At 42.6% G+C, this 57,671-nt stretch carries 44 protein-coding genes, 4 tRNA genes and 1 pseudogene (1 of these 49 running past the window's edge); 23 read left to right on the forward strand and 26 right to left on the reverse strand.

Features of this window, described 5'->3' with window-relative positions:
- Positions 1-334: 334 nt before the first annotated feature.
- The 10 genes from I3249_RS09520 to I3249_RS09565 all read right to left on the reverse strand — a co-directional run bounded on the left by I3249_RS09520 (position 335) and on the right by I3249_RS09565 (position 8,518).
- A complete protein-coding gene (locus I3249_RS09520) occupies positions 335-652 on the reverse strand; it encodes a DUF6122 family protein (RefSeq protein ID WP_238069759.1) in 318 nt (105 codons plus the stop codon).
- 209 nt (positions 653-861) lie between these two features.
- Positions 862-936, reverse strand: a tRNA-Thr gene (locus I3249_RS09525).
- 103 nt (positions 937-1,039) lie between these two features.
- Positions 1,040-1,113: transfer RNA gene (locus tag I3249_RS09530), tRNA-Gly, on the reverse strand.
- 84 nt (positions 1,114-1,197) lie between these two features.
- Positions 1,198-1,281 (reverse strand) — tRNA-Tyr (locus tag I3249_RS09535).
- 67 nt (positions 1,282-1,348) lie between these two features.
- Positions 1,349-1,424: transfer RNA gene (locus I3249_RS09540), tRNA-Thr, on the reverse strand.
- 192 nt (positions 1,425-1,616) lie between these two features.
- Positions 1,617-3,113 (reverse strand): anthranilate synthase component I, encoded by a 1,497-nt coding sequence (gene trpE / locus I3249_RS09545; protein ID WP_238069760.1) that lies wholly within the window; start codon positions 3,111-3,113, stop codon positions 1,617-1,619.
- A 175-nt stretch (positions 3,114-3,288) separates the two neighbouring features.
- A complete protein-coding gene (locus I3249_RS09550) occupies positions 3,289-4,602 on the reverse strand; it encodes an FHA domain-containing protein (protein WP_238069761.1) in 1,314 nt (437 codons plus the stop codon).
- A gap of 157 nt (positions 4,603-4,759) precedes the next feature.
- On the reverse strand, positions 4,760-5,611 hold the full coding sequence (locus tag I3249_RS09555; protein WP_238069762.1) for an RsiV family protein: 852 nt from the start codon (positions 5,609-5,611) through the stop codon (positions 4,760-4,762).
- A gap of 203 nt (positions 5,612-5,814) precedes the next feature.
- Complete coding sequence (locus I3249_RS09560) at positions 5,815-7,410, reverse strand: peptide chain release factor 3 (RefSeq protein ID WP_238069763.1); 1,596 nt, start codon at positions 7,408-7,410, stop codon at positions 5,815-5,817.
- Between the two features lie 205 nt (positions 7,411-7,615).
- Positions 7,616-8,518, reverse strand: coding sequence for a hypothetical protein (locus I3249_RS09565; RefSeq protein ID WP_238069764.1), 903 nt, complete (start codon positions 8,516-8,518; stop codon positions 7,616-7,618).
- Positions 8,519-8,772: 254 nt separating this feature from the next.
- Here I3249_RS09565 and I3249_RS09570 point away from each other — a divergent pair, with 254 nt between their 5' ends.
- The 4 genes from I3249_RS09570 to I3249_RS09585 all read left to right on the forward strand — a co-directional run bounded on the left by I3249_RS09570 (position 8,773) and on the right by I3249_RS09585 (position 13,914).
- Positions 8,773-9,186, forward strand: a complete 414-nt coding sequence (locus I3249_RS09570; protein WP_238069766.1) for an organic hydroperoxide resistance protein — start codon at positions 8,773-8,775, stop codon at positions 9,184-9,186.
- Positions 9,187-9,449: 263 nt separating this feature from the next.
- Positions 9,450-12,428 carry a DNA polymerase I gene (gene polA / locus I3249_RS09575; RefSeq protein ID WP_238069768.1) on the forward strand — a complete coding sequence of 993 codons (2,979 nt, stop codon included), beginning with the start codon at positions 9,450-9,452 and terminating at the stop codon, positions 12,426-12,428.
- Between the two features lie 364 nt (positions 12,429-12,792).
- A complete protein-coding gene (locus tag I3249_RS09580; RefSeq protein ID WP_238069770.1) occupies positions 12,793-13,251 on the forward strand; it encodes a hypothetical protein in 459 nt (152 codons plus the stop codon).
- 288 nt (positions 13,252-13,539) lie between these two features.
- On the forward strand, positions 13,540-13,914 hold the full coding sequence (locus I3249_RS09585; RefSeq protein WP_238069771.1) for a hypothetical protein: 375 nt from the start codon (positions 13,540-13,542) through the stop codon (positions 13,912-13,914).
- 114 nt (positions 13,915-14,028) lie between these two features.
- On the opposite strand, the gene hemH is transcribed toward I3249_RS09585, so the two are convergent.
- Positions 14,029-15,048, reverse strand: coding sequence for a ferrochelatase (gene hemH, locus I3249_RS09590; RefSeq protein WP_238069773.1), 1,020 nt, complete (start codon positions 15,046-15,048; stop codon positions 14,029-14,031).
- A gap of 489 nt (positions 15,049-15,537) precedes the next feature.
- On the opposite strand from hemH, the pseudogene I3249_RS09595 reads away from it, so the two are divergent.
- The 5 genes and pseudogenes from I3249_RS09595 to I3249_RS09615 form a co-directional block, all read left to right on the forward strand.
- A pseudogene (locus tag I3249_RS09595) lies at positions 15,538-16,866 on the forward strand (homoserine O-acetyltransferase); the annotation flags it as partial.
- Between the two features lie 32 nt (positions 16,867-16,898).
- Positions 16,899-17,507 carry a methionine biosynthesis protein MetW gene (gene metW / locus I3249_RS09600; RefSeq protein WP_057758464.1) on the forward strand — a complete coding sequence of 203 codons (609 nt, stop codon included), beginning with the start codon at positions 16,899-16,901 and terminating at the stop codon, positions 17,505-17,507.
- A gap of 414 nt (positions 17,508-17,921) precedes the next feature.
- Positions 17,922-18,503, forward strand: a complete 582-nt coding sequence (locus I3249_RS09605; protein WP_057758462.1) for a tetratricopeptide repeat protein — start codon at positions 17,922-17,924, stop codon at positions 18,501-18,503.
- Positions 18,504-18,654: 151 nt separating this feature from the next.
- A complete protein-coding gene (locus I3249_RS09610; RefSeq protein ID WP_238069775.1) occupies positions 18,655-19,782 on the forward strand; it encodes an HNH endonuclease in 1,128 nt (375 codons plus the stop codon).
- Between the two features lie 304 nt (positions 19,783-20,086).
- Positions 20,087-21,085, forward strand: coding sequence for a rhodanese-related sulfurtransferase (locus I3249_RS09615; RefSeq protein ID WP_346268583.1), 999 nt, complete (start codon positions 20,087-20,089; stop codon positions 21,083-21,085).
- 149 nt (positions 21,086-21,234) lie between these two features.
- Here the strand turns inward: I3249_RS09615 and serA are convergent, their stop codons facing one another.
- Positions 21,235-22,461 (reverse strand): phosphoglycerate dehydrogenase, encoded by a 1,227-nt coding sequence (serA, locus tag I3249_RS09620; protein WP_238069779.1) that lies wholly within the window; start codon positions 22,459-22,461, stop codon positions 21,235-21,237.
- A 336-nt stretch (positions 22,462-22,797) separates the two neighbouring features.
- Here serA and I3249_RS09625 point away from each other — a divergent pair, with 336 nt between their 5' ends.
- Positions 22,798-24,234: an FAD-binding oxidoreductase gene (locus I3249_RS09625; protein WP_238069781.1), complete on the forward strand. Its 1,437-nt coding sequence runs from the start codon at positions 22,798-22,800 to the stop codon at positions 24,232-24,234.
- 90 nt (positions 24,235-24,324) lie between these two features.
- On the opposite strand, the gene I3249_RS09630 is transcribed toward I3249_RS09625, so the two are convergent.
- On the reverse strand, positions 24,325-24,954 hold the full coding sequence (locus I3249_RS09630) for a BLUF domain-containing protein (RefSeq protein ID WP_238051653.1): 630 nt from the start codon (positions 24,952-24,954) through the stop codon (positions 24,325-24,327).
- Positions 24,955-25,491: 537 nt separating this feature from the next.
- On the opposite strand from I3249_RS09630, the gene I3249_RS09635 reads away from it, so the two are divergent.
- The 4 genes from I3249_RS09635 (at position 25,492) to lspA (ending at position 31,817) form a co-directional block, all read left to right on the forward strand.
- Positions 25,492-27,129: a carbon-nitrogen hydrolase family protein gene (locus tag I3249_RS09635; RefSeq protein WP_102094613.1), complete on the forward strand. Its 1,638-nt coding sequence runs from the start codon at positions 25,492-25,494 to the stop codon at positions 27,127-27,129.
- 196 nt (positions 27,130-27,325) lie between these two features.
- Complete coding sequence (locus I3249_RS09640) at positions 27,326-27,874, forward strand: protein disulfide oxidoreductase (protein WP_238069782.1); 549 nt, start codon at positions 27,326-27,328, stop codon at positions 27,872-27,874.
- Positions 27,875-28,324: 450 nt separating this feature from the next.
- Positions 28,325-31,186: an isoleucine--tRNA ligase gene (ileS, locus tag I3249_RS09645; RefSeq protein ID WP_238069783.1), complete on the forward strand. Its 2,862-nt coding sequence runs from the start codon at positions 28,325-28,327 to the stop codon at positions 31,184-31,186.
- Positions 31,179-31,817 carry a signal peptidase II gene (lspA, locus tag I3249_RS09650; RefSeq protein WP_238069784.1) on the forward strand — a complete coding sequence of 213 codons (639 nt, stop codon included), beginning with the start codon at positions 31,179-31,181 and terminating at the stop codon, positions 31,815-31,817. Before ileS ends, lspA begins: the two co-directional genes overlap by 8 nt.
- A gap of 122 nt (positions 31,818-31,939) precedes the next feature.
- Here lspA and I3249_RS13130 read toward each other — a convergent pair whose 3' ends face one another.
- Both I3249_RS13130 and I3249_RS09660 read right to left on the reverse strand, forming a co-directional pair.
- Positions 31,940-32,629, reverse strand: a complete 690-nt coding sequence (locus I3249_RS13130) for a S24 family peptidase (RefSeq protein WP_238069785.1) — start codon at positions 32,627-32,629, stop codon at positions 31,940-31,942.
- Positions 32,630-32,667: 38 nt separating this feature from the next.
- Complete coding sequence (locus I3249_RS09660; protein ID WP_238069786.1) at positions 32,668-33,324, reverse strand: cold shock and DUF1294 domain-containing protein; 657 nt, start codon at positions 33,322-33,324, stop codon at positions 32,668-32,670.
- Positions 33,325-33,499: 175 nt separating this feature from the next.
- On the opposite strand from I3249_RS09660, the gene I3249_RS09665 reads away from it, so the two are divergent.
- Positions 33,500-33,997 carry a peptidylprolyl isomerase gene (locus I3249_RS09665; RefSeq protein WP_238051666.1) on the forward strand — a complete coding sequence of 166 codons (498 nt, stop codon included), beginning with the start codon at positions 33,500-33,502 and terminating at the stop codon, positions 33,995-33,997.
- 48 nt (positions 33,998-34,045) lie between these two features.
- On the forward strand, positions 34,046-35,086 hold the full coding sequence (locus tag I3249_RS09670; RefSeq protein WP_238069787.1) for an aldo/keto reductase: 1,041 nt from the start codon (positions 34,046-34,048) through the stop codon (positions 35,084-35,086).
- Between the two features lie 173 nt (positions 35,087-35,259).
- Here I3249_RS09670 and I3249_RS09675 read toward each other — a convergent pair whose 3' ends face one another.
- Positions 35,260-36,060 (reverse strand): lysophospholipid acyltransferase family protein, encoded by an 801-nt coding sequence (locus I3249_RS09675; RefSeq protein ID WP_057758444.1) that lies wholly within the window; start codon positions 36,058-36,060, stop codon positions 35,260-35,262.
- Between the two features lie 306 nt (positions 36,061-36,366).
- Here I3249_RS09675 and hflX point away from each other — a divergent pair, with 306 nt between their 5' ends.
- From hflX to I3249_RS09695, 4 genes are all read left to right on the forward strand, one after another.
- Positions 36,367-37,794 carry a ribosome rescue GTPase HflX gene (gene hflX / locus I3249_RS09680; protein WP_057758442.1) on the forward strand — a complete coding sequence of 476 codons (1,428 nt, stop codon included), beginning with the start codon at positions 36,367-36,369 and terminating at the stop codon, positions 37,792-37,794.
- Between the two features lie 376 nt (positions 37,795-38,170).
- Entirely contained in the window at positions 38,171-38,605 is a 435-nt protein-coding gene (locus I3249_RS09685; RefSeq protein WP_201607371.1) for a CidA/LrgA family protein, read from the forward strand.
- Positions 38,606-38,621: 16 nt separating this feature from the next.
- Positions 38,622-39,311, forward strand: coding sequence for an LrgB family protein (locus I3249_RS09690; protein WP_101204237.1), 690 nt, complete (start codon positions 38,622-38,624; stop codon positions 39,309-39,311).
- A 486-nt stretch (positions 39,312-39,797) separates the two neighbouring features.
- Positions 39,798-40,604, forward strand: a complete 807-nt coding sequence (locus tag I3249_RS09695) for a lytic transglycosylase domain-containing protein (RefSeq protein ID WP_238069788.1) — start codon at positions 39,798-39,800, stop codon at positions 40,602-40,604.
- 156 nt (positions 40,605-40,760) lie between these two features.
- On the opposite strand, the gene tsf is transcribed toward I3249_RS09695, so the two are convergent.
- The 10 genes from tsf to I3249_RS09745 form a co-directional block, all read right to left on the reverse strand.
- Positions 40,761-41,642 (reverse strand): translation elongation factor Ts, encoded by an 882-nt coding sequence (gene tsf, locus I3249_RS09700; protein ID WP_114701165.1) that lies wholly within the window; start codon positions 41,640-41,642, stop codon positions 40,761-40,763.
- A gap of 376 nt (positions 41,643-42,018) precedes the next feature.
- Entirely contained in the window at positions 42,019-42,810 is a 792-nt protein-coding gene (gene rpsB, locus I3249_RS09705) for a 30S ribosomal protein S2 (RefSeq protein WP_057758431.1), read from the reverse strand.
- A gap of 463 nt (positions 42,811-43,273) precedes the next feature.
- Positions 43,274-43,723, reverse strand: coding sequence for a chemotaxis protein CheX (locus I3249_RS09710; RefSeq protein WP_057758429.1), 450 nt, complete (start codon positions 43,721-43,723; stop codon positions 43,274-43,276).
- A 35-nt stretch (positions 43,724-43,758) separates the two neighbouring features.
- Positions 43,759-44,208 carry a chemotaxis protein CheX gene (locus I3249_RS09715; RefSeq protein WP_238069789.1) on the reverse strand — a complete coding sequence of 150 codons (450 nt, stop codon included), beginning with the start codon at positions 44,206-44,208 and terminating at the stop codon, positions 43,759-43,761.
- A gap of 30 nt (positions 44,209-44,238) precedes the next feature.
- Complete coding sequence (locus tag I3249_RS09720) at positions 44,239-44,601, reverse strand: response regulator (RefSeq protein ID WP_057758425.1); 363 nt, start codon at positions 44,599-44,601, stop codon at positions 44,239-44,241.
- A 61-nt stretch (positions 44,602-44,662) separates the two neighbouring features.
- On the reverse strand, positions 44,663-46,843 hold the full coding sequence (locus I3249_RS09725) for an ATP-binding protein (protein WP_238069790.1): 2,181 nt from the start codon (positions 46,841-46,843) through the stop codon (positions 44,663-44,665).
- 12 nt (positions 46,844-46,855) lie between these two features.
- On the reverse strand, positions 46,856-47,725 hold the full coding sequence (locus I3249_RS09730) for a transporter substrate-binding domain-containing protein (protein ID WP_238069791.1): 870 nt from the start codon (positions 47,723-47,725) through the stop codon (positions 46,856-46,858).
- A 357-nt stretch (positions 47,726-48,082) separates the two neighbouring features.
- Complete coding sequence (locus tag I3249_RS09735; protein WP_238069793.1) at positions 48,083-49,342, reverse strand: multidrug effflux MFS transporter; 1,260 nt, start codon at positions 49,340-49,342, stop codon at positions 48,083-48,085.
- A gap of 355 nt (positions 49,343-49,697) precedes the next feature.
- Entirely contained in the window at positions 49,698-50,510 is an 813-nt protein-coding gene (locus tag I3249_RS09740; RefSeq protein ID WP_134292623.1) for a crotonase/enoyl-CoA hydratase family protein, read from the reverse strand.
- A 223-nt stretch (positions 50,511-50,733) separates the two neighbouring features.
- Positions 50,734-54,348 carry an ATP-binding protein gene (locus I3249_RS09745; protein ID WP_238069795.1) on the reverse strand — a complete coding sequence of 1,205 codons (3,615 nt, stop codon included), beginning with the start codon at positions 54,346-54,348 and terminating at the stop codon, positions 50,734-50,736.
- Between the two features lie 608 nt (positions 54,349-54,956).
- On the opposite strand from I3249_RS09745, the gene cysM reads away from it, so the two are divergent.
- From cysM to rlmD, 3 genes are all read left to right on the forward strand, one after another.
- Positions 54,957-55,913, forward strand: a complete 957-nt coding sequence (gene cysM, locus I3249_RS09750) for a cysteine synthase CysM (RefSeq protein ID WP_238069810.1) — start codon at positions 54,957-54,959, stop codon at positions 55,911-55,913.
- Positions 55,914-56,055: 142 nt separating this feature from the next.
- Positions 56,056-56,880 (forward strand): 3'-5' exonuclease, encoded by an 825-nt coding sequence (locus tag I3249_RS09755; RefSeq protein ID WP_238069797.1) that lies wholly within the window; start codon positions 56,056-56,058, stop codon positions 56,878-56,880.
- 61 nt (positions 56,881-56,941) lie between these two features.
- Positions 56,942-57,671 carry the start of a 23S rRNA (uracil(1939)-C(5))-methyltransferase RlmD gene (rlmD, locus tag I3249_RS09760; RefSeq protein ID WP_238069799.1) on the forward strand. It continues 842 nt past the right edge of the window, so only the first 730 of its 1,572 coding nucleotides appear in the window; it begins with the start codon at positions 56,942-56,944; its stop codon lies beyond the right edge, outside the window.

Consider the following 57,671-nt stretch of genomic DNA (forward strand, 5'->3'; position numbering starts at 1 on the left):
CCGATTGTACCGACGTTGACGTGTGGCTTGTTACGTTCAAACTTGGCCTTTGCCATGGGTATTTCCTCTTTTTTTGGTGAATGATCAATAAAAAGCTGTTTAATGGCTCATAATAGAATTAAATCATCATAAACCTAGCTATCAACCGCACGAACCACTGCTTAAACAATGCTCCGAACTAATTCTTGTATCCGTTATTATACGCTGACTTTTCTTAAATAGTCATACATCTCTCAATCGAAATCAACTTCTCTCTAACCAGTAGATATAAAGATCGATTGATTATAACCTTTCTTATAACCGTACAATTATCTTGATATGCAAGGTCGCGATATTAGCTGACCGACATCATCAAACAATCCGTAAAATCCGTTAACATATGGAACAGCAATCCAATTCCAATGATATTAAAAGGCTTACGAAGAAAGAGTAAAACAAAATACACTAGCATCGCATAATAAGTATGTAACGGATGAAAATCAATGCTACATCTATTTGCCTGAAATATTGGGTTTGCTACCAGATGATCTATATCAACCAACATGGTCGCAAGCAAAATCAGATATGCTTTTTTCCACTCTTTTCTAAAAAACGCAATCGCGATAAAAAGAGGAAAACCAAAGTGCAAAAAATAATGTATTAATGTCTGCATACTGACCTATTAGTTTTAGTCTTCTCTATATAAGACCATCAAAACCAATATTTATTAATATACTGACAGCACTAAAAGGCAACACCTCAGTGTCACCTTTGAATCATTGTCTACCGCACTACTGTTATATATTTCAATATTCTATAATTTCGATATCGACGCAAAGTTATATAAATAGCAAAACAAGCATAAAAGGTATAAACAATAAATGGAGCTCATATCGAGAATTGAACTCGAGACCTCTCCCTTACCAAGGGAGTGCTCTACCGCTGAGCTATATGAGCGTATATTGAAACCTTTGAGTTGCACTAAAAAAAATATCACGATGCAGCAATAATTACTGACTCTCGTGATGATTTATTGTTATGCTTTGCGATGGTGTATATATGGAGCGGGTGGCGGGAATCGAACCCGCGTCATTAGCTTGGAAGGCTAAGGTGTTACCATTATACCACACCCGCATTTACTCTTATTCAGGATAACTATAATCGAGAGTTATGAGATATAGAGAGTATGCTTGGCGCTATGACAAACTTTAGAAAATATGGTGGTGGGGGAAGGATTCGAACCTTCGAAGCTTTCGCGACAGATTTACAGTCTGTTGGGTTTGACCGCTCCCCAACCCCACCTTAGGTTGCTTTGAACAAAAATGACTTACATTTAAGACAAATTCATAAAAAGCTACTTTAAGAGAGATGGTGCCGACTGCCGGGATCGAACTGGCGACCTACTGATTACAAGTCAGTTGCTCTACCAACTGAGCTAAGTCGGCTTGTTCTCTTAAAGTGGTGGCTATTCTATCAAATTTTTTGAGATGCGCAAGTACTTTTTCATCTTTTTTTAAATTAATTTGATATAAATATTTAAGTTACTGATTAAGCTAGTTTTTTTATAAATAAAAATATGACGATAAATTGGCTTTTTACTTGCAGCCTTTATTTTTGCCATATCACTAGCTCTTTAATTAGCGAATACGCAAGCCATTACAGGCCATTTCTACCGCTTTTATTAATGCCAATGCTTTTTTATTGGTTTCATCCCATTCTTTTTCTGGAACAGAATCAGCAACAACCCCTGCTCCGGCTTGAATATGTATCTCACCACGGCGCATCACCGCAGTACGGATAGCAATGGCCGTGTCCATATTACCATTCCAACCTAGATAACCAACTGAACCACCAAATACTGTTCGACGTACTGGTTCTATCTCATCGATAATTTGCATAGCGCGGATTTTGGGTGTGCCCGATAGCGTCCCAGCTGGGAAAGTGGCACAAAACACATCTAGTGCATCTTTGTCAGCTCGTATCGTACCCTCAACATTAGATGCGATATGCATCACTTGTGAGTAGCGCTCTATAAACATCTTTTCTGTGACTTTAACACTGCCATATTCGCAAACGCGGCCAAGATCATTGCGACCCAAATCAATGAGCATCAAATGCTCCGCTGTTTCTTTCTCATCATTTAGCAGCTCTTGCTCAAGCGCGAGGTCTTCAGCCTTATCTCGGCCACGTTGCCGTGTCCCTGCTAGCGGCCTTACCGTCACCTTGCCATTTTCGATACGGGATAGGATTTCAGGAGAAGCACCGATAATATCAAAGCGTTTGTGATCATCGAGTGTATAGCCATGCACCAAGAACAGATAAGGCGACGGATTAAGGTAGCGAAGCGCACGATAGACGGCTAGAGAGTCGCCTGTATAGTCCGCTGTCAATCGCTGCGCTGGCACTACCTGCATGACGTCACCTGCGGCAATGTAATCCTTTATTTTATTGACATCGCTACAGTATTTTTCGGCACCTGTTTGCGATATAAATTTAGGCGTAGGCATTACAGGTGCGCGCAAGTTAGACGGTTCTGCTAGCTTTTCTTCGATTTGTTCTAGCTCGCGAATAGCTGAACTGTAGCCATCCTCAGACTGGCAATCAGCATAGACGATGATTGATAGCGTATTCTCTAAATTATCAAATACAATAATGCTCATCGAAAGCATCAGCCACATATCTGGCATCGACATTGGGTTGGCCGCATCAGATAAGCCGACACTTGGCTCAATAACACGTACCATATCGTAGCCAAAGTAACCGACTAGACCGCCACTAAAGCTCGGCATCGTCGGCACATCTTCAGCGGTTGGCATATGATATTGCGCCATCAGCTCACGTAGGTAATCAAAGGGATTCTCTACTGACTCTGTATCAATATGATCGTTTCGTTTGGTCGTCATATTGCCATCAGCGTACTGTAAAATCAGATCGCTACCCAATCCAATCATGGAGTATCGCGCCCAGCGCTCACCGCCTACCACAGACTCAAACAGATAGGCAGAGCCGTTTAGATCACGTACTTTGGAGAATACAGATACGGGAGTCTGCGCATCCATCAGACGTTTTTTTACTAGTGGTGCGTGACTAAAGCCTCTATCTCTAAAAGCTTGGTATTCTTCAAAAGTCATCATAATAGCGCTCTCTTAGCACCTTATAGGCAATAATAAAACTATAAGCTGCTCTATAAAATATAGCGCCAATATTCGCTAAAATATCGACGCTATAATGAGTCATTTGTTTAAAAAACGGTAAGCACAACAAGGCTCTCTATCAAAAATTACGACAAAGACCTAGTATAGATTTGAATTATGCACCGCCCATATTAAACAACCATAAGGCCAAACCGATAATTAGAATGGTCACAAATACCCATATAAACCAGCCACCGCTTGCTTTTTTCTCTACATGACCTGCATGGGCAGGGTTGCTGATTTCTTGATCCATCGCATTATTGCCTTCGGTACCAAGATCACGCGGCTGCCCTAAATTAGCCGTGCCTGAAAACTGTGCACTAGCTGCTTGTTTGGCTTTTAAAACTTCAGGGTCAGCTTCTTCTTGTAACTCTGTTTTTGTCGTTTTATCGTGTTCGTCTTGGACTGCTGGCTCTTCATGCATTACTGGCTCCTCATGCACTGCCGGCTGCTCTTCTACCACTGGCGCGCTATCAGCAGATATTGTCTGTGGTGGCTCTGTAGTCGTCACAGCCTCTGTTTCAGTTGCCGTTGGTACAGATGCGTCAGCTACTACTTCTGTAGCAACTGGCGTTTCTTCTACTGGCGTAGGCGATGCTACATCCGCGTCAGACAGTACTTCATCAATCCCTGTTTCTTTGACAACTGGCTCTGCAGAAACGGCTTCCTCGGTAGCTAGCTCTTCAAAAGCCGGTTCTTCAAAAGCCGGCTCTTCACCAATTGGTTCTTCAACAACTGATTCAACAGTTTCGTGCGTAGAAGTTACTGAGTCTTCGGTCATATCTGAGCCGGCATCTACAGGTAAAGGCTCTACAGGTACAGTATCATCTGTAGCAGGTAACATTTCTTCGATGCCAGTTTCTTTGACCACTGGCTCATTGCCTGTTTGCTCTATGATCGGCTCTTCTTCAATTAAAGCTTCTTTGCTCGCACTTTCTTCAAGAATGCTTTCTTCAACTATTTGCTCTTCAGTCATAGGCTCACTAGGAGGAGTTTCTAGCACGGTAGTTGTGTCAGCATTCTCATGTGTACCTGCTACTGGCTCGTCTGTGGTCACTGGCGCTAGTGCCTCACTCTCTGTCATTGCAGGTGCAGTAGATGCCTGTACTTGAAAGCTAAAGCTTGCAAAGCCAAGCGTATCATCTGCTTTTAGATGACTAGATTCATTGCCTGCAATACGTTGCTCATTGATAAACGTGCCGTTAGAAGAATCTAAGTCCTTCACATACAACTGACCATCTAATACACTGAGCACTGCATGGTTGCGAGAAACCTGCTTACTACCTAGCACTACGTCGTTATCACTACCACGACCTATAGATAAGCTATCACTAACTGTCAGTGTCAGGTCACCTAGCGCTTCCGTCAATGCATTTAGCTGCCAAGTTGTACTTGCTGCCGTATTCATACTTTCTGTCTCGTTTGTCATGTTATAACTCCTTATTTTTCTATTGAATATCCAATGATGCTAAAAATAATAACTCTAAAATATTACTGCCAATTGATGATAAGTATTGTCGCTATTTCTTTAATAATAGTTGCCTAGCACGGTTGATTAAGTACTTTCCTCAGACACCATACAGTATTTACTTTGGTATAAAGTGAGGTTTTACAACTTCATCAAGCTTGCTATAGGGGATATTAAGGACAGGCATACCGTAAGCATATGGGCCGATAGAATAATGCTGATACCGAATGCTAACGCCTTTATCAGTCAAGGTCACATTATCGCTTAACGTAAATGGCCAGTTTTTCTCATAACTATTCACGTCTTCGGCAACCGTTTTAACCCACACTTTATATGCATCATAGGCAAGTGCCTCAAAACGAGGTTTTTGCCCTGAGATAAGCATGTCGTCAAGCATGACTTGCTTCTTGGTACTTGGGTCAAATACTAGATACTCGCTATAAGGCATGCCGTGTGCACCGCCGGTATAGATATAAGAGCTAATCTCAAACAGTTCAAAGTCATCGACATGACCTAGATAATTGGGCGCTACCATCAGATTATAACCCCACGACACATCATCAGGCATATCTCGAAATTGTGAGCTCACAAAGTTATCAAGAGCAGCCGTAACTTCTTTTTCGCTGCTTTCACCCTTGATAGGTGCTGACTCTGTCATCTGACTATTGACGACTAAGTTATCGATACGGGCATTGGCAATCTCATCTATCCAGTTTTGACTACTTTTGAGATATTTAATTTCAATCTCTGGACAGTTATCACGCTTGTCACATGTCTCTTGTATATTACTGGGTAGTTGATACGGTAGATATTCAGTGCTACTAAGAAAGCTTCCTGCATTTACCGACATACTAACGGCACTTAATAATAGGCTGCCAGTCAACATAGCAATTGAACGTCTCTGGCTTACCTTTATCGAAAATAGATCAGCCGATATAGATTTATCATCAGTTTGAGTCGTAGTGTGCATATGTCCTCTTTTATAAATATAAAATGTTGTTTATCATTCTACCGTAACAATTGCACTGTATTGTAGGAACACTGTTTGTGTTTTTAAGGTTCTGTTGACAATTAAATGCTTATCTCCTCGCATTTATCACATAAATAACAGACAATAAAAAAGACACGGCTAGCGTGTCTTAATCAATGAACAATATAGAGATATAAATAAATTTAATGTTCGCGAGTGCTACTAAAAGTCACTTCTGGATAACGATCTTGCATCAATTGTAAGTTGACCCGTGATGGCGCAAGATAAGTCAGATAACCACCACCATCGATTGATAACTGGTCATGGGCTTTTTTCTTGAACTTTGCCAAAGCCACGTCATCATCGCAATGAATCCAGCGTACCGTAGCTATCGATACTGGCTCAAAGGTACATTGAACTTTGTACTCTTCTTTGAGACGATGGGCGACCACTTCAAACTGTAGGACACCGACCGCACCCAAAACCAAATCATTATTAATCTGCGGCATAAAGACCTGCGTTGCGCCCTCTTCACTTAATTGTTGAAGACCTTTTTGCAGAGCTTTTGATTTAAGCGGATCTTTTAGTACCACACGGCGGAACAATTCAGGAGCAAAATGCGGAATACCGATAAAGCTTAACTCTTCGCCTTCAGTGAAGCTGTCACCGATGGAGATGGTGCCATGGTTATGCAAACCAATGATATCACCCGGATAGGCTTCTTCTAGCGCCTCGCGGTCACCTGCTAAAAAGGTCAGCGCATCAGCAATACGTACGTCTTTACCCAGACGCACATGTTTCATTTTCATGCCCTTCTCGTACTTACCAGAGCACACTCGCAAGAACGCAATACGGTCACGGTGACGCGGATCCATATTGGCCTGAATCTTAAAGACGAAGCCTGTAAAATCTGTCTCGGTGGCTGATACTTCACGCTCAGTCGTTGGATGAGCTTTTGGCGGCGGTGCATACTTGACTAAGGTATCAAGTACCATGTTTACCCCAAAGTTACCCAATGCCGTGCCAAACAATACTGGCGTCATCTCGCCAGCCAAAAATGCGTCAACACTGAACTCTTCTAACGCCATCTGTACCAGCTCAAGCGACTCTTCGAAAGCGTCAAACATCAACTGTCCTAGACGCTCACGGATATCTGGATAATCGTAGCCTTCTCGGGTCTCAGAGACCGTCATCTTGCCGCCATTACCTTTTTCATAAAAGTAAGTTTTATTTTCAGTCAAATGATAGACACCGATGAAGTCTTGACCCATACCGATAGGCCAAGTCACTGGGATACATTTGATTTTTAGAACGGCTTCGATTTCGCTAAGCAACTCAAGCGGCTCACGAATCTGACGATCTAGCTTGTTGACGAATGAGATGATAGGCGTATCGCGCATACGACATACTTCCATCAGCTTGATGGTTCGTTCTTCCACACCTTTTGCACCATCGACCATCATCAGCGCACTATCCACTGCAGTCAAAGTACGATAAGTATCTTCACTAAAGTCGGCGTGACCTGGGGTATCTAGTAGGTTGACCATATGGTCTTTATACGGAAACTGCATGACAGACGTCGTAATCGAGATACCACGCTCTTGCTCCATGCTCATCCAATCTGAGGTTGCATGACGATCTGTCTTACGGCCTTTTACTTCGCCCACTACCTGAATCGCTTGACCCCACAACAGGAGTTTTTCGGTCATGGTGGTCTTACCAGCATCGGGATGCGAGATAATGGCAAAGGTGCGGCGCTTAGCAACTTCTTTGTTTAATTTCTTTGGATCTACGCTCATAATTTTCAGCTTCAACAGTTATGTGATTTAGAAATGACTCTAAATAAATAGAATAGATAATGAGCGTATTGTAGCGGATTTAGCATCAGGGTGCAGAATTAGCGTATAAAAAAACACGCTCCGTTATTTAAACAAAGCGTGTTTTTGGGCTTTTAAATTGCGATCATCCTGCTTGAGTAGCACGACTAATAGCCATCAATTCATCTCAGTAGTAGCGTTCTATTTGCTCAGCTAAGAAGTCGCCAGCCACCTCATTGACGATTGTACAATCGACTACGTCAAAACGACTGTCCGTATTCGGGTCAGTACTACCTTTGGCGACATAATTTGCCTCATAAATATCCTTCCCATATTCAACACCACTATATTCATAGGCAGGTTGATTTTTATATTCAAAGAACATCACTTGCGCCGCTTTTAGTTTACTCCCTTTGCCAACGTCAAACTCAGACAGTCTATAATCTCTATCATCACTAAAGCGTCGTTCGGCAGCCTCGATCCATTCACTTAATGACGAGTATCCTGTCTTATTTTTGTCGTTGAATGCCCAAAATGATTGCTCGCTTGTCACGACTGGAATGTAACAAACGGAGCCTTCAGGGAAAGCAACATTGGATGGAATTTCTGAGTAGTTGCTCAAATCGGTGAGAATACCGCGGCGTTCTTCGATATTCGTGCCCGTGCTATAACTGCGGGTCGTTAAGCCCGACAAGTCCAGTGTTTGATAGGTGGTTTGATAGTCCAGTTTGTTATTACTGTTTTTTTCATAGATAGGGCGTTTGACCGTGCGACCATTGACTCCGATGTCTTTGTTTTCGAGTCGACCTTCGAAATCATCTGCCAGTACCGTTCTGTCTAAATCATTTAGGCTCTGGTTGCTATAACTGTTGATGAGATTGGTAGTTTTGATGTTGCGTGCGCCTGTGCGATAGGTTTCATCGATGCGTGCAATAGCGGTATCGTTGGCCTTACTATCGTAACTATTGGCAAAGCTCGTCAACGTAATATTGTCGCTGTCAGAATCATAACTGCCGTCATCTACTTCGCAGCCTATCAAAGCAAGCATTGTCCAGAAGAAAACACCAGATATCGCAACCACTCTATTCATCGAACAATGTCCTTATGATTTAGATTTTTTATCACCCAATTTGATGATATTAATATGACCAACCACATGGCTTTGGTCATTTTGTTTACTAGCACCAGCAGGTATTGCTACTGTAGAGAGCTCCAAAAGCCATATTTACAAACTTGTCGTAAATATTTACTACCGACTCACTGAGCTGTTTTAATGATTTGTTATCCTAGGTTGCATATTTAGATTCACTATTCAAATCCAAAAACCAAAACAAAGGATATGTTATGAAAACTTTGTATTCAACCAAAGCGACTGTTACTGGCGGCCGGGCAGGTTCAGCAAGCTTAAGTGACAATGACCTGACTATAAACATGGTACCACCAGGCTCTGGAAAAGAGGGCAATAACCCAGAACAACTATTTGCCATGGGATACAGTGCCTGCTTTGATGGCGCCCTTGCAGCTGTTAAGCAAATGGAAAAAGCAAAGTTTGATTCAACCACTTCAATTGAAGTAGATTTGCTTCAAGGCGAAGGCCATGACTATAAACTGGCTGCTAAAATTCATGTCATTGGTGAAAATACAGAATTGTCAGCTGACGAGTTTCAACAGTTGGTCGAAAAAGCGCATGAAGTATGCCCATATTCGAAAGCAACCAGCGGTAACATCGATGTCGAAGTCTCTTCAGAAGTAAGATAACGCATTCAAAGATTTCTTATCAACTATTTAATAACAAATAGTTGATAGTCATCAGACATTAAAAGAACTCAGTTTATCTGGGTTCTTTTTTTGTTTTTACCAATTCATTTGTCTCGGAAATAGCATATCGAAAACTCAGTGTAGATTTCAATAAAAAAGAACACGATAGAACATCTCGTAACGGTTAAGCAGTTCGGCACACGATGATTTTATCGTTATAATAAGCGTATATATTTTTATCTAATAGCTGATAAGTGACTTTTATGACTGATGACATAGCTGACAATACCACCGATAACGACCACAACTCTCACCAAGCGCTTGACCCCAAAGCACTACCGAACTTCGATACCATGCCTAATGTGGCGCTGATGGATACCAGTCATGTAGACAAAGATCAGCCACCTTTTATTTTGGTTGATGGCTCCTATTATCTGTTCCGCACTTATCACGCCTTGCCAAAAACCATGCAAAACTCGCAGGGTCTAATCACCAATGCGATACGCGGTACACTCAACGCACTACTAAAGCTGATGCGTCGCTATCATCCTACTCACATGGCTGTTTGCTTCGATACCAAATCACCGACTTTTCGCCATCATATGTCTGCTGATTACAAGGCCGCTCGTCCACCCATCGATATCGAGCTAGTAGAGCAAATTCCTTATATTCATCGTTTGGTCACTGCATTAGGTATTCCACTGTTGCGTATTGAAGGTGCAGAAGCCGATGATATCATTGGTACACTTGCCCATCGCGCTGTCGAGCAAGGTCATCACGTGGTCATCTCGACGGGTGATAAAGACATGATGCAGCTGGTTAATGACTGCGTAATACTAGAAGACAGCTTTACGGGCAAAGTCACGGATACGCCAGCAGTAATCGATAAGTTTGGTATCAATCCAAATCAAATGATCGATTTCTTAACGCTAATGGGTGATGCCTCTGATGGTATCAAAGGCGTACCTGGTATCGGTAAAAAGACCGCTAAAGACCTACTCGTTGAGTATGGTGATATCGAAAACATGCTCAAGCACATTGGCTTTATCAAAGGTCGCGGGGCGAAAGGTCTAATTGAACACGCCGACGATATTCCTTTTAATCGAAAGCTGGCTACCATCGTCACTAACTTAGCAATCGGTCAAGATTGGAATGACCTAAAAATCAATACCGATCCTTGTGCGCATATAGATGAATTGCGCGACTTATATAATGAGCTTGAGTTTAGAAATGAGCTGGCATCACTCGATCACCCAAATCACCCTGCCAATGGCTCTAAAAGTGTTGCTGATAGCCAAGCCAATACTGAGTCACAGGCACAGGTGGCAAAATCTCTCCAATCCACCAATACCGACAACATCAAAGACAGTACTAACCATGATAAAGCGTGGCACACTGTACTCGATGAGCCAGCGTTTGATAGCTTGGTCGAATTGTTAGAAGCTGCTCCGCACTTTGTCATTGATACCGAAACCACTAGCGTTCATTGGCGTGACGCACAAATCGTCGGTTTATCTTTCGCATTGCAAGCACACGAAGCCTATTACATTCCACTTACGCATAGCCTAGAAGGTGATGAGCTAATAGCCAAGCAACTTGATCGTGATACGGTATTAGCTCGCTTAAAACCTGTACTAGAAAATCCAAATATCGGTAAAATCGGTCAGCATCTAAAGTATGACGCGCACATTCTCGCTCACTATGATATCGATCTAGTCGGTGCCATACATGAGCAGCCAAATAACTGGGCAATGGATACGATGCTTGCCAGCTATGTCATCAATGCGGCAGCCACTCGCCACGGTATGGATGATTTGGCACGTCATTATTTGCAAACGCAAACCATCAGCTTTGAAGATGTAGCAGGTAAAGGCGCTAAGCAAGTTACCTTTGACCAAGTGGCCATCGATATCGCGAGCGACTATGCGTGTGAAGATGCCGATATCACCTATCAATTATTTGACGTGTTCAGCGTTGAGCTAGCTAACGATGCCAATAATGCCAAATTACTACACGAGCTAGAAATTCCAACGGCAGAGATACTTTGCCAAATGGAAGCGCATGGTATTTTGATTAAACGCTCCTTCTTAAACGAGCTGTCAAAACGCTTTGATGAAGAAATTATCGCCCTAGAGAAGCGCGCCTATGAAGTAGCAGGTGAAGAGTTTAACTTAGGCTCTCCTAAGCAGCTTGGTGAGATGCTGTTTGAAAAGCTAGGCGTGGCTGGTGGCAAAAAAACCAAGTCTGGTCAATACTCGACTGGTGAGGCGGTACTCTCAAAAATCGATCATCCATTGGTCGATATTACACTAGAGTATCGCGGACTGTCCAAGCTTAAGAGCACTTATACCGACGCACTCGATAATGTCGCAGATAGCGAAACCGATCGTGTACATACTAGCTACCATCAGGCATTAACGAGCACTGGGCGTTTGTCATCGACAGATCCTAACTTACAAAATATCCCAATTCGTACTGCGACTGGTCGCCTCATTCGTCAAGCTTTTATCGCACCAGAAGGCCGCGTGATTCTCGCAGCGGATTATTCACAAATTGAATTGCGTTTAATGGCGCATTTTTCAGGTGATAAAAACCTAACTCATGCCTTTAACGAAGGGTTAGATATTCACGCGGCCACTGCTGCCGAAGTGCTTGGTAAGGATGTCGCAGACGTCACTTCAACCGAACGTCGTAATGCTAAAGCCATTAACTTTGGTTTGCTATATGGTATGAGTGCCTTCGGACTTGCCAAGCAGCTACAGATGAGCCGCGGCGAGGCACAAGACTATATCGATATGTACTTTGAGCGTTATCCAGGCGTCAAAAACTATATGATCAATACTCGTGCCAGCGCCTATGAACAAGGCTATGTCGAGACGATATTGGGCCGTAAGCTCTATACGCCTGATATCAATCATAGCAACCGTATGGTCAAGCAAGGTGCTGAGCGCGCGGCGATTAACGCGCCACTACAAGGCTCTGCTGCTGATCTAATCAAACTTGCTATGATTGCCGTTGATAAAGTACTGCCAAAAGAGCAAGCTAAAATGCTGCTACAGGTTCACGATGAATTGGTGTTTGAAGTAGATGCCGATAAAGTAGACGAAGTTAGCCAGCTAATTACTAATGCTATGCAAGATGTATTGACGACTACAGCAGTAGAAAAAGGCTGGAATGTAGACTTTGCAGTACCTTTATTAGTCGAGACTGATAGCGGTCAAAACTGGGATGAGGCACACTAATCATTCACTGATATTTTATTAAGCATGCAAGGTATGATTATTCATGTACTTTGCAAATATGACAGTTTTTGATAACTGACACTACAATAAGTCATTATATATTGTTTATCTTAGCAATCACTTATGACCAGTTAGTTATATTTCATAACAGTAATATCTAGATATGAGGTTTATAATAGGTCATCTATTAAACCCTAACTATTCGATATTTTCGCTTTAAAGTGAGCCTTTGGGCTCACTTTTTTGTTTTTAACACATTCTTTTTGATACGCAGGAGTCATTTATTTTGAGCTCAGATGGCATCATTGAAGTCCCTGGCATTATACTTTTGATAGCATGCCTGTTGCGTATTTTACAATATGTTATGAAAAGTCATGTCAAACAAATTAAGGCTTTTTGGCTGGCAGCCGTACTTATATTTGTCTCTGTCATTCGTCGAGAGCTGAATTATCTACCAGACTTACTGGTTCCAAGCGACTTTTCGATGCTTGGTCAATCTTATGACTGGTGGGAGGACAGCGTCCTTACCGTTATCTATCTCGTCGCGCTTGGTTTGCTAGTCTATTCGAGGCATTACCTATGGGCAATGCTAAAAAACGTGCCAGTTTCGCTCTATCTTAGCGTTACTGTACTGGCTATCATTCAATACATGGGTGAGAACGCTATTATGTTCCCGCATACATTTGGTGAAATTGTCGAAGAGCTGGCTGAGACTGCCATTTATGGTATTGCATTGACCTATTTATGGCGATTTAAACTGGCTGACTATGAGTCATGTCTGGTACAGAAGTTAAATTATAAGTTCGACCACGCCAATAATTAAAACTATAAGTTTGATTTCTTATGTAGCAATCTTGCTATCGTACAAAGACTTAGCAAAAATTTTATAAACAATTACGGCTGCTCATTTTGAGTAGTCGTTTTGCGTTCTAATCAACGTCTTACATTTTTTGAACATCCTGTCACACCTTACTACTAGTGAAAAGTTGATTAAGCGTACAAACTGAGAAGCATATTATCTACATTGCAATGAGCGATGCTCTGATAAACCAGTACGATATTTTTATTTCTAATGATGGCGACATCTAATAACTACAATAAGGAATTATTCATGGAAAACTCAAAAAATCCACTACCAGAAGAGATGGATCATATTGACGGTAATCGTCGTGATAACAATGACAGCGTCGATAACTCAGATAACAATAATCAGGATGAACAAGACAATCAATTGGTCGATTTGGACAATCCTATGCTGCATACCATCGACAACGATGATGTGATTGATAATAGCACGGGATTTAATAACTCAGAAGTCGGTAGTGATGCAACCCAAGGACTCACACCTGCGCATCGTCAAAATATCGATGAGTCACGGGTCGATGAGATTTTGGTTCAAGACAACCTCGATGACAGCGATTATCCAGATGCGATGGATATTGTTGATAGAGAAGCGGCCGAACGTAGCAACGATGATGATTTTTAGCACTTAACATAACTGTTAATACAATCTTTATTCATAAAAAAGCACGCTTGATATAGTTAAGCGTGCTTTTTTTATTCTACTATTCAACTTACCAAAATAGCGACTTTCGACTGTCTAAACCCAACCATCTAACGTGCCAGCCCAACCTTTTACCAAAGGCAGGCTCAACGCTTCAAGCAATTCAATATGTGTCTCATCAAGGTTTAATGCAGGGATATAATGATACTCTTGCCCGCCAGCATTAAGGAAGTTGTCACGGTTTTCAATGGCTAGCTCCTCTAGTGTTTCTAGACAGTCTGCTGAAAACGCCGGACTGATCACCTGTACCGAGCGCACACCTGACTTACCCCAATCTTCCAACACCACATCGGTATATGGCTTAACCCACTCTTGCTTACCAAAGCGTGACTGGAAACTAATAATCCATTCGTCATCGTTCAGGCCAAGTTCATGCGCCACTTGCGCAGCCGTACATTTACAGCGTTTAGGATAAGGATCACCTTTATCGGCATAAGGCTGCGGAATACCATGAAAACTAAACATCAATTTTTCGGGCTTGCCATGCTTCTCTTGAAAACGGCGAATAGAGTTGGCCAAAGCTTGAATATACAGCGGATGAGCAAAGTAGTCTTTGACAATCGTATAATTTGGCAAGTTGCGTTGCTTGAGCGTCCACTTCGTCAGCGCATCATATACGGCACCGCCTGAAGAGGCAGAGTACTGCGGAAACAACGGCAGAATGACAAAGTGATCAACCCCTTCACCACGTAGCGCGTCCATCACATCAGGCAAACCAGGATTACCATAGCTCATCGCAGGATGCACAGAGACACGAAATGGCGCCACACTATCAGCCAAACGTGGTTCTAATAGCTCAACTTGGCTTTTTAGTATCTTACGAATCGGTGAGTCACCTTCCCAGATACTCGCGTAAGCCTTTGCTACGCGTTTAGGACGACTTGGTAAGACAAATAGATTCAGAATAATAGCCCATAGAAATTTGGGAATCTCAATCACTCGTGGGTCTGACAAAAACTGTTTGAGGTAGCGACGTACGGCAGGGGCCGTTGGCTCATCTGGTGTACCAAGATTCACTAACAAAACGGCAATACGTGGGGGCAATTTAGGTTTCATAGCAGCACTTTATTAGCAGTAAGTTATTAAGGGTTAGGTCAAAGTAATAAGAAACGATACTGTTAAGACACAGTTGAATAGACACCTCATTAGTGTAGCATTTTATCTATTAATGACGCGGGCTAAAAGCGCACCTATACAATTTGATACGCAGTTGCTATTTATTGACTCTTGATTACTTGATGCTGGCGACGTATTCGTTATTCATTTATAGCGCATCCTCTATAAAAACTACGATCGATACGCTCGAAAGGCATGCTCGACGGTTGTACTCCAACGCGCATCACCATACAATAGGCAGGCCCAGTTTATAAAAACCGTGTAGGTAAAATAGCCTGTTAGCAACGTGCCATTTTGCTTTTATTTTATTGATGATTGTAGTCTTGCGAGGTAGCTTTGAACGCACGCTCTGATAATACCAGTGACCAGCATCCTAATTCACAACCTCACCCTAATGGCTCAGCCAATACCGACAATACTGTAGGGTCGGTGGGTGTCGTTACGCCTCAGAATTTTCATTTTGCTGAGCCCTTAACGTTAGAATGCAACCGTACCCTGCCCTCGTTTGACTTGATGGTAGAGACTTACGGTACGCTCAATAGCGACAAATCAAATGCAATTCTGATTTGCCACGCGTTGTCAGGCAATCATCATGCAGCTGGCTTCCATAGTGCTGATGACAAAAAAGCAGGCTGGTGGGACAATATGATTGGCCCTAATAAAGCGATTGATACCAATCAGTTCTATGTAGTATGTGTCAATAATATCGGCAGCTGTTTTGGTTCAACAGGGCCTACCACTATTAATCCAGATAGCGTTGGCTCGGATAGTGTTAGTTCGGACAGCCTTGATTCAGATAGCAGCCATGAGCCACAAGTGTATGGCCCTGATTTTCCGCTGATCACCATCAAAGACTGGGTAAAAACCCAAGCCATGCTCTCAGATCGTTTAGGCATCGACGTTTGGCACGCCATTGTCGGCGGCTCAATGGGCGGTATGCAAGCGCTACAATGGTCTGTTGATTATCCAGAGCGGTTAAAGCGCTGTGTGGTCATCGCCAGTACGCCAAAATTATCTGCTCAAAATATCGCTTTCAACGAAGTGGCGCGCCAATCTATATTATCCGATCCTGACTTCAAAGACGGACGCTATATACAAGAAGGCACTTATCCTCGTCGCGGACTGATATTGGCGCGTATGGTTGGCCATATTACCTATCTAACTGATGACGCGATGAAAGCCAAATTTGGCCGTGATTTAAAATCAGGTAAATTCATGTATGGCTACGATGTCGAGTTTCAGGTCGAAAGCTACCTACGCTATCAAGGCGAGCGCTTTAGTGAAAACTTCGATGCCAATACCTATCTGCTTATGACCAAAGCCTTAGATTACTTTGATCCGACGCGCGACTATCCAATACGCGACTACCCATCAACCGTAGCAAAAGATACTACAGAGTCGGCAGTGCAAATAGAAGACTCAATCGCGGCGTCAGTCGAATCTAGCAAAGCCAAGGCACAGAGTGAGTTAGAAGATGCGGTCACGACGATTGAAGATATTGAATCTGATCGTCAGCAAGAGCTTTCTGCGCTCAAAGCAGCCTTTGCTCATACACAATGCCAATATCTAGTCGTGTCATTTACCACTGATTGGCGCTTTGCACCTGAGCGCTCGCAAGAGATTGTCGATGCACTGATGGCCACTGGCAAACCAGTCAGCTATATCAATATTGACGCGCCGCACGGACATGACTCATTCTTGTTTGATATTCCTCGCTACATGGGTGCGGTTAAAGGGTTTTTGACTGCGCCATTTATTACCCCTAGCCGCCCAGCCACAGGAGAACGCTCATGAGAATGGATCACCAATTGGCAGAGCGCTGGATTGCGCCGCAAGCACATGTACTGGACTTAGGTTGTGGTAATGGCGAGCTGCTTGCCCACTTACAGCAGAAATTAGGCGTAACAGGTTACGGACTAGAGATTGATGAAGACAAAATTAATGAGGCAATTGGTAATGGCCTATCAATTGTCGAGCAGGATCTCAATGATGGTCTAGCGCGCTTTGCTGATAACAGCTTTGACACGGTTGTCATGGCACGTGCCCTACAAGCAGTAAAAGCACCTGATGAGTTGTTGCTTGATATGCTGAGAGTTGCCCGTGAAGCAGTCATTACCTTCCCTAACTTTGCGCATTGGCAAAACCGTATTCATTTAGGGCTAAAAGGTATGATGCCTGTTTCTGAAGCGCTGCCTTACGAATGGTACAACACACCAAATATTCACCTATGTACCTTCAAAGATTTTGAGCTGTTGTGTGCGCAGCATGATATTCATATTATTAATCGTTTTGCGGTTAGTGATTCTGAAAAAGGTCACACACCGCTAATGAAAGCGTTAATAAGACAAGCGCCTAACTTGTTAGCAGACGTCGCTATCTACCGAGTGACCAAGAAATAACCGTTAAATTATCAGCTGGCTTTATGTTTTATAGAATGTTAAACAGTGCTGTAAGTACTGATATTAACCTTAATAGATTGTTAACTTAATATAATTTTTTAGTAACTGCCTGATTTTGTTAAAGACAATCAGGTACAAACGTCTATGAGACCTTGTAATTAGTATTTGAGTTTCGTAAGTTTGGGTGTTAAGCTAGCAAAATATTGTCAGCCACCCCACTATTACGACCGTTTGTCTAATCAGTTAGGGTGAAATCTCTGATTTAGAGATGACAACCCCCTTTTGCTAATGATTAGGTAAGTTCATATCGCAAGATTCCACCTAATTGTTATCGCCGTCTGACTGTCTTTAGCGAGACAATGTTTAGCGGTACAATTTTTTTTTGCTTATTAACTGCCTAATTTTGGAGCTGCTATGAAATTATTAAAAGCTGCGTTGTTTACTGCATTATTTTCTTGTGCTGGTTTAGCCAATGCTGAGTTAATATCAAACGTACCGCTTGATACCTCACGTTTTGAGCTTATGCCTGTGAGCGAGTTGTCTAGTCGTGCCGCCCAAGGTAACGATCATGCTCAGTTCTATCTGGCCAAGCGTTTGCAAAAAGGTGAAGGTATTGCGCAAAATACCCAACAAGCAATCCAGTGGTACACCAAAGCCGCTCAGCAAGGTGTTGCCCCTGCTCAGTTGAATCTTGCCATCATGTATTTGCGCGGCGAAGGTGTACAGCCTAACTTACAACAAGCCCGTCTATGGTTAGAAAAAGCTGCGATGCGTGGCGATAACCGTGCTAGTTACACGCTTGCGCTATTAGATGAAAAGCAAAAAAATCTGGTCGATGCCTATAAATGGTATGACTTGGCTGCCCGTGATGGCATGCTAGATGAAAAAGTGCGTAACAAAGCACGCGGTAAGATTGGTCAGTTGGCATTGAACTTATCAAGTGATGATATCGCCAGTGCTCGTAGCAAAGCGGATACTTGGTTCCAGAGTAAATAGTATCTAGTAACATACGGTTTTAGTTTAAAAATGAAAATCCAGCCTTTGAGCTGGATTTTTTGTGTACGAAAGCAAAAAAGTTATATAAAGTGAAATCAGCTTAATCATATACGCCTAATAAACTTGTAGCCTCCTAAGTCGAAGGAATGTCATGCAAACAGTTACCTCAATAATAAACCCATACCTATTTGAAAAACAGTACGATGCTTTTATAAAGTTTGTGGAAGAAAAGTCAAATATAGCTTTTGTGTCTTTTGCTTCACATCCTTATACAGATCAACAAGAAGGATATAAGTATCAGATTTACAGAGTTGCTCGCAATAAGCTTTCATTTCATACATGGAAAAATTATGACATTGGAAGTGGGAAAATTATATTGGCAACCATTGAGGCCATTGAGTTTCCAGATAATAATTTAGTTCCATGGCAAAATCGCTATGGCGAACAAAATCGACCACATCAACCACTTTTTGAAGCAATTGGTAACCCTGTTAAGACAGAAGAAATTGAGAGCGTTTTATTTAACCTTTATCATTCATCAAATGACGAACAAATATTTGATGAGTTGATTAAAATTTTTGGAAGGAATTATTCTCTTTTAGCTTATCTTTATTTTATTAAAGATAACTCAAAATACTTACCTATCGCACCTACTTATTTTGATAGAGCATTCTCATTATTAGGAATAGAGTTCAAAACTAGTCAACGTTGTTCTTGGGAAAATTACTTTGTTTATTTGCAACTTATTAGCGCTATCAAAATAATGCTAATTGAAGAACTCAAAAATGAGGTTAGTTTGTTAGATGCTCATTCGTTTGCTTGGATGCTTTCTGCACAAATGGAAAGAGAAGATAAGCTTGCTGATGTTAGTGAGTATTTAAGTCGTAGTAGTACAGAAAGAGACTCAATTGTAAAATCACGTATTGGTCAAGGTCAGTTTAGACAAAGTCTTATCGAATATTGGTCTGCTTGTGCTGTCACTGGATGTAAGGAACTAAAACTATTAAGAGCATCTCATATCAAACCTTGGTCTGAATGCGGAGACATAGAACGTCTTAGCCTTTACAACGGCTTACTTCTATCACCAAATTTGGATGTGTGTTTTGATGCAGGTTTTATAAGTTTCGATGATTTAGGTCACATACTAATCTCAAATAAAATCAGTGCCAATGACCTTCAGGCCTTATCTATCAACAAAGAAATGAAACTATCAAATATTTCTTCTGAGCATAAGAAGTATTTACAATATCATAGGAAACATATTTATAAACAAAGCTGAAAACATCAAATCCTTTATAAAAAGCTCAGTATTTTACTGGGCTTTTTTGTTTCCTATGCAGCAAGCCAAGCAATACAAACTATTCAAAACCCTAGCAAAATTTGCTACACTACGCGCGCATTAACCAATTCCACAATTGAGATAATGTTATATACCTATCTATTTTTTTATTACCAACGCACTAGGTTTACGACCTAGCCAGCAGGAGAAAAACATGAGTACCACTCAAAGTAGCAATATCCAAGATAGCACCACTCACAGCCCTACTACAACTGACAATAAATCAGCCCCTGTATACGATAGTGTGACTAATAATATCGTCGTTGCTGCACTATATAAGTTCACACGCTTTGCTGATTTTGAACAGTATCGTGAGCCCATACTAAACACTATGCTCGATAACGATGTGAAAGGCACGTTGTTACTTGCGAGCGAAGGCATTAACGGTACGATTTCTGGTACGCGTCAAGGTATCGATACCGTACTTGACTACCTGCGTAGTATTGAGGCGATTGGTACGTTTACCTTTAAAGAATCCTATACTGACGCACAGCCTTTTTATCGCACTAAGGTGAAACTGAAAAAAGAAATCGTCACCATGGGTGTCGAGAATATCGACCCATTGGAATCCGTTGGTCGCTATGTAAAACCAAGCGAGTGGAATGCGTTGATCTCAGATCCTGAAGTCACCTTGATCGACACGCGTAACGACTATGAAGTGCAAATCGGCACCTTCCAAAATGCAGTCAACCCAAACACTGAAACGTTCCGCGAGTTTCCAGAATACGTCTCAAAAGAGCTCGATCCAACCAAGCATAAAAAAGTCGCAATGTTCTGTACAGGTGGTATCCGCTGCGAAAAATCTACTGCCTATTTACGTGAGCAAGGGTTTGAAGAGGTCTATCATTTAGAAGGCGGCATCCTAAAATACCTCGAAGAAGTCCCTGCCAGTGATTCTATGTGGCAAGGTGACTGCTTTGTTTTTGATAATCGAGTTTCGGTCAACCACAACTTAGAAAAAGGCAGCTACGAGCAGTGTTTTGCTTGCCGTATGCCGATCACTGTCGATGATATGCAAAGCCCTGCTTATATCAAAGGTGAATCATGCCCACACTGTATTGACAAAGCGACCGACGAGCAGAAAGCCCGTTTCCGTGAGCGCGAGCACCAAATGCAGTTAGCCAAAAAGCGTGGTGAAGCCCATATCGGTAGTGACGTGATGGATGTAATAGAAAAACGCAAAGCTGCTAAGACGGAAGCTCGTTTACAAGCAGAAGCTGCAAACAACGCTAAAGCCAACTAAACTTAGCATTAGTACAATAAAATAGAAGTGAAATAAAAAAGAGAGGCTCTAATCAATAGAGCCTCTCTTTTTTTATGATAAATCTTCAATGCGTATCAAAACTATTAGCACTGATATAGTTAATCCAATTTGAAAGCGGATTGACTATATTAGAATAAGATACGTACGCGGATAGTCTCTTCTACATCTTTTAATTGGTCTAGTGCAGCGGTCGAATCGTTATAATCGACATCCATCACTAGATAACCAACATCACCTTCTGTCATCAGGCTCTGCGCTAGGATGTTAATGCCAGCTTCAGCAAACAAGCGGTTAATCTGAGACAGTACGCCTGGCACGTTTTTATGAATGTGTAGTAGACGATGCGAGTTTTCTTTAAACGGAACAGATACTTCTGGGAAGTTCACAGCAGTCGCCGTATCACCTTGGTCAGAGTATCTAACAAACTTATCTGCTACTTCCAGTCCGATATTGGCCTGTGCTTCTTGGGTTGAACCACCGATATGCGGCGTCAAAATCACATTATCAAACTTACGTAGTGGTGACTCAAACTCTTCGTCAGCTGATTTTGGCTCTTTTGGGAACACATCGATAGCCGCGCCTAAGATTTTACCAGACTCAAGCGCATCTGCTAGATCGTCAATCTCGACGCACGTACCGCGAGCCGCATTGATAAAGTAGCTGCCTTCTTTCATCTGAGCGAACTGCTCAGCTTTCATCATATAGCGAGTGCTTGGTACATCAGGCACATGCAATGTCACGATATCAGCCGTTGATAGTAGCTCTTCTAGGCTACCAACTTGTACCGCGTTGCCTAGTGGCAATTTAGTCACAGCGTCGTGATAGATGACTTTCATACCGAAGCTTTCTGCCAAGACAGACAGCTGCGAGCCAATAGAACCATAACCGACGATACCGATAGTCTTGCCACGCACTTCGTGTGAGTTAGTCGCAGACTTACCCCAGCCGCCGCGATGTACGGTTGCATTCTTCTCAGGAATACCACGGTACAGCATAATGGCTTCTGCCAATACTAGCTCAGCTACCGAACGAGTGTTCGAGAATGGCGCGTTAAAGACAGGGATACCAAGATCACGAGCGGCGTCTAGATCTACTTGGTTGGTACCAATACAAAAGCAACCAATGCCGATAAGCTTGTGTGCGTGCTCAAGTACTTCACGCGTCAACTGAGTGCGCGAACGAATACCGATAAAGTGCGCATCTTTGATCTTTTCGATCAGCTCGTCTTGATCTAAAGCGTGACTGATATTCTCGATGTTGTGGTAACCAGCTCCTTCCAATACTTTTAGGGCATTGTCATGTAGACCTTCAAGCAATAAAAACCGGATTTTGTCTTTTTGTAGTGATAACGCCATATGAGAACTGTCCTATAATTGTTTTATAAGATTACCTGTTGGATAATCTATGATGGAGGAAACGAAAACAGTCCCGATATCTTACACAAAATTTGAAGTCGATGTTAGCAGATTAGATGAATTATTGGTTATCAAGCCTGAAAAATTTTTATGCTATAGTGAATTATTCTGTTTAAAACCGATCGAATCAATTATTTATTACTTACCTATTCTTATAGGTAAAAATTATCATCCACTTATTACCTCTACGAGCTGACTCATCACTGAATTTATAGTTATTTCGCTATATAATAAACAGTCCCAGCATCGTGCTTACGCTAATATTGAGATTTGACCATGACGCCAACTACCGCTCAGCCTACATCTGAAACCAATGCCGTGCAAACCATCTTGAGCACGCTTACTGATACCCATGATTTCGACCCTACCCAAATCAAAACCGATGCTGAGAGCTTAGAGCATTGGGGTAAAGACTGGACCAAACACTTTGCTCCTGCTGCTGCTGCCATCGTCTTTCCAAAGACCACCGAACAAGTACAGACTATCGTCCTGCTTGCCAATGAGCATAATGTTGTCCTGACGCCTAGTGGTGGTCGTACTGGTCTGTCTGCTGGTGCCGTCGCTGCTAACGGCGAAATCGTCGTTAGCATGGATAAAATGAACCAGATCGGACAGTTCTATCCTGCCGATCGCATGGTTGAAGTCGAAGCCGGTGTCGTCACCCAGCAGTTGCAAGAATTCGCTGAATCAAAAGACCTATACTACCCTGTCGACTTTGCCTCAGCAGGCTCTAGTCAGATAGGCGGCAACATCGGCACCAACGCAGGCGGCATCAAAGTCATTCGCTATGGCATGACCCGTCAATGGATTATGGGACTGACTGTTGTCACTGGTAAAGGTGATATCTTGCAGCTGAATCGCGGCATGGTAAAGAATGCCACCGGTTATGACCTACGCCAACTATTCATCGGTAGCGAAGGCACGCTTGGTCTTGTTACTCATGCGCAAATCAAACTTGAGCGTCAGCCACAAGACTTAAACGTCATGGTACTTGGTATGGATAGCTTTAACGATGTGATGAACGTACTCTCTGCTTTTCAAGCACAGATTGATTTAACAGCGTTTGAGTTCTTTGACGATGTAGCGATTGATAAGCTGATGGCACATGGTCAAGTACAAGAGCCCTTTGAATCACGTACCAAGTTTTATACGCTATTAGAGTTTGAAGCGCCTTATGAGCCGATTATGGACAAAGCCATGGCCATATTTGAGCATTGTATGGAGCAAGGTTGGGTTGTTGATGGTGTCATGAGCCAAAATCTCACACAGGCTGAAGAGCTGTGGAAACTACGTGAGTATATCTCAGAGACCATCTCAGTATTTACCCCTTATAAAAACGATGTGTCTGTACTAATAAGCCACGTACCGACCTTTATCGAAGAGATTGATCACATTGTCAGCAGTAACTACCCTGACTTTGAAGTCTGTTGGTTTGGTCATATCGGTGATGGTAATTTGCATCTGAATATTTTAAAACCTGAAAACATGAGCAAAGATGATTTCTTTGCTGAGTGTCAGGTCGTCAATAAATATGTGTTTGAGACAGTACAGAAGTATGGCGGTTCAGTATCTGCTGAGCATGGGGTTGGTATGACGAAGAAGCCGTACTTGCACTATAGCCGTAGCGAGACTGAGATTGATTATTTACGAGAAGTCAAAAAAGTATTCGATCCAAACAACATTATGAACCGTGGTAAGATTTTTGATATGTGATGAGCATGCTAAACGCTTATCCCAAAAAGAAGACGCTAACCCGAAAGGCTAGCGTCTTCTTTTGGATTTATAATTCGCAAAAACTACAATCTATAAATATAACAGTATCAATGCGACGACCAGTAATATGCTCAAGAACCCTTGGATAATCAGAAATGCCTGATGCGGTGCCGCGATATGGCGCACCATATTACCCAATGCATTATAAGTAATACCTGCCGCCTTAATATGAGGTGGACTATCAAAAGTTTTGATAATTTGCAAAAACTGTTCGGTCCGATCAGAGGACCAGCCGTGCGGCGCAAAGGGTAAAAACGGAGATAATTGTGCGGCCTGTTTTTTGGTCGCGGGTGACCATAACCAACGCTCCAAAAACAGCAAGCGCATACGCCAGTCGGCAAAGCTGCGATGATTGATGACTTGTAATAGCAATACTTCTACATTCTTATGGCGGCTATCGACGAAGATACGCTCTTGCAGATTAAATACGTCTGACTTTTTGCCTTCGATACATTGTAGGAAATGACCATTACCGTAGCATAGCGTGCCTGTGATGTTATGCTGCTGATTGTAGTTGCGTGCGTGGCCTTCTACTTCATCAAAGATAGAGGTGCTCAAGCGCGAGCCAAGAGTCAGCGTACTGACATAAACCAACTGAACCAAAGCGGAGTCATCTATGTCATCCCACTTCATGATTCTATTGGTATGATTTAAAGGCATAATAAAATAATCCTAAGAAGCCGATGAGATACGGCTAAACGAAACAAGCAACACAATACTATGCCTGAGTTGAACCAAAAAATTGACTCACAAAAACGTAGCAAATATTTACTACGTGAGACTGTTATTACCGTTACAGCTTGCTATGATAACAAGCAAAATAAAAGGTGCTGATAGATATTATTTAGATTCTATATTGAGATAATAAATAGCAAGACAGTCGCAGGTACAATGATAATGCAGAGTTAAGCGCTTATCGGTGCTCACAAACCCAATAGGTATAAAGTGGTATAGAATGCGGCGTTCGCTATCCTTTAGTCTTCTATGTTAGTTAAAAACAGTACTAAATATAATGAGCAAAACGGCTTAAGATATCAACATAACCTATTGTAAATACGGCAATAAATTATTGTAACGACAATATCTTCCTATTGGAATGTTTTTATTACTTTTTTGCACAAAAATCGGCACACCAATGTGCTATGACCCCATTATTTGATCACACTACATTCAATAGCTATTTAAAACAGGAAACTTATGAGCAAGATGGAAAAACTAGATGATTTTCACCTCACGATTGCTGAGATTAAGAAAAAAGATTATCCACAATTAAAAGCATTGATGGATCGTGTCTATGTAAACTTGGGTGGCGCATGGTCAAAGACAACCATTCATACTTTGATTGATGCTTTCCCGGAAGGCCAGATTGCCTTGTTTGATCATGATCAGCTGATTGGTATCGTGCTCTCTATGCGCGTTGACTATGCCAAGTTTTCAAATCCACATACCTATGATGATTTGATTGGGCAAAAAGAAATCATTAGAGACAATCCAGAAGGTGATGCCATTTATGGTTTAGATGCACTCATCGACCCTGATTATCGCGGCTACCGTCTCGGTCGTCGTCTTTATGATGCACGCAAGGAGTTATGCCGACAGTTGAATTTCCGCGCTATCTTAGCTGGCGGGCGTATACCTAACTATCATAATCACAAGGATCTGACTCCAGGCGAATATATTGATGCCGTTGAAAGCCGTGAAATTCACGATTCAGCTTTGTCGTTCCAGCTGTCTAATGGCTTTATCGTTAAACGTATTTTGACTGCTTATCTGCCAGATGATAAGCAGTCAAAGGGCTTTGCTACCTTGCTTGAGTGGGCAAATATTTATTATGAGCCTAAAGACTATAAGCCTAATACTCGCAAGTCTGAGGTTCGTATTGGTGGTATTCAGTGGCAGATGCGTGAAGTCGAATCACCTGAAGAATTACTGCAACAGGTTGAGTTCTTTGTCGACATCATGGCTGACTACAACTCAGACTTTGCTTGCTTACCTGAATTCTTCAATGCGCCATTGATGGGTTTATGCGAAGAAACCGATCAAAATATTGCCATTCGATTTTTGGCGGGTTATACCGAGTGGTTCAAAAATGAAATCTCGCATTTAGCGGTCAGTTATAACGTCAACGTCATTACCGGTTCGATGCCATTACTAGACGAAGACGATACCTTATACAACGTCAGCTATCTGTGCCGCCGCGATGGTACGGTTGAAGAGCAACGCAAAATTCATATTACTCCGCATGAGCGCAGTGCTTGGGTAATCGAAGGTGGCGATGAAGTCAAAGTATTCGACACTGATGCGGGTCGTATTGGCATCTTGGTCTGCTACGATGTTGAGTTCCCTGAGCTTGCACGTTTGATGGCACTTGACGACATGGATATCTTGTTTGTGCCCTTCTGGACTGATACCAAAAACGGATATCTACGTGTCCGTCACTGTGCGCAAGCCCGCGCTATCGAAAACGAATGCTATGTGATGATTTGCGGTTCAGTGGGTAACCTACCGCAAGTTGAGAGTTTGGATATTCAGTACGCTCAGTCGTCGATTTTTTCACCGTCAGACTTTGCGTTCCCGCATGATGCGATTATGGCAGAGACCACTGCCAACACGGAGATGGTATTTTTCTCTGATGTAAACTTAGACAAGCTGACTCACGTTCGTCATGAAGGCTCAGTACATAACTTAATCGACCGCCGTGATGATTTGTTCAGCTTAAAGTGGAAGCGCAAGGCCAAAGTTCCAGCGAGCAAGTTAAGTGATGAGCAGCGCCGTGAAAATTCAGGTAGCGTACTGATTGGCGATCCATTACAAAACCGAGCACAAAAGCCATAATAGGTTGACGTCGTACACTTATAGTAGACTTTATAAATAACACGGCTGATTTTCAGCCGTTTATTTTTATCTACTGTCGACTCTTTGTGCAATGATCATATAGGCAATCACGATAAGATAAGCAGTGACGATGAGCCATTATTTGAGAACAACTGAAAATAACTGAAAACAATATGCAAACTAAAAAGCGGATGTCATGACGACTGATATTGAGCAAACAGAAGTAAAGCCAAAGAAGCAGCCGAAGCAAAAGCTAGTTTCGGTACTTAAAACGATAATGTTATATGGTCTCATGTTTGTCGTGATCTATAGCGTGGTCAATTGGTGGCGACAGCCTATCATGCCTGCCAATCCTCAGTTGCAACTGACCGACTATCAAGGGCAAACTATTGATCTAGCAGCGATGAGTCACGAGCGGCCTACACTGGTATATTTTTGGGGTACGTGGTGTTCAGTCTGTAGTTTTACTTCGCCCCCCATCAATAAACTAGCTGCAGATAATTATCCCGTTGTCACTGTTGCCGTACAGTCAGGCTCAAACCAAGAGTTACGCGGCTACCTCGATCAGCATCAGTTTGACTTCACCACCATAAATGATCAACAAGGCAATATCTTTGCGGATTGGCAAGGACAAGTCACACCGTCTTATGTGGTATTAGAGAATGGCGAGATGACACAAGGGCTAACAGGGATTCAGCCATTATGGTCATTGAAACTGCGCTTGTGGTTAGCATCTGTTTTTTAGCACTTGAGCCGTACTGTATATTTCAATAAATCATTATTTAAAGTGCTTATAGTTACGTCCGTGCTAAGGATATACGACGTAGATAAACGATTGATATTGGACAAAATTGGGCTGACCTCGCACAGCTCTTTTTACCCTACCCTTTTTGTCATATAATAGCTGCCGATCTAAATCTTTTTTTGAATTATTTTTACTAGCATATTTTATGTTGCAATCGTCTCGTTACCATTTATTATTGACGTAACTATTTACCGACTAATGAGCGACAATGGGTATTTATTGACATGATGGTTGATAAACCGACTATGATGAGCAATATACCTACTATTAGTAATTAAGCATTATCAATACCGCGTGACCCTCAGTACTATATTGAACTACATTGAACATCGAGCCTTGTATCCGGTTTTGAACCGACACACAAACCTACCTTTTAAAAAGATACCTTCTATGACTGATAAAAGCACTGACACACCAAGCCAAGATTACAAAGACACGCTGAACCTTGCGGATACGCCATTTGCGATGCGCGCAAACCTTGCCAAACGCGAGCCAGATTGGTTGGCTGCTTGGGAAGCGGATGACGTCTACGGTAAAATTCGTCAGGCGCGTGCTGGTGCAACCAAATATATTTTGCACGATGGCCCTCCATACGCCAACGGTCAGATTCACTTGGGTCATGCGGTCAATAAAGTACTAAAAGACATTATTGTAAAATCAAAAACCTTATCAGGATTTGATGCGCCTTATGTCCCTGGTTGGGATTGTCATGGTCTGCCAATCGAACAAAAAGTCGAAGCCAAGGTTGGTAAAGTTGGTCAAAAAGTGTCTGCTACCGAATTCCGTGGTCTATGCCGCGAATATGCGAGCACTCAGATTGAATTGCAAAAAGCAGACTTCAAGCGTCTAGGTGTGTTTGGTGATTGGGACAATCCTTATTTGACCATGAACTTCCATCAAGAAGCCAACATCGTACGTGCGCTTGCCAAAATATATGACAATGGTCATGTGACTCGCGGTATGAAGCCGGTCAACTGGTGCTTGGACTGTAGCTCTGCCCTAGCAGAAGCAGAAGTAGAATATCAAGACAAAGTCTCTGACGCGATCTATGTCAGTTTTGATGTACTTGGTACAGATAAAGTAGCTGCATTGGCTGAAATAGCGGGCAATATCGCTGCTGTTATTTGGACCACCACGCCATGGACACTACCTGCCAACCAAGCTATCTCAGTACATCCTGAGCATAACTATAGCGTGGTCGCTACTAAAAAAGGCAATCTGTTACTCGCAGCGGATCTTGTCGAAACTGCGTTAAGTGAGCTAAAACTAGAAAATAACGGCATCCTAGCAACTGTATCAGGCAGCGAGCTTGAAGGCCTACATGCCCAGCATCCACTAATTGCAGACCGTCAAGTGCCGCTCATCTTGGGCGATCATGTAACTACTGATAGTGGTACTGGTCTGGTACATACTGCACCTGGTCACGGTTTAGACGATTATATCGTTGGTCTAAAATACAACTTACCAGTGGAAAACCCAGTAAGCGGTACGGGCGTTTATTTAGATAGCGCTGCTGTATTTGCAGGCGAGCACATTTATAAAGCAAATCCAAAAATTATCGCTGCCCTACATGACAATGGCCATCTAATCAGTCATACCAAAATTGAGCACAGCTATCCGCATTGCTGGCGTCATAAGTCGCCAATTATTTTCCGTGCTACGCCTCAGTGGTTTATCAACATGGAAGCCAAAGGCTTACGTGCTCGCGCGCTTGCTGATATCCCTACAGTCAACTGGACCCCAGCGTGGGGACAAAACCGTATCGAATCAATGATGACGGGTCGTCCTGATTGGTGTATCTCACGTCAGCGTACATGGGGCGTGCCGATTACTTTCTTTACGCATAAAGAAACAGGCGAGCTGCATCCAAACACCCTTGAGCTGATGGAAACTGCGGCGCAAAAAATCAATGAAGGCGGCGTAGAAGCGTGGTTTGATGCTAGCTGTGAAGATTTCTTAGGCAGTGAAGCCGCTGACTATGACAAAGCAACTGATACGTTAGACGTTTGGTTTGACTCAGGCACCACGCATTTTGCAGTACTTGATCAACGTGATGAATTGACCAATCCAGCTGATATGTATCTAGAAGGCTCTGACCAACATCGCGGCTGGTTCCAGACGTCACTACTAACGTCAGAAGCAATGTATGAGCGCCCACCGTTTAAGCAAGTATTGACCCATGGTTTCGTGGTCGATGAAAACGGTCGCAAGATGAGTAAGTCACTGGGCAACATCATCACCCCACAAGAAGAAATCAATAAGACAGGCGCGGATATGCTGCGTCTGTGGATTGCCTCAAGTGACTATCGTTATGAGATGAGCGCGGGTAAGACGGTCTTTAAAGGTGCGATCGATATGTATCGCCGTATCCGTAATACCTTACGTTTCTTGCTTGCCAATACCGATGACTTCAATCCAGCGACCGACAGCATTGATATCAATGAATTGGTTAGCCTTGATAAATTCATCATTGAGCGCGCACAAACCGTACAAGCGCAAATCATTAGCGCTTACGATGCAATGGACTTCCACCAAGTCACTCAGCACGTGACGGCGTTTTGCTCACAAGACTTGGGTAGCTTCTATCTAGATATTATCAAAGATCGCCAGTACACCACGCAGGCAGATGGACAGCCTCGTCGCTCTGCGCAGACGGCTATCTACCATATCACTCATGCGCTGATTCGCTGGATTACCCCAATCCTATCATTCACGGCGCAAGAGGCTTGGGAAGTACTGAACCAACGTGATGCGGATAAAGGTGGCTATGTATTTACTCAAGAATGGTATGAGTTCCCAGCGTTTGAGCTAAGTGCTATCAGCAACGATGACTGGCAGCGTATTATGTTCGCCAAAGACATGGTGAACAAACATATCGAGACTGCACGTGGCGAAAAAATCATCAATGCCAACTTGTCTGCCGACGTGAGTCTATACGCTGACGGTGCTATGCATGAAAGCCTAGCTAAGCTTGATGAAGAGCTTCGTTTTGTGTTAATTACTAGTAACGCTGCACTAAAGCCAATGAGCGAAGCGCCTGCTGATAGCATCACACAGACAGCAGAAGCGCCCGATACCAATACCGAAGAGGCTGTAGATTTAGTGGTCCAAGTAAGCGCGGCTACTGGTACTAAGTGCGTACGCTGCTGGCACATCCGTGATGACATCGGTACAGATAGCGCCCATCCTGAGCTATGCGCGCGCTGCGTAACCAATGTCAGTGGCGATGGCGAGGTACGTCACTATGCCTAACCCAACAGACTCACCTGAAAGCCAGCATGACCAGCAGCCGCAAGTTGAGGTTGACCATTCACCTAAGCCTGCTCATGCAACCACAGGTAGCTCAACCACGCCTAGAAGTCGCCTGACCAAGACCCCAAAAATGTTGGCCAATGGTAGTCGTGCATTTATGTGGTATGCGCTGGCGCTGGTTATCATTATCATTGATCAGTGGACCAAATGGCTGGCAGAAACCAAACTGACCTTTCATGATCCAGTGTCGGTGATTGAGCCATTTCTCAATTGGACATTGGCTTATAACTACGGCGCGGCATTTAGCTTTTTGGCAGATGCTGGCGGTTGGCAGAAGTGGTTTTTTTCAGGACTGGCACTCGTCATGTCGCTGTTTCTAATCATTTATCTGATTAAAGCACCTCGCAAAGCCATGCTGTTATCTTTCGGCCTAGCCTTAGTATTGGGCGGTGCAGTTGGTAATTTAATCGACCGCTTATTACATGGTCATGTGATTGATTTTATCCATGTGCATTATGCTGATGTCTGGCATTATCCGATTTTTAATATCGCGGATATTGGTATTTCTATCGGTGTATTATTGATTGTCATCGATATGCTGTTTTTGGAAAAAAAGCGTGAAGCTAGATAGTAGTATCTAAACTAAAATATGCCATCATAAAAAAGTCCCACTATAGCTATCTATAGTGGGACTTTTGATTTATCTATATTATAAAGTACCAAGATCACTCTCATTATTTATGATTTGATAAGTTATCCAGCCCTGTATATTTGTTTACCAACAATGATTAGATTTACCTTTTCATCTGAGTCGACTAATTTATCTGGATAGTCTTTATTTAAGCTGTGTAGTCGCAGCATGTTACCTGTTTCTATAAATATCTGTTTAAACATAGAATACTTGCCATTCAATATTACGGCGTATATATCACCATCTCTTATGACGGTATCATCTGTGGCAATTCCCACTCTATCTTTAATGTTTATATATGGCTGCATACTATCATCAATCGCAAAAGTCATTCTAAAACAATCAACGCTTATACCTTTGCTTTTAAAGTAGTTAGCTTGGAAAAAATGTATATCCTTAATGTCTTCAAAATCACAACTATTGTTTTCTTCATTAAAGAAAAAGGACTTGTAAACTGGTATCTCAATTAAACCATCAACTATTTCTTTAGAAAAATTACTCACTGTTTCCTGAACTAAGCTATTGTGTTCATGGTCTAACCAGTTAGGAGGTTTATTAAAAAACGCTTCTATCTTACTTGCAGTTTCGTCACCAATAGCTTTGATAGGATTCTTACCTATATAGTGGCCTAGTAATGCATAATTGATCTTTGTACCTTGTGATAGATCCATCCTTTTTGTTTTATATTGCTGCATAAGTCTTCTGACGTTCTCACGTCTAATGTCTTCGATACTAGTAAATAGTTTAGACACTTATATCTCCGTTAATTTTATTTCCGTAAAACCCATTTTTAGAGAAATCCTTTTAAAGTCTCTAACCCACCACCTGCCAATAAAAACAACAGACCTGCCATGTTCACAACGACGGTCAAATAATAAGTCACTCGAAACTCAGGCTTTTGTGATTTGTGACGCAGATACGTTTGAGCTAATAGCGAGCCTACCCAACCGCCAAGCGCGCTTAGTATATGCAGTGTAGACTCAGGCGTACGCCAGTCGCCACTTTGCGCAGCAGCTTTGTCTTTGGCATACATGCCATAAGTAATAATCCCTAGCACGACGTACCAGCCGACTACTAGCCAGCTTAGCTTATCTGTCGCTGCTAATAAAACTAAAACACCATAAAAAGCCAGTCCAAGAAATGAGCGTTTCTTTTGGCCCGCTTCAAACTCTGCCTGATGGCTACGTTTCTGATTGCGCTCACGGATCTGCTGATTTTTTTGTGCCATTTTTTGCTGTACAAACCCAAGCTCTTGTACTTGCGTGGCTCGCTTGCGTCCCTCCGCATCTTGTCCAATGCTAAAGACCACTGCCTCACCGATGTTAGGACGGCGCTGAGCCTTAAACTCACTCACATGAAAGAAGACAGACTCGCCCGCTTCAGTTTCAATAAAGCCAAACCCTTTATCGTCCTGCCATTTTTTGACAGTGCCTTGTTGTTTATTCACTACCGACACCTCATATCTTTTAGAATTGCCAATTATAGTACACCATCTGCGTTACATTATTGACGCTTACATCTGGTCTTAGATGGCTTATTATTTCTTACACTATAATACTGCAATTAAAAACACTTTAATCAAACTCATTATTTTCTATTCTAGCAACCGATGGCTTTTTATTATGACTCAATCTCAATTTATTAACCCAAACGAAGACACTCGTATCGCTTACGGCAGCCTCGTTAAGCTGCACTTTGAAGTTTCACTAGAAAATGGCACTATCATCGACTCAACCTTTAATCGTGATGCACCTGTGTCTTTGACAATTGGTGATGAGAGCTTGTTACCTGGTTTTGAGCAAGTACTGATGAATCTACGCGCCGGTGACACTCGTACCGCACACCTTGAGCCAGAGCAAGCATTTGGTGAGTGGAATCCTGAAAACATCCAACATTTTAGCCGTACTCAATTTGCGCTAGTCGCTGACAATCCAGAGATTGGCATGATGGTTGAATTCGAAGACAAAGGCAAAAACACCTTGCCCGGTACGATCAGCGCCATTGATGTTGACCAAGTCGAAGTGGACTTCAATCATCCGCTGGCTGGGCAAGACGTATTATTTAAAGTAAAAATCTTTAAGGTCACACCACCTGGCGTCACTGGTATACAACTTATGTAGTTGCCCAAACGCACAATCCACAATAAAAAAACGAGAAAGGACAATCGAATGCAATATACAACGCTACCGCAGCTCGATGAAAAAGTATCTAAGATCTGTCTAGGTACGATGACTTGGGGACAGCAAAATAATAAAGCTCAAGCACATGAGCAAATGGACATGGCACTCTCTGAGGGTGTGAACTTTTGGGATACTGCCGAGATGTACCCATCACCACCAGACAAAGACAAACAGGGTGATACCGAACGATTCATGGGTACTTGGTTTGATAAAACCAAACAGCGTGACAAAGTCATCCTTGCCAGCAAAATATCACCAATGGATTTTTTGCGCGATGGTCAAACACGCTTTAACGCGCAGCATATCAGCAGCGCTATTGATGGCAACCTTGAGCGTCTACAAACTGATTATATCGATATTTATCAGCTGCATTGGCCTGAACGTAAAACAAACTTTTTCGGTCAGCGCGGCTATGATGAAGAGATGTCAGCACAGTCATTAGATGATTTAACGCCATTTTTAGAGACTATTCAAGCGTTGAACGATGAAATCAAAAAAGGTCGTATTCGTGCTTATGGTTTATCGAATGATACCGCGTGGGGACTCATGCGCTACCTGTGGGAAGCAGATAAAAACGGTCTAATTCCACCACTTACCGTGCAAAACCCATATAGCCTATTGAACCGTTTATACGAAGTCGGTATGGCTGAGATTGCCCATCGTGAAAACGTTGGTCTACTGGCGTATTCTCCGCTTGGTTTTGGTGTATTGTCTGGTAAATATCTTGATGGTAAACGTCCAACTGGTGCACGTCTGACTATGTATGATCGTTTCGGTCGTTATGTGAATGAGCAAGCCAAATCAGCCACTGAGCAATATGCCAAGATAGCTGCTGATGCAGGTCTGGACATGGCGCAGATGTCATTGGCTTTTGTAAACTCTCGTCACTTTGTCACCAGCAACATCATTGGAGCGACGACGACCGAGCAACTCAAATCAAACATCGATAGTGTCAATGTGGAGCTAACAGCAGATGTATTAGAAGCGATTGAAGCGGTGCATACACAGCAACCTAATCCATCACCATAGTTGGTATTTTATAGAGACTGGATGTTAATAGAGCCTGCTGAATAAATAATGTTAAGTTCGCTCTATTAAATCTCCTATAAAAAAGGGCGCAAATCATTTCGATTTGCGCCCTTTTATTGACTGGGTGAGATTAGCTACACTAGTTCAACTCTAACTAGCTCAACTATAAGTAATCAGTCTTCAACTGGTGCGCTAAGTACTCTTGAGTGCAGCTCAGCCAACCCTTCATTCATGCGTGCTTGCAATAAATTGGTCAGCTCACTCTTGTTACGACCCTCTGGATCTATAGGCGCGAGTGGCAATACATAAGCGGTCACGTTTTTGCTATCGAGCACTTTTTTCATACTTTCTTTCATCGTCAGCTTACCATAGTATGGCAATGCGTCGCTTAGTGTGCCGTCTTTATTGACATAAGCGATGATGATCGGTCTGATAGGCACATCAGCGTCAATGGCTGCTTGCAGCAATGTTCCATGAATGCGCTTTACTTTTTTACCACTAGTAGTGGTCGCTTCAGGGAAGAAAATAATCGAAAAACCTTTGGCTAAAAAGTCAGCAATCTGCGCCGATACTGAGCTTGCATCACCGGAGCCACGCTCGATGAAAAGCGTCCCTGCGGCATGGGCAAGTTTGCCAAATACAGGCCATTCACCGATTTCAGCCTTGGATAAAAAGAACGCTGGGCTCACAGTACCAACGACAGGGATATCCATCCATGACACGTGATTCGATACCCATAAGCCATGGAACTGCTCTACAGGTTCCACTTCTACTACTTTTACCCCAAAAGAGCCTGCCATCTTACGGCAGAATGTCTGAATATAGCGTGGTAGGGTTTCGCGTGGTGGCTGCTTAAAGGCACCGATACGTTTCGCCGCGCGTATGCCGCCGACCATGGTCGTGGTCATACCAGCAACCTGTCTGCCCCGGCTCAACTGTCGTCTGAGTGAAAAGCTTGATTTAGCTTGGCTCATCTTCGCCCTCATGATTAAATAACGGGTGTTTAATAGTCAAAAAACGAGCCCAGTATAACAAAGTTCGCACACTCAGTGATAGCTTGTTCACTCAGTGAGTGCTGACTTTTATACAAACGGGCAATAAAGCAGATTTATAAAAAATTATCCGCAGCAAACGCTGTAACATAAAACCATCGCTAATTATGCTAATACGCTTTAATATCAAGTGATAAGACCACATATAGACAATCATATGAACGCTATGCTAAAGCTTATTGAGCTGATCATAGCGAGACATTTACTTTATTAAATAGGTGATACTCTTTGGATTATTTTGAAAGACATGAAGGTGGCGAACGCGCCATTTTAGTACATTTAGACATCCGCCAAATTCAAGATCCTGACGATCTTAGTGAATTTGAGCTGTTGGCTGATTCAGCAGGTGCCGATCGTTTGGCACTGGTCACGGGATCACGCTCGCGCCCTGACGCCAAATACTTCGTTGGTAGCGGAAAAGCAGAAGAAATCGCAGAATTGGTGCGCGAACACGAAGCCGATATCGTACTGTTTAACCACAGCTTGTCGCCATCACAAGAGCGTAATATCGAAGCGCTAGTGAAGTGCCGCGTGTTGGATCGTACTGGTTTAATCTTGGACATTTTTGCGCAGCGCGCTCGTACTTACGAAGGTAAGCTGCAAGTAGAGCTAGCTCAGCTTAACCATCTATCAACGCGTCTGGTACGTGGTTGGACGCATTTGGAACGTCAAAAGGGTGGTATTGGTCTGCGTGGGCCGGGTGAGACTCAGCTTGAGACCGATCGTCGTCTATTGCAGACTCGCGTCAATCAGCTAAAGAGCAAACTAGAAAAAGTCCGTCAGACCCGTGCGCAAGGCCGCGCTCGTCGCCAAAAATCTGATGTGCCAACCATCTCACTGGTCGGCTATACCAATGCGGGCAAATCTACTTTGTTCAACCGTTTGGTCGATGAAAACATCTACGCTGCTGACAAACTATTTGCGACGCTAGACCCTACTCTACGCCGTCTAGACTGGCAGGGAGTTGGTCGTGTCGTCTTAGTCGATACAGTTGGTTTTGTCCGTCATCTGCCGCATGAGCTGGTTGAGTCTTTTCATGCAACCCTAGAAGAAACGTTAGAAGCAGACTTGTTATTGCACGTCATTGATTCCTCTAGCGAAGACATGCACGAGCAGATTCAGGCGGTCAAAGAAGTATTGGCAGAAATCGATAACGACGTACCTGTGCTCAATGTGTATAATAAGATTGATTTGACTGATGAGCCTGCACATATCGGCTATGCTAGCGAAGGTCAGCCAAACCGCGTCTATGTTTCTTCTAGACAGAACCTCGGCATGGAGGAGCTAACGCTTGCCGTACAGCAATTGTTGACAGGTAAACTGACGACGTTTGATTTAACCTTGCCGTATGATGCTGGACAGTTCAAAAACACTCTATATGAACTGGGCGTTATTGAAGAAGAAAGCTATGACGATACGGGTCGTGAATGTCTGACGATTCGTTTGCCAAGTGACCGTCTAAGACAGCTACTGGGTCAAGCTAACTTGAAACCTATCGATGTGTTGCCGCTGGCACAAGCAACACTACTGATGCCGGTACTCGAAGAGTTTGAAAAAGTTGACGACGTTGAAGAGCCGACTATGACAGAGGCTGAGGAAAAAGCGTTTGACGAGTTTGATGCATTACACTCAGAAACAGCTGATTCAGAAAAATAATGATCATTTCTGCAAAATAAGAACTATTGTTAAAGTGAGTCATTTGCGACAGTAGTTGAATGAACGTTTGATTCATACTGTTAGATCACAAACCCTTATATAGTACGTTAAAATAGAATAGACGATATCCATTGATATCGTCTATTTTTTTTGGATATGACCAGTCACGGTGCATAGGCTTTATTAGTTGCTCCACTCTCTATATAATCGCCTGTTATACATTCAATAAATATTGATAGATAGCGCTAATCTCTCGAAAGTGAATCATTGCTACCATCAGTATGCATAGCATCATTTTCTACGTTGTGTTCTTGGTGTGATCACATACTTTGTTTGGTACACCATCCATTTATATCTGACTTGGCCAGAATTGCTTATGAAGCCTGCTCACTCCTCCCATCTCCCGCTATGGATTTCGTTAATTTTAACGTTGACCATGGTCATCGTTGTCCGAGAGACGGCGGTTGTTCTCTGTCAAATGGCAGGCATCGAAAAAGCGGCCAATATTGTCGGTTTGGTTGCGATGTTTGTCATTTTGATGGCGTGGCGACTGCTCAAGGGGTTACCGAGCTGGCTCACACAGGCCAGTAATACATTGCTAGTCGATAGTGGTTTTGCCTTCTTACCAGTTTCTGCTGGTGCAGGCTTGTTGCTATTTGCTCTAGGAGATGAGCTATTGGGTGTGATGATAACGATGATCGTTAGTACGCTCATACCGCTGTGGGGACTAGCATTATTGGCCAATCGTTGGCTCAATCACGCTGCAAACACTGATAGTACGACTACCACTGAGCAAAAGGGACAGCCGTGAGCTGCGGAGAGATATTATGACTTTTGACAGCGTATTTATGGCAACCCTAGCCGCAATATTATTGACATTAGCAGCACACGTAATTGCACGTGTATTGGCACGTAAATTATCATGGCTACCGATGGTCATTACCGCACTTGTCCTAGTACTTGTTTTCCTATTTGTACTGCAGTGGGATTACAACAACTATTACAGCGCGGCAAAACCCGTATTTGACCATCTATTGGGATACGTGACAGTACTTCTGGCTGTGCCATTGGCGGCGATGAATTTTAAAGGCTTACCAGTCAAAAAACTCACTCTAATTGTCGCTATTGCTAGTGTCGTTGGTGCATTACTGCCTATGTCACTGGCCTATTTATTTTCGCTCAGTCATGAGACCCTATTGGCTTTCGCTACCCGTTCTGTTACGACGCCTATTGGCTTGAGTGTCGCAGATTTAATCAAAGCACCACTGGCAATGGCTAACCTAATTATCATCGTCTCAGGTCTGATAGGTGGTACGGTCGCTCGCTTTTTGTTCCGCGGTATCAATGACGACCGTGCTAAAGGTCTAGCACTGGGGTTAGCGGCTCACGCGTTTGGTACAGTAGAGGCATGGCAAATCAGTCATACAGCAGGACGTTATGCTGCATTTGGTTTGGCAGTGAACGGGTTGGTTACCGCGGTTTGGGTGCCTATTTTTATCAGTGCTATCGGTATCTAGTCATCACTGAAAGCCTACCTAAACTACTCTTATATTTTTAAAAACCTAACCATTAATAGGCTTATTTACTGTTGATTTCAGATTAAAGATTACCTCGACTATTCAAATGTCATTATTATTTCTTAAAAAATTGAGACACTTTATTTGTCTAAACTTATAAACTCAAAAAGCCCACTACAAATGGCTCATTAAGTCACTTAAAAAAGTTAGTACATTGATTTATCTAAGGTTATTTAATAATAGAAATCTGATTTTACAACTTAGTTTGTCAATCTGATGCGCCAAAAAGTTATTATATGTTATAGTAAGCAACTATTATTTTTTGTATCTATTGCAAGTGGTTCCTTATTGAAAGTGATAATTGCTAAGCTGCTGTCCTCACAGTGGGCTAAATAATTCTGCAAAATCAGTAACCGCTTAAGCGCCTAAATCAACGCATATATAGGCAAAATAATTTGCTGTTATTCGATAAAAAGTGATTTTACTATGATAAATACGGCTACTTTGATAACTCGCTGCTTATCTCCCCTTTTACTAAGTGCCATTGCTCTTTCGACCTTTTCTGTCGCTGCCAATGCAGGCAACATGTATATTTATAAAGACAAAGGTGGACAAGTACTGTTGACCAACGTCAATCCTAGTGGAAATTTCGATAAGTTTACGAAAAAAGTAAAAGTAACTTATTATAAAGACTCTAAGATGTATGACGGAAGCAGCGATAGCTATGGTAGCAGTGCCGCTAGCAACAGCGGAAGTCGTAACTCTTATGACAGCTACATTCGTGCGTCCGCTGAACGCAACGGTGTTGACCCTGCCCTAATGAAAGCCATGATGCATACCGAATCAGCCTTTAATCCAAACGCACGCTCACCAGTGGGTGCACAAGGCCTTATGCAGTTAATGCCAGCGACTGCGCGCCGTTTCAATGTCAGCAATCCTTGGAACCCTGCAGATAATATCGAAGGATCAGCCAAATATATCGCGTGGCTCATGCGCCGCTTCAATAACAATGTCGAACATGCTGTCGCAGGCTACAATGCGGGCGAAGGCAATGTCGATAAATATGGTGGCATCCCTCCATTCAAAGAAACACGTAACTATGTTCAAAGAGTGATGAGCCGTTATCATAGCCTGTATAAAAACGATGCCGGACTGTTTGGTGCAAGTATCAGTGCTAACAATCAAACCAGTAGCACCAGTACAAGTAGTGGCTTACAAAATGTCAGTTACGGCACCAGCAGCAATGTGAATAGTGCCAGCTATGCCAACTCAGCCTATGCGGCTTTACGCTAAGCCAGTCACCTAAAAATCAGACATAAAAAAGCCCATTAACGAATTAATGGGCTTTTTTATGTCTGGATGCTTTATATCTTGATGCATTAAGAGTAATAAAGCCAAACTGTGAGCCACAACTAAGGACTCACAGCCTGATCCAACACTATTTGATAATTACTTGTTAGCAGCCTGAGTTGCAGCAACTTCAGCAGCGAAGTCTTCTTGCTTCTTCTCGATGCCTTCACCAACTTCTAGACGTTTGAAGCCAAGTACTTTTACGCCTTCAGCTTTTAGGACTTCGCCAACTTTCTTGTCGTTGTCCATAACGTATGGCTGACGTAGTAAAGTTACTTCGTCTAGGTACTTACGTAGGCCACCTTCAATCATTTTTTCAACGATGTTGTCAGGCTTGCCAGACTCACGAGCTTTTGCTTCGATGATGTCTTTTTCGCGTGCCAATACGTCAGCAGCAACATCTTCGTCATCTACAGCAACAGGGTTGAATGCAGCGATATGCATAGCAAGGTTTTTACCAGTGTCAGCGTCGCCACCTTCATAAGATACCACTACACCGATACGCAGACCATGACGGTATGCAGCGATGTTAGCACCTTCAAGTGTTTCAACGCGGCGAATCTGGATGTTTTCACCGATTTTCTGTACTAGAGATACACGTGCTTCTTCAACAGTCTGACCTTCGCCATAAGACAATTCAGAGATAGCAGCAACGTCAGTTACGTTGTTTTCTAGTGCAAGGTTAGCAACTTTTTCTGCAAATGCAGTGAAGCTGTCATCTTTTGCAACGAAGTCAGTCTGGCAGTTAACTTCTAACAAGAATGCTTTGTTTTCGCCTTGAGCGATGATGATAGCGCCGTCAGCTGCGATGTTACCTGCTTTTTTAGCTGCTTTAGCTTGACCAGATTTACGTAGGTTATCAATGGCAACTTCAACATCACCGTTTGATTCTTCTAACGCTTTTTTACATTCCATCATGCCAAGACCAGTACGGTCACGCAATTCTTTTACCATTTTGGCAGATACTTTTACTTCTGTCATAAGAGTCACCTTAGTATAGTTATGTATAGGAGTGCTGTATTTCTAAATGCTGTATTTCTATTCGATATCTTCGTATTACTTAAAATCTAGCAAGACAGCTCATTTTGAGTTATTACCAATATAGCCATCAATGATGTCAAACAAATAACATCTATACAGTACAGCGATATAACCAGTAGGAGCGATAATACTCGCCCAATAGCTGCTCGCTTATATGCATGGCGTTATTAATAAGGCTTTATTCAATAACAAGGCATGACGAGTAAAACTACATCATGCCTATTATGAGCTTATACGCTGTTCACAACATTATATGGATGCTGATAGATACACTATCAAGACATCCTTACAAAGTTAAACTTTTTAAGTCAGCTACTTATTCTGCTGGAGTTGCAGCAGCTTCTTCTGCAGCTGGCGCTTCTTCAGTTGCAGCAGGTGCTTGCTCAGCTTTACCACCAGCTTGAGTTTGTGCGTATTCTTTACCAGCGATGATAGCATCAGCCATAGAAGTTACGTACAAAGTCACAGCACGGATAGCATCATCGTTAGCTGGGATTATGTAGTCAACGTTGTCTGGGCTAGAGTTAGTATCAACGATACCGATAACTGGGATACCCAAGTTCTTGGCTTCTTTAATAGCGATAGCTTCGTGATCTACGTCTACTACGAAGATAGCGTCAGGTAGGCCGCCCATGTCTTTGATACCACCTAGTGAACGCTCAAGTTTTTCCATATCGCGAGTACGCTCTAGCGCTTCACGCTTAGTTAGCTTAGCGAAAGTACCGTCTTCTGCTTGCTTTTCTAGCTCTTTTAGACGGTTGATTGACTGGCGTAGAGTTTTCCAGTTAGTCAACATACCACCTAACCAGCGATGGTCAACGTATGGCATGCCAGCGCGAGCTGCTTGCTCACGTACGATACCGCTTGCAGCGCGTTTAGTACCAACAAATAATACTTTGTTTTTCTTAGCAGCTAGGCCGTTTACGTAAGTCAACGCTTCGTTGAACGCTTTTACGGTGTGCTCTAAGTTGATGATATGGATTTTGTTACGTGCGCCAAAGATGTATGGACCCATTTTTGGGTTCCAAAAACGTGTTTGGTGACCAAAGTGAGCGCCTGCTTGTAGTAAATCGCGCATTTCGATTTTGGTTGGATTCTTTGTAGCCATGAGAATATATCCTATTGGTTGGGTTATGCCTCCACATCACAAAAACAGCCTATTTAGCGACACGCATCTGCTACCGGTTAGTTTTCATTAGTAAAGCACTAACAGATCACAAATTAATCAAGTCGCCAAACACCCAGCAATTTTTTGCCATGATGTGTGTGTCATTGGTTGGTTTAAAAAAAGAAGCTATCGCTAGATTGAAGCAGATGCCCAAATCTAAACTATAAAGTGAATTATAAAAAATAGCTGCGCTGTATTTTATCACATAACGCCTCAGAATCTCCAGCAGTTTGTTCGTAGCGTATCAATAAGATAAAAACAAAATATGGCGATAACAAAACAAAAAAAGCGACACATTTGCATCGCTTTTTTATGATTATCTTTTTAATAGCTATTTTTCAAGCAAGGTCAACACTGTCACTCTTTTATAGTTATCACTCGTTTATAGAGGACTGACTATAACTTATGCAATGCAAATACCAATGACCGCCTTGTAACCACGCCACGTAAATGGTGTGATATAGCTTTGACGATCTTTAGGCAGATAAGACACGCTTGGCGCACTCTCAACAATGTGCGGCGGCGAGATAATAAACTCTGAACCAAACTCTGTCCGAGCGTTACCTGAGATTGTATTGGCCATTTCACCCAACAAATCTTTCATCATCGTGATTGAAGAGTCAGGCTCGCCCATCACTTTGATGACTTCTCGCAACATCACGCTTGGTGCACTGACATAGACGCAGCCTTCTAAAGGGCCCGATATCTTAATGACACCGCTATAATCAAAGCCAATCGCGCTTTTGTTGTTGTTCAAGTAAGGGGTATCAATTGACACTTCCGAGCCATCGATTTGCGCAAAAAATGCATTGATCGAGCTTAGAAATACACCCAGTTTTTCTACTTTAACCATAATATATTAATATCCATCTGTATTACGTGGCAGCATTAGTCTTGCAAACAAACCACAATCTCGCCTACTTGAGAATGCCAAGTGATGGGGATGATAAAAGAACGCTCATCGTTCGGCAATACAATACTTTGCGGCGCACCTTTAAACACAAATGGTACAGAGATATGAAACTCTGAGCCAAACTCTTTGCGTGCATTGCCTGCGATGGTATTGGCCACTTCCCCAGCCAGATCTACATAGTTCTCTTCACTTTTATCGGTTTCGCCCATGCTGTCTAAGATTGAAGACAGTAAGTCACGCGTCGCCGAAAAATATACCACGCCTTTTTGGCCACCAGATATACCAATCACGCCCGTATAATCGTGGACTTTTGGCTGTTTGTTTTCTAGTAAGTAAGGGGTATCGGCAATAAGATCTTCTCCACCAAACTGGTCAAAATAATTACTAATAATACTTAAAAAAATCTGTAGCTTTTGCTCTTTCATAATGACATCTGCTTTGGTCGATGAATGGTGTTAGTCTTGCATCAGCTCATACAAAGACTCGACAAGCTCCTCTTCTGAGAAGGGCTTGCACAAAAAGCCGCTGGCACCCAATGATAATGCCTCAATGCCGGTGGCTTTATCCGATAACGCTGATACCACTAAAATGCGTACTTCAGGATCAATCGCGATGATTTTTTCAATACATTCTAGCCCATCCATTTGTGGCATGGTTAAGTCCATGGTGATCACATCAGGACGATGGACATTGAACTTTTCGATGGCTTGAACACCGCTGGTCGCTGTCGCAACCAACATGAACTTTCCTGAATCGTATGCGCGCTGAATACGGTTTCTAATAATATTTGAATCATCAACAATCATTAACTTATGCATAACTTATCTACTACCTTTAATGAAGTGCTTGTCGTCCCTGACAATATAATTACTATTTTGATTAAGCTTTAGGTAAAGTAATGACAAACCGTGTCATCTGACCCAGCTCGCTATTTACGTTAAGCTTGCCATCATACTCTTTTACTTTTGCTTTGATGATATCAAGTCCAACACCGCGACCACCATCTTCATCTGCGTGCTCTTTGGTAGAGAATCCAGAAGAGAACAGCTGTTTGAGCAAGTCGCCTTTACTAAGCTGATTTGCCTCTTCCGTACCGAAACGACCTTCTTTAATCAGCTTATTACGGATGCTGTCGTAGTTGATGCCTTGTCCGTCGTCTTGCACAACCAACATAAAGTTTGAACCGTTGTCCTGCACTTCCAAATCAATGGTCCCAACGTCAGTTTTGCCAGTAGCATGACGCACACTTGGCGACTCGATACCATGGACTACCGCATTACGCAGCAACTGAATACTGATTTCTTTGATTGGCTTTGCAAGATGCGCCGGAATGCTGGTTTGGGTCAGCGTCGTACTTTTTAGCTGTACTCGCTTGCCTTGTCTGGCAGCAATCTCTTTTGTAAACTCATTGTAAAAAGACAATAAATCATCATCTGCTTCATTGTCTAAGTCGATATCTAACCCACCATCGAAGTCAGCATTGCTAGCTGCATGGTCTGCTACTGGATTTTGAGTAGCGACTGGTGCTTGTACGGTCGACGCCTTAGCTGCTGTCGGTGCTGAGCGGTTGATACGCTCGCCCAACGTCGCAATCGTGTTCGATAAGCTGAGCAAGTCATCCAAATGTACCGCTAATGGTAAGAAGTCATTACCAGACAACTGACCTTGGTTTTGTAATGCATGTAACTTGTCTTCAGCATCAGAAGCAATCTTTGTAAAGCTATGTAGTTTTAGTGCTGATGCTTCACCTTTTAAGCTGTGCATTTCACGATAAATAGCTTTCAATTTGCCTTCAAGCTCGTATTGTGAGCTACCAGGATTTTTCAAGATATTATTCATCTTCTCGATATGCGCTTGGGTATTACCAATAAACTCATTAATAATCTTTGGATTTACATTCAAGATAGTCGTTAACATCTCAATCTGCATATCGTTTTGCGAACGCTCTTTTTCTAGGCGCTGTTCTAAGTAGACTGCATCTGATACATCATTCACGTTGACCAAGATACGGGCAATGTCTTTATTGTCATAAACACGTGAGAATTTAAAATCCAAGAAGCGGTTATCAAGATTTTTGTCTTCAGACAAATTATGCAGCATGACTTTATTTAATGGGTTAAGTGAATCTACCAGCTTTTCTTTAACGCGAGGATTATAGAGCTGCTCAATGAATTGCTGTGTGGTCTTGAGGTCTTTATCAGAGATACGACCGCGCAAGACATTGGTAAAGTTTTCCCCTGCCAAGCTATCAGAGCCGATGATATTGTTCAGCGCGCGAGAATGCTGTTGACCAATATTCAAGTCCTTATCAAGTAGGAAAAGACCCGTGTTTACTGTTTCCATAATTTCTTGCGTTTCTTGGCGAGCGGCAGATGCTTCAGCATCCGTCTCACGTAGACGACGTACAAAGAAGAATACAAAGATTAGGAAGTAGGTAAAGATAGCGGCAACACCAAGTACCTGAATAAGACGAATGGTAGTTGCTTGACGTTGTGCACTATCGAACACGTCTTTTGTCAAATTATCCAAAGAATCGTTAATAAACAAACTTGATGTTTTCGCCTGTTCAACGGCCTGCGTCAATTCATCAGCAGACGTTACCATGATATTATCAGCATCTTTTAGATATGTTTGAATCTTAGGCTCTAGCGCTTTCCATTGCTCATTGGCCGCAGAAATATTGGTTTGTGCTTGACTATCAATTTTTGGCAAGTCATAGCTATTACCTTCTGCATCTGTGATTGTACTGCCTTGCTCAATAGCAGCAATCGAGCTAGTGATTAGCGCAGTATTTTGTTCTAAACGGCTTAGCACTCGTTGTATATGTGGAGAGTTAGTATCCTCACCATAACTACTGTCCAAGTCGAAAAGATCTTTAATTACTGCCTGTGCACTGTTTGCCACTTGGTTAGTTTGGTCAATTAAAGCCGTGTTTCGTTCTAATAAATTTGAGGTATAAAACGTGAACGCTAGCAAAGCACCGATTAGAGATAAAAATAGTGCAATTGAAATAATCAGACCTTGATAGCGCTTATTGTCGACATTAGGTACGGTTGCCATCTTCAGAATTCCTTAGTTCAATTGCTTAGTATTGGTGTCAGATTCGCTCTTTTCAGCAGGGTCAGCTTCACCCAACCAGCGCGCCTCAATTTCTTTAAATGTCCCTTTTTCTTTTAGTTTGGCAATACCTTCATTAACCGTTTTGATAAGCTGAGTATTTTCTTTTGCCATGAGCACCACTTGCTGGGCTGAAGGTGCATCTGCAGCTTCATAGGGTACAATTTTCACTTTATGCTCAGGATAGCCTTTGACGATATATTGCAAGACTGGCATATCGTACAAGAAGACATCCGTATTACCTTGAACCAAATCCTGATACGCCAAAAATGCTGTAGGTCTCGAAATTAGCTCCACCGAACTACCCATCTCTTTTAGCGTGTCTTCTTCTTTAGAGCCTTCTAACGTACCTGCTTTTAGACCTTTTATATCGTTTAAGTCTTTTATATCAAACTTACCTTCCAAATACATGATAGTAGCTGGGTTGAAAAAGTATGGTGTTGATAGACCATATCTCACTGCCCGATCGTCTTTGTAAGAAATACCAGAAATCGCTAGATCACGCTTTCCTGTTTCGACGCTATCGAACATGTCTTGCCAAGTTTCCTTATAAAACTCGACTTTGAACCCCTGCTCTTCACCAATAGCACGAATTGAATCAACATCAGTGCCCTGCATATTGCCATAGTCATCCTGGAATGAAAAAGGCGGCAAATCACCAGTCATGGCAACTTTCAATGTTGGCGCTGTATCAGGTAGCTTACTCACAAAGCTATCTGTGTTTTCCTTTACTGGTGTATTTGCACTTTCTTGAGTAGCAGAATTACCACAGCCAAATAGGCCAACACTCAACAAAATTGGTAACGCTCGATATAACTGCTTCATAATCTATCCTTGAAACCTAACGTTGTTTTACATTTTAATTAATTGACAATCTAGCAAGGTTAAGCAATGTCTATACATATTCACTTACAGAAAGTTACGCTAGATAGTACTTGCCTAATTTCACGATTGCAATAATTATGTTTGGTCATTATTTAAGGTAAGCCATATATAGCAAAGGCTGCATATAACCATAAAAAACATATACTTGTTTATAATCAATAAATTCCATCATATAGAATGTCTATAAAATCTAATTTTGCTCTGAAGAAAAATATATAGAATGCACAAAAAAGCACTCATACGCTGTAAACGTACGAGTGCTTCTTAAAATACAGCTAAATTAGAATAGAGACAATTTTACTCTGCATCGTCTAAATTAAGGTTACGATCAATTTTCCAAATCAGGAAAGAACCGAGACTCATTAATGAGAACAGGGCAATACCAACCTTGAGGACTGGATTGACTGGAAACAGATTCAATAATAAACCGCCAAAGATACCGACTGAAAACATCAGCGAGCCTTGTAGTGCACTTGCCATACCAGCACGGCGTTTCTGAAAAGCAAGCGCAATTGCAGAAGCATTAGGCTGAGTCAGACCCAGTCCTGCGATACAAAAGAAAATACAAGCCAGCACCAGTGGCAACCAAGCATCCGTCCCTAAAAGCAAGCCAATCACGAATAGCAAACCCGCAGAGATAACCTGCATCATCGCCCCAAATCGCAAAATACTTAGTATTCGAAAGCGATTGGTAAGCCATTGGTTCAACTGAGTCAAACCTACAAAACCTGCCGCATTCATTCCGAACAACCAAGCGAAATGTGTCGCTGAGACGCCATAGGTATCCATGATTAATTCAGAAGCCGAGCTGATATAGACAAACATTGCTCCCATTAACAAGCCGCCACCAATTGCTGGATAGTTAAAAGTCGGGTCTTTTAATAAATCCCAATATTGACTGAGCACTTCTCTTGCAGGACGTACGTTACGGTTTTCTTCGGTCAAAGTTTCAAAAAAGAAAAACTTAGTAAGTAACAAATTAAGAGCGCCAAATGCAGCTAAGAACCAAAATATAGAATGCCAATCAAAAAACTGTAAGAATAGCGCGCCAAGCGATGGTGCCAATATGGGTGCTAAGCCCATCACTAAAATCATGATGGAAAAAGCTTTTGCCGTTTGTTTGGCAGTGAGGCGATCTCGAATCGCAGCGCGAGTAACTACTGCACCGACGCACGCGCCCAATGCTTGTAGGGTCCGGCCTGCGAACAGTACATACTCATTATCAGTGGTCGCACAAAGGATAGAAGCAATAACATACAGCGTCATACCTATATACAAGGGTTTGACACGGCCAACACGGTCACTGAAAGGTCCGTAAAATAGCTGCCCAAATACCAAACCTAAAAAATATGCAGGGACAGAGTTGGCCATAAAGGCCGTTGAAACACCGAAATCATCGGCCATCGATGGTAGCGCTGGCAGATACATATCAATGGATAATGGGCCCACCGCAACCATCAGCCCAAGCATCATAATCCATGCAACAGGCAAATCAGCAGAGCGCACTCGCTCAGAAGCGATAGGTTTGTTTGGAAGGGAGGGTTTTGAAGCAGACATATTTAGACCGTTTTATATAGTGGCTATTATTTTTGATATTTTATTTTTCGACGTTTAATTGCTTGCACGTGTTGTTAGGTAGGCTTTCGTCATTTTACTGGCTTATCCAGTAATCAAAATAGATACCTTTAACAACAATAGTGCATCTTTACCCACATCGGTGCAAGCAGACAATGCTATATCGTGCTATCTGCTTGCATTTCAATGGCTATAAGATATTGGCGAAACAACCGCTAACAATTAAACCTGTTAAAATAATTTACCAAAATATGTCTGGTATTCTTAAGTAGCAACCTCTTCTATTAAAGCGAGTCAAATAAAAAACAGCACTAGCAAAGTTGCTAGTGGAAAAAATTTAGCGGAATTGGCGTTTGCCAAATAAGGTGCTGGCCTGCTTTGCTTTTCTGAGGGCAAGCTTACGATTACGACCAAGCATCATTTTAAGCTGCCATGCTTTTTCTTTATACAAAGTCTTAGCAGGTTGATCATACATTGCATTTATCACGCGTTTGCTTGCTAGCACCGCATCAGGAGAGCGCTCTGCGAATTCGGCAGCAAGCTTTTGTGCTTGTTCAAGAGGTGCTTCACTACAATGGCTAATCAAGCCTAGCTCTTTGCCTTCATTAGCATCGATGATACGAGCGCTCATGGCGAGCTCTTTTAGAGTGTCTTCTCGTAGAACCCCAAATGCTGATTGGGTCAGTCCCATATCTGGCACTAACCCCCATTTAGCTTCCATAATAGATAGCTGACAGTCAGGGTGACTAACACGTATGTCACAAGCCAACGCCAACTGCAACCCAGCGCCGATACAATACCCTTCCAATACTGCTATGACAGGTACTGGTAGATCACGCCATACCAAACATACTCGTTGGAACGCACTTTGCCATGGCTTAATCAGCTCCCAAAGTGCAAATGCTGTGTTTTTTGGATGATTTAAGTCCCCTAAGTCGATCCCTGCACAAAACGTCCCCTCTGCCCCATTTAGAATGACCGCACGTATGGTTCTGTCCTTGCTAATACGACCTGCCAGCTTAATCAGCTCATTGATTACCTGAAAACTCATGGCATTTTTTTTATGTGGACGATTTAAGGTAACCGTCAGTATGTTGTCTGTAATACTAACTTGTAAGGTCTCATACTGGTAACTTGCAATCGCGTTCATAACAATCCTTATTAATGAATAAAACAAATATGGTGCTGATATTCACAATATTAGCAGGCTTGTCTTTGTTGTACCGTAGTAATAACTGACTGCCACGATACTATAGTCAGTTTCATATACAGCACACACAGTTTGTCTAGCTGATAGCGATAAGCAAATCTAACGAGGCTACCTATCGCTCTCTGGACCTAAATGATTCTGACCTTATTACCTCATCTTCAACTTATATCATTTTCCACGTCATGTCATTTTCGCTTAAGCGATGATAATTAAGCTGCGGATAAGAAGATAAATCCACCTTTTGCAAGTTGTCTAGCGCCGTTAATAATGCCTCATAATATGGCTCAATCATTGCAAATTGCACAGGTGTCGTATGCTGTACATTCAGCAAGCACTTATCTTCCAAATCTTGGCTAGCCTGACGCAATTGTGGTACACCTGTATATCGACTCCCACCCAATATACGATGGGCAATTTGTGCCAACATATTGCGGTCATGCGCTTCCCATGCCTGAATAAGCGCCTGTTTTTCATCATTGATAGTATCGATCATCATGATAATAAGCTTGGCCGCCAATTCAGGTTTGTTCGCTGAACGAGTGAGCGCATCTTGCCAATCTAAAATGTTTGAGGTATCGCTTTTGCTTATATTATTTTGGCTAAGGTCATTGTTGATTTGCTCGTGTAAAGTCGTATTATCTTGAGCTGTTCTATCTTGAGGGCTTTGGTCTTGAAAGCTTTCGATAGACTTTGTTGGTGATTGTAGTAGTGGCGATTGACCTTGTTTTTGTAGACGTAAGCTTTCATAGCGCGGTTGAATATCACGCGCAGTATCTCGTCTATAGCCCTCACGAGGCTGACTATCGCGCAGATAGTCATCACGGATTTTTTTCAGAGATAGTGGACGGGTAATTTTCGGCTCGCTACTGACAGAAGTACTATTACGTTCTACCCCGTCTCCTCTTATTATTGGATAAGTATCGGTTGAGTCATCTGAAGACATACCTGAGCTGGCTTGAGTCTCTTGCCCATTTACATTGTTAGAGAGTAAATCATTTGATAAATCATTATCGTTAATTGAGTAACCACGCAGCGAGTCAATAGGAGTTAACTCAGCCCCTGTTGGGTCGGTACCCTTTACGTTAGCACCTTGTACATTAGCATCTTGTAAATTATCATCCTGCAAATCAGGGTGCTGTAAGCCAAAGCTCTGCAAATCTGTATCGGGCAATGCGGTCAATTGTGGTGTCGTACTCTTACGACCAAGCCATTTCTGTAGCACCTGTAATAACTGCGGTTGACTAATAGGTTTGCCGACATAGTCATTGATGCCGCTGGCTATAAGTTTGTCACGTTCATCTGCCAACCCATGAGCTGTCAGAGCGATAATAGGGATACGACTATCCGCATTTTCGATATTTCGAATCTGCTTAGCCGCCTCATGACCTGACATACGCGGCATTTGAATATCCATAAATATCAAATCAATATTATCTTTGTCTTGCATAGCTGCTTTATCGTCAGCGCTCGTGTCCTCATGATAGAACGCGCTATTTGTTTTCTTATTTATCTCATCACGTGTTTCTGCTTTAGAGAGTTGCGTTTTACTCGATAGACTTTGCTTATCGCTCTTGGCAGTTTTGATGTTTTTGGTTTGTTGTTTACTGATAATCTCGATAGCATCAAACCCACTGCTCGCAGTGACTACCTGAATACCTAGCTCACTCAATAAAGCATCAAGCACTAATAAATTAGGCAAATGGTCATCAACTGCCAGTACAGTGACCCCTTTCCAGCGTGGTTCCTGCAGGCTTTGCGGCGTACTACGGCTTTGAGTATCGAGCATCGCATACAGCTGTCTTTTGTCTAATGGCTCATACAGTATGTTGGCATGATAGCGATTGAGTAGCGCTTGATCGGCCGCCACTTGGTAGCCAAACACAGCAAGCTTGCCTTGATAATGCAGACGAATTTGCTTAAGAAGCGCCATCATATCGTCTTGAGTGTCATCATCAACGATGACCCAATCCCAATAGTTACCGTGCTCTTTCAACGACTCCAGTACACCCGGCAACGAGTTGGCTTGAGTCAATTTAATTGGTAAGTATTGCAAGCTAGCCTTGAGTACTTGTATCGAAGCGGTATGATTGATCCAAACCAGTACATTAAACTCATCGGTCTCGCTTGCTAGTGGCGCCAATACTGGTAATTCGATCGTCTGCCCTGTGGCCGCCTCTAGCACGTCGACATGGGCTGGCATGCGAAACCAAAAAGTCGCGCCTTGATTGGCAATATTTTCTTGAGCATTATCATGAAATCCAATATCCCCGCCCATCAAGCGCGTTAACTGTTTGGAGATGACCAGACCCAACCCTGTACCACCATACTGACGCGTGATTGATGGATCGCCTTGGCTAAAGCTTTGGAACAGCATTTTTTGATCTGCCAGAGAAATGCCTTTTCCGCTATCTTGCACGCTAATCATCAGATAATTATCACGGTGATCATCTAAGCTCACACGCACCACCACATCACCACTATCCGTAAATTTAATGGCATTACCAACGATATTGGTCAATACTTGCTTAAGACGTAACGCATCGCCATTGATACGCATCGGCACATCATTGTAAAACAGTACTGCCATGCGCAAACCCTTCTCCGCAGAGACCGGAGATAGCATATCGACCACATCGTAAATGGTGTCATAGAGATCAAATTCATGGCGATCTAGCACCAGTTTGCCTGCCTCAATCTTAGAAAAATCTAAGACATCATTTACCAAAGCGAGCAAGTGTGCTGATGACTTACGTATGGTCTGTACATACAAGTCCTGCTCAGGATTAAGCTCGCCATGACGTGCCAGCAAATTAATAAAGCCATCGATACTGTTCAATGGTGTACGCAGTTCATGACTGATATTGGCTAAAAATGCAGACTTGGCTTGGCTGGTTGAAATTGCCGCATCACGTGCATTTCGAATAGAGATGTTTTGCATTTCCATCTCATCAAATGCCAAACGTAAATCATCTTCCGTTTGCTCGGCATGGTCTTTGAGCTCTTGAAAGCTTCTATGTAAGCGGCGCAATGTTCTGACTAGATCTTGCTGTAACAAATTCAGCTCGCCATCTGACTCAACGGGTACAGGTTGGTATAAATTATCAACATGGGTACGTTGCAACTGCAACCGCAGCTCATAAATGGGGGCAATCCAACGTTTTGAATAGATATTTAGGCTCAGTAGTAGAATCAAGATAGTAAACAAGCCAGTAATCACTAACGCCATCGCAATACGGTAGCGTGCAATATAGAGCGGCTCATTATCCATATCGACAAGTAACCACAACGTTTGCCCTTCAAATTCTCCCAATACACTGCCATACGCTGTGCCTACAGGCGTTGGTCGTTGTGACAAAAAGCTTGCGGAATCACTGATTAGCGGCCATTCTTCATTGAGACCATAACCGACTGTTGCCAGTATTTGGTTACCTTCATTAATAATAGCAATGCGCTGTACATGCTGCTCTGACTGCATACGTCCAAGCTTATCTTGGATACCCTCTAGCGTCGTCATCGCCGCTTGCTGAGTACCCTCAGCACTACTCCCTACTTGCTGGCGCTCTTGTTCTAGCAGCTCAGGAATCAGTTCAGCTATGACTGGCGTATAACGAATAAGTACCGCTTCGGCCAATACTTCTTGCTCAGAGTCGCTTGCACGCATGGTTTCGTGAAATACCAAGATGCCGCCTACTGCTGCCAACACACAGATAGGCAAAAACACCAGTATGATCAGCTGACCATAAGCACTACTGGTATCGAAACGTTTTTTATATGCCATGCTAGGTCTACTCTCTACTAAGGTTCTTGCCGTGAATTATTCGTAATAAAATCAGTATTCATGTTACTTGCAGCGTGTCGTATCAGAGCATCTGGGTAAGGCGCTACTTTTAATGAAGCCACTAATCGTTAATAAGGTAACTGGTTCTGATAAGACAATTGATATACAACTCAAGATTATCTTAACAGGATTCTATAAGTTCTGGTTAGGCATTCCATGTGATGAATAACGTTATAATTAGAGTGCCAACCACTCTGTGTTAAAGAGAATATGGCTTTAAGCTATCAACTCTATTTTCGCAACCCTCAACGTAACATTGATATTGACCTGATACAGTGACTATTAATCCTTGATGCGATAAGCGCAGCTGAAAACAAAATGATATAATAAAGCCACTTTTTATTTACCACAATATATCGCTCATAGTCATAACATATGAGAGCGCACTCTAATGCCTTTCGTTTTTAGCTCGCTTATCACCGTAAACCTATAACCCAAGCGACTGTCTAAAATTATGATTAAACAATAAGAACAGCGCCTCCATCAAAAATAAGCCATCAAAAACATATTTAAAAAATAGAAAAGGATACTTTATGTCCACTACGGCCATGTCAAATGCTAACTTTATCACTCAAATCACTACCCTCGCTGATTGCGTTGGTCAAACGCCGCTGGTAAAACTTCAACGCCTGCCTGAGCAAGAGCAAATTGCCAATGGTGCTACAGTATTAGCTAAGCTTGAAGGCAATAATCCAGCGGGCTCTGTAAAGGATCGCCCTGCTTTTAATATGATTTATCAAGCAGAACAGCGCGGTGATATCAAACCTGGCGATATGTTGATTGAAGCCACTAGTGGCAATACTGGTATTGCATTGGCCATGGTCGCTGCGATGCGTGGCTACCCGATAACGTTGCTCATGCCAACCAACTCTACCCAAGAGCGTAAAGATGCCATGATTGCTTATGGCGCAACGCTGATTGAAGTAGACGAAGGTATGGAAGCTGCACGTGATTTGGCATTGCAGATGCAAGCAGATGGCAAAGGGGTTGTATTGGATCAGTTTAATAATCCTGATAATAGCCAAGCACATTACCTGACTACAGGCCCTGAGCTATGGGCACAGACAGAAGGTAAAATTACGCATTTTATTAGCTCGATGGGCACGACAGGTACGATTACTGGTGTATCACGCTACCTAAAAGAGCAAAATCCAGACGTCAAAATCATCGGCCTACAGCCTGATGAAGAAGCTTCGATTGCTGGTATTCGCCGTTGGCCAGCGGCTTATATGCCAGGTATTTTTGATGCAGACTTGATTGATGAAGTGATGGATATCGATCAGCGTATTGCCGAAGTCTATATGCGTAAATTGGCGAAGACTGAAGGTATCTTTGCTGGAGTATCTTCGGGCGCAGCTGCATGGGCAGCGACCCAAGTGGCAAAAGCAAATCCTAATGCTGTGATTGCCTTTATTATCTGCGATCGTGGCGATCGTTATTTATCAACGGGTTTATATAACGTTGACGATAGTAATACGGATAACAGCAGCGCAGAAGTTAATTAATGCATAAGAAATGCCATTTAGTATCGTTAATTTGAAAGAAGTGCAAAGCGGCCAAGTGCAGATGCAATACTTCAAGCAAGGTCAATGTTGTCATTCTTTTATAATGAATTAACTATCAGCTCATAAATAGTCAGGATTATCTATGTCACAAGCGCTACCATCCGACCCTATATTGGTTTTTGATATCGAGACTGTCGCCGATGTCGATGCAGCACGCCGTATCTATCCGCAATTGGCCGATCTTAACGATGCGGATGCGTTAAGTGCGCTGACAGCGATACGTACACAAGAGGCAGGGCACGACTTTATGCGCTTGCCACTACAGCGCATCGTCTGTATCTCAGCTCTGTATATCAAGGATGGGAAGTTATCGCTATTTTCTTTGACTGCCGATAAATTTAGTGAAAAAGAAATCCTAGCCAAATTCTTTAGAGCATTTAACGACATTGAGACACTGCCGCAACTTATTAGCTGGAATGGCTCAGGCTTTGACATACCTGTACTGATATATCGTGCCATGCAATATGATTTGTCAGCACCATGGCTGTTCGAAGAAGGCGAGCGTATTAAAAATATGCGCTTTGATAACTATGTTAATCGTTTTCATACACGTCATCTAGACTTGATGGATCGGTTTAGCCAGTACGGTGCTAGTCGCCGCGAAGCCATGGATATCGTCGCAAGTCTGTACGGATTACCCGGTAAAACTGACGTGGATGGAAGCATGGTTGGCGCGCTTGTTAGTAGCGGTGATTGGCAGACCCTATCTATATACTGTGAGTCTGATGTGATGAATACTTGGCTTATTTATTTACGCTGGTTACGTCTAACAGGACAGTTGTCTTCACAAGATTTTGATGCTTGGCAGCAGCAGAGCTATGACTATCTGGCAAAGTATACCCAAGCTGACGGTAGTCCGCGACATCAAGAGTTTATCGCTGACTGGTCATCGGCACCCAAATTATAGAATTCGCATTATTAGTAGTTTTTATTCCCCTCTTCTAGTTATTTATTATTAAGGCAGGTTTATGCAACCCACCGATTCAAAAACATCTACAGCATCTGATATGGCAGCACAAAACAGTAACGTTCAAACGAATGAAGCTCAAACAAACGACACCCAAACGATTGTCATTCCGCCGAGTAAGAAAAAATCAAAGCCGTCATCAAAGACACGTCGTCGTCTAAAAGATGCAGAGCCAATTCCGTTTAATATTGATGGCTTATCACATGATGGTCGCGGTGTTGCTGTGTATGGTAATGGTTTTGACGTTGCGGAAGGTCATGCTGAAGACAAACACGGCAAAAAGATCTTTGTTAGCTTTGCTCTACCAGGTGAAAGCGCTTTAGTAAAAATAACCAACAGCCGTGCTAGCTTTGAAGAAGGCGATGCCATTAGTATCACTGCCAACCCAAACCCTGAACGTGCTGTACCACCCTGCCCGCATTTCGGTACTTGCGGTGGTTGCAACTTGCAGCACTGGCAGCCAGATGGTCAAATAAACTTTAAACAGTCAGTACTGGCTGAAATGCTAATGCACCAAGCCAACGCGGAACCTGACAATTGGCTCCCACCTGTGGTCGGCGATCGTCTTGGTTATCGTACCAAAGCACGTTTGGGCGTGCGTTATGTTGTCAAAAAAGAAACCGCGCTTGTCGGCTTTCGTGAGCGTTCAAGCAACTTCTTGGCAGAGCTAAATGAATGTCATATCCTAGATCCGCGTATTGGGTTTGAGATTGAAAACCTAAAAACACTTA

The organism is Psychrobacter sp. Ps1 (assembly GCF_022129425.1).
Lineage (GTDB): Bacteria > Pseudomonadota > Gammaproteobacteria > Pseudomonadales > Moraxellaceae > Psychrobacter.

Coding starts and splice junctions, on each gene's coding strand:
- I3249_RS09565 (WP_238069764.1), bottom strand. CDS start 8,518: ATGAATAGAGTGGTTGCGATATCTGGTGTTTTCTTCTGGACAATGCTT.
- I3249_RS09550 (WP_238069761.1), bottom strand. CDS start 4,602: ATGACAAACGAGACAGAAAGTATGAATACGGCAGCAAGTACAACTTGG.
- ileS (WP_238069783.1), top strand. CDS start 28,325: ATGACTGATAAAAGCACTGACACACCAAGCCAAGATTACAAAGACACG.
- polA (WP_238069768.1), top strand. CDS start 9,450: ATGACTGATGACATAGCTGACAATACCACCGATAACGACCACAACTCT.
- I3249_RS09560 (WP_238069763.1), bottom strand. CDS start 7,410: ATGAGCGTAGATCCAAAGAAATTAAACAAAGAAGTTGCTAAGCGCCGC.
- I3249_RS09635 (WP_102094613.1), top strand. CDS start 25,492: ATGAGCAAGATGGAAAAACTAGATGATTTTCACCTCACGATTGCTGAG.
- I3249_RS09745 (WP_238069795.1), bottom strand. CDS start 54,348: ATGGCATATAAAAAACGTTTCGATACCAGTAGTGCTTATGGTCAGCTG.
- tsf (WP_114701165.1), bottom strand. CDS start 41,642: ATGACAGAAGTAAAAGTATCTGCCAAAATGGTAAAAGAATTGCGTGAC.
- cysM (WP_238069810.1), top strand. CDS start 54,957: ATGTCAAATGCTAACTTTATCACTCAAATCACTACCCTCGCTGATTGC.
- I3249_RS09625 (WP_238069781.1), top strand. CDS start 22,798: ATGACGCCAACTACCGCTCAGCCTACATCTGAAACCAATGCCGTGCAA.
- I3249_RS09755 (WP_238069797.1), top strand. CDS start 56,056: ATGTCACAAGCGCTACCATCCGACCCTATATTGGTTTTTGATATCGAG.
- I3249_RS09730 (WP_238069791.1), bottom strand. CDS start 47,725: ATGAAGCAGTTATATCGAGCGTTACCAATTTTGTTGAGTGTTGGCCTA.
- I3249_RS09735 (WP_238069793.1), bottom strand. CDS start 49,342: ATGTCTGCTTCAAAACCCTCCCTTCCAAACAAACCTATCGCTTCTGAG.
- I3249_RS09520 (WP_238069759.1), bottom strand. CDS start 652: ATGCAGACATTAATACATTATTTTTTGCACTTTGGTTTTCCTCTTTTT.
- I3249_RS09605 (WP_057758462.1), top strand. CDS start 17,922: ATGAAATTATTAAAAGCTGCGTTGTTTACTGCATTATTTTCTTGTGCT.
- I3249_RS09690 (WP_101204237.1), top strand. CDS start 38,622: ATGACTTTTGACAGCGTATTTATGGCAACCCTAGCCGCAATATTATTG.
- I3249_RS09695 (WP_238069788.1), top strand. CDS start 39,798: ATGATAAATACGGCTACTTTGATAACTCGCTGCTTATCTCCCCTTTTA.
- I3249_RS09580 (WP_238069770.1), top strand. CDS start 12,793: ATGAAAAGTCATGTCAAACAAATTAAGGCTTTTTGGCTGGCAGCCGTA.
- I3249_RS09670 (WP_238069787.1), top strand. CDS start 34,046: ATGCAATATACAACGCTACCGCAGCTCGATGAAAAAGTATCTAAGATC.
- I3249_RS09740 (WP_134292623.1), bottom strand. CDS start 50,510: ATGAACGCGATTGCAAGTTACCAGTATGAGACCTTACAAGTTAGTATT.
- metW (WP_057758464.1), top strand. CDS start 16,899: ATGAGAATGGATCACCAATTGGCAGAGCGCTGGATTGCGCCGCAAGCA.
- I3249_RS09665 (WP_238051666.1), top strand. CDS start 33,500: ATGACTCAATCTCAATTTATTAACCCAAACGAAGACACTCGTATCGCT.
- hemH (WP_238069773.1), bottom strand. CDS start 15,048: ATGAAACCTAAATTGCCCCCACGTATTGCCGTTTTGTTAGTGAATCTT.
- rpsB (WP_057758431.1), bottom strand. CDS start 42,810: ATGGCTACAAAGAATCCAACCAAAATCGAAATGCGCGATTTACTACAA.
- trpE (WP_238069760.1), bottom strand. CDS start 3,113: ATGATGACTTTTGAAGAATACCAAGCTTTTAGAGATAGAGGCTTTAGT.
- I3249_RS09685 (WP_201607371.1), top strand. CDS start 38,171: ATGAAGCCTGCTCACTCCTCCCATCTCCCGCTATGGATTTCGTTAATT.
- I3249_RS09675 (WP_057758444.1), bottom strand. CDS start 36,060: ATGAGCCAAGCTAAATCAAGCTTTTCACTCAGACGACAGTTGAGCCGG.
- I3249_RS09555 (WP_238069762.1), bottom strand. CDS start 5,611: ATGCACACTACGACTCAAACTGATGATAAATCTATATCGGCTGATCTA.
- I3249_RS09720 (WP_057758425.1), bottom strand. CDS start 44,601: ATGCATAAGTTAATGATTGTTGATGATTCAAATATTATTAGAAACCGT.
- I3249_RS09585 (WP_238069771.1), top strand. CDS start 13,540: ATGGAAAACTCAAAAAATCCACTACCAGAAGAGATGGATCATATTGAC.
- I3249_RS09725 (WP_238069790.1), bottom strand. CDS start 46,843: ATGGCAACCGTACCTAATGTCGACAATAAGCGCTATCAAGGTCTGATT.
- serA (WP_238069779.1), bottom strand. CDS start 22,461: ATGGCGTTATCACTACAAAAAGACAAAATCCGGTTTTTATTGCTTGAA.
- I3249_RS09710 (WP_057758429.1), bottom strand. CDS start 43,723: ATGGTTAAAGTAGAAAAACTGGGTGTATTTCTAAGCTCGATCAATGCA.
- I3249_RS09640 (WP_238069782.1), top strand. CDS start 27,326: ATGACGACTGATATTGAGCAAACAGAAGTAAAGCCAAAGAAGCAGCCG.
- I3249_RS09570 (WP_238069766.1), top strand. CDS start 8,773: ATGAAAACTTTGTATTCAACCAAAGCGACTGTTACTGGCGGCCGGGCA.
- I3249_RS09610 (WP_238069775.1), top strand. CDS start 18,655: ATGCAAACAGTTACCTCAATAATAAACCCATACCTATTTGAAAAACAG.
- I3249_RS09630 (WP_238051653.1), bottom strand. CDS start 24,954: ATGCCTTTAAATCATACCAATAGAATCATGAAGTGGGATGACATAGAT.
- lspA (WP_238069784.1), top strand. CDS start 31,179: ATGCCTAACCCAACAGACTCACCTGAAAGCCAGCATGACCAGCAGCCG.
- I3249_RS09715 (WP_238069789.1), bottom strand. CDS start 44,208: ATGAAAGAGCAAAAGCTACAGATTTTTTTAAGTATTATTAGTAATTAT.